We start from the raw sequence: 57,022 nt of genomic DNA on the forward strand, positions 1-57,022 counted from the left end.
ATCCGGATGGTCGGGCGCAGCCAGGTGTACGGGGGCAGCAGGAGCCCCCGTACACCTGGCTGCGCCCGACCATCCGGATACGGCTCACGCTGCTGTACGGCGGCATGTTCCTGATCGCCGGCATCCTGCTGCTGTCGATCATCTACATGCTGGCCGCCCAGGCCCTGCACGTGGGCAGCGAGCTGCCGTTCAAGATCGTCAGCGGCAAGGTGACCAGCGAGATCTGCAACCTGCCCGAGAACGCGCCCGCGGACGACTTCAACGCCGCGGTGAACACCTGCGTCAACCATCAGCGCCAGCAGGCGCTCGACACGCTCCTCAACCGGTCGCTGCTGGCCCTCGTGGGTCTGAGCGTCATCGCGTTCGCCTTCGGCTACGCCATGGCCGGACGGGTGCTCTCACCGCTCGGCCGGATCACCCGCATCGCCCGCAGGGTGGCCGGAACCGACCTGTCCCGCCGCATCGAACTGGACGGCCCCGACGACGAGCTCAAGGAGCTCGCCGACACCTTCGACGACATGCTGGAGCGGCTGGAGCGGGCCTTCACCGCACAGCAGCGCTTCGTCGGAAACGCCTCCCACGAGCTGCGCACCCCCCTGGCCATCAACCGCACACTGCTGGAGGTCCACCTCTCCGACCCCCAGGCACCCCCGGAGCTCCAGCAACTGGGCAAGACCCTGCTGGCCACCAACGAACGCAGCGAGCAGCTCGTCGAGGGCCTGCTGCTGCTCGCCCGCAGCGACAACCAGATCGTCGAGCGCAAGCCCGTCGACCTGGCCGAGGTGGCCTCCCGCGCGCTGGACCAGGCGCGGGGCGAGGCGGAGGCCAAGGGCGTGGAGATGCGCAGCGAGCTGGCCCCGGCCGTCGTCCAGGGCAACGGTGTCCTGCTGGAGCGGATCGCGCTCAATCTCGTACAGAACGCGGTGCGCTACAACATCCCGGCCGACGGCTGGGTCGAGGTCAGCACCGAGCTGCTGCCGGGACAGGCCCTGATGGTCGTCACGAACACCGGGCCGGTGGTTCCCGCCTACGAGATCGACAACCTCTTCGAGCCCTTCAGGCGGCTCCGTACGGAGCGGACGGGCAGCGACAAGGGGGTCGGCCTCGGCCTGTCGATCGCGCGCTCCGTCGCGCGCGCTCACGGGGGCCGTATCATCGCCGAGCCCCGCGAGGGCGGTGGTCTTGTGATGCGCGTCTCACTGCCCGTCTGAGAAGCTGGGCGGGGCGTGATCTGCGCGGATTATTTTTGTTCGCTTTGAGCGGAATTTTCGGGACACGGTCCCGGAGATGCCGTGTGTGATCGATCACAGGAGCGAATTTCCGTCCGTCCACGCTCCGTGACCAGGGATCCCACCGAAAATCCGGCAAAAGTCGGGTTTTCACGGGTCATTATCACGGGAAGTACACGGGGTGGTGCCGGTAAACGGCGCCGCCAGGACCGTGTACGGTCCCCATCGCCACCCAAGCTGATCACTCTCGAGCGGTCCTTTTGGGTGTCGATTGAGTAACAGACCTTGATGTGAGGCAAAATCTCCGCCTCGGGTCGGGCACAAGTCCGGCCTCTCACGCGTTACGTGCGCTGAGACACCGCAGACACCCAGAGGGGGAGAGCGACAATGGCAACGGATTACGACACCCCACGCAAGACCGACGACGACGTCGATCAGGACAGCCTTGAAGAGCTCAAGGCTCGCCGGAGCGACAAGACGGCGTCCGCCGTCGACGTCGACGAATTCGACGCGGCCGAAGGACTGGAGCTGCCCGGCGCAGACCTGTCCAACGAAGAACTGGCCGTACGGGTCCTGCCCAAGCAGGCCGACGAGTTCACGTGCATGAGCTGCTTCCTCGTGCACCACCGCAGTCAGCTGGCCCGCGAGAAGAACGGTCAGCCCATCTGCCGCGACTGCGACTGAGGTCCGGTCGGCCGTGGCAGGGGACTCACCGTTCCGGAAGCGGCGCCGTCGGCGCGATGAAGGGCCGGAGGCGCAACAGGGCGGTACAGGCCCGGCAGAGGGCGTCACAGCGCCTGCCGAGCGGTCCGCCCTGCCACCCACGCCGGGCGAACACGACGACGAGCGAGGCCGGTCGGCCTCGCTCGAAGCGGTCGAAGCAGCTGTCGCGGCCATCGAGGCCGCGGCGGAGGTCGACGCGGCCGACAGGGCCGCACAGGTCGACAGGACGGAGCCCGTGACCGGGGCAGGCCGTCTGAAGTCTGTGAAACGGGGCGTACGCAAGGGCGGGGAGAGCGCCAAGGCGGCGATCGGTCATATCGCCGACCTGATCATCGATATCGCTCCCCGCGTCCCTGTGCGCGACCTCGCCACCCTGCGCAAGCAGTTCCCGGGCCTCGGGCCCGACGAGATCGCCGACCGGCTCATCGCCGGCGCGAGCAGGGCCACCGCGACCGTCGGCGCCGGAATCGGCGCGGCGGCCATGATGCCCGTCCCGCCCGCCATGCTCGCCGAGCTGGCCGCGGAGATCACCGGTGTGGCCGCGATCGAGATGAAGCTCGTGGCGGAGCTGCACGAGGTCTACGGACTGCGCCCGCCCGGCAACCTCGCCCAGCGCTCCACCGCCTACCTCACGTCCTGGACGGAGGAGCGCGGCATCGACGTCGCCCACCCCACGACGGTGAACGCGGCGCTCGGCGGCCAGATGAAGCGTGAACTGCGCCAGCAGATCATGAAGCGCACCGTGCGCGACCTGCCCAACCTCATCCCGTTCATGATCGGCGCCGCCGTCGGCGCGATGATGAACCGGCGCGACACCAAGAAACTCGCCGAACGGGTCAGGAAGGACCTGCGCGAGCGGCAGACCCCCTGGGACCGCCTGGCCGGCCTGCCACCGCTGGAACGGCCCGAGCGCCCGTACAAGGCCCTGCCGGAAAGCCCGGAGGGCCCCCGGGACGCCTGATTACGCCTGGGGCGGGACGACTGCCTTCAGGGCCGCCGCCAGCGCCTGCGGCTCACGGGTCGACAGATACACGTACGGAGTCGGGTCCCCGGGATCCGTGACTTCCACGCGCACCGCCGTCGGGATGTAGCTGCGCAACAGCATGAAGGCCCGGGTGTCCGCCTTGTACGAGCGCCAGGCGCGCGCCTCCTCGGCGTCCAGCACCTCGGCCTCACCGAGCGCCGACACGGGGATCCGCGCGTCGCCCGCGACGAGGGCACCGGCCACCACCCGGATCCGCGCGGAGCCGTAGGAGCTGACCGCCACCGCCGACAGCACGGTGCCTCCGGCCAGCCCGGCGAGCAGGGGAAGGGTGCCCAGCGGCAGCAGCATCAGCGCGCACGCGATGCCGACCAGGAGCGCGATGAACCACCACGAACGGGGTGCGGTGAGACGTTCGTCGAACGGCGGGGTGGAAGGCTGCATGAAGCCAAGCTTGGCACGGCGCGACCTGCGGGTACCCGCGCGGGTAAGGTCTGCGGCTGTGAGTGGAACATCTGCGGCTCTGAAGCCCCCCGCCGACGCGGTGAAACCGGTCCGGCATCCCGACGCCCCGGCACCGGGCGAGCTGCTCGGCGCGCACTACGAACACTGTTTCGGCTGCGGCGACGGACAGCCGCACGGGCTGCACCTCCAGGCGCGGGCCGGTGAGGGAGTCGGCGTCACCGCCGAGTTCACCGTGCAGGCCGCCCATCAGGGCGCCCCGGGCCTCGCCCACGGCGGGGTGCTGGCCACCGCGCTGGACGAGACGCTCGGCTCCCTGAACTGGCTGCTGCGCGTGATCGCGGTGACCGGACGGCTGGAGACCGACTTCGTGCGCCCCGTGCCGGTCGACACCGTGCTGTTCCTCGACGCCGAGATCACTGCCGTGCACGGGCGGAAGATCTACTCCCGGGCGACCGGCCGGATCGGCAGTCCGGAGGGGCCCGTCGCCGTCCGCGCGGAGGCCCTGTTCATCGAGGTCAAGGTCGACCACTTCATCGACAACGGCCGCCCGGCCGAGATCCAGGCAGCGATGGCCGACCCCGACCAGGTCAGGCGCGCCCGCGCCTTCGAGGTGAACCCCTGATGCGCCACCCCGTCGACGTCCTGATCCGCCGCCTCGACCCGGAGGTGCCGATCCCGGCGTACGGGCACCCGGGCGATGCCGGAACCGACCTGGTCACCACCGAGGCCGCCGAGCTGGCGCCCGGTGAGCGGGCCGTACTCCCCACCGGGGTTTCGATCGCCCTGCCGGACGGGTACGCCGCGTTCGTACACCCCCGGTCCGGCCTCGCCGCACGGTGCGGAGTCGCCCTGGTGAATGCTCCGGGGACGGTGGATGCCGGGTACCGTGGAGAGATCAAGGTGATCGTCATCAATCTCGACCCGCGCGAGTCCGTGCGGTTCGAGCGGTTCGACCGGATTGCCCAACTGGTCGTGCAGCAGGTCGAGAAGGTGCGCTTCCACGAAGTGTCGGAGCTTCCCGGTTCGGCGCGGGCCGAAGGGGGCTTCGGTTCCACCGGCGGTCATGCCGCCGTTGATGTTGATGGCTGATGTTGATGGCGTCCGGGGCGGGGTTCCCCAGGGCGGGAACAGCTACGCTTCGGTCGAATCCGACCGGGAAGGAAAGTGACGTGTTCGGACGTCGCAAGAACAGTGGTTCCGCCGATGACACGGCGGACGAAGCGCGCGAGGCCGAGCAGGTCGTCGACGAGCTCGATGACGCCGAGGGCGGATCGCGCCGGACGAACCTTCCGCCGGCACCGCGGCCGGACGGTCCGTGGGACATCGAAGAGGTCTCCCAGCCCGGTGAGGGCCGGGTCGACCTGGGCGGCATCTTCGTGCCCGGTGTCGAGGGCATGGAACTGCGCGTAGAGGTCGCCGGTGACGCGATCGTCGCCGCCACGGTGGTGCTGCGCGACAGCGCGATCCAGCTGCAGGCCTTCGCCGCCCCCAAGAAGGAGGGCATCTGGGGCGAGGTCCGCGAGGAGATCGCCTCCGGCATCACCCAGCAGGGCGGCATCATCGACGAGGTCGAGGGCCCGCTGGGCTGGGAGCTGCGCGCGCAGGTCCCCGTACAGCTCCCCGACGGGGCGAACGGCGTGCAGATGGTGCGCTTCGTCGGCATCGACGGCCCGCGCTGGTTCCTGCGCGGAGTGATCTCCGGCCAGGGCGCCGTGCAGCCGGAGGCCGCCGGCCTCCTGGAGACGGTATTCCGGGACACCGTCGTGGTCCGCGGCGACGGGCCGATGGCCCCGCGCGACCCGATCGTCCTGAAGCTGCCCAACGACGCCCAGATGGTTCCCGAGGGCGTTCAGCAGGAGGAGCAGGAGGGCTCGAAGTTCTCCGGCGGCATGGCGGGCCTCCAGCGCGGCCCCGAGATCACCGAGGTGCGCTGACCCGCACCACCTCAGCACCGGCCGGTGGCCCGTATCCCCCCGGGGATACGGGCCACCGGCCTTTCCGCGTTCGGGGGAGCGGCTCCGTATGGGGCGCGTATCGGGCACGTACGGGCACCGTCAAGGCCGGGCCCTTCCCCGTAAGGAAGCCATCAACGCAGGTCACGGGGGCGCGGGCAGGAGGTTTGCTCAAGAAGTCCGAGACATCCGCACCTCATCCAGGAGCACCCGATGGCCGACCTGGCCTTCGTCGTCACCACGATCGCGGTCTTCGCGTTGGTGGCACTCATTGCCAAGGGGGTGGCGAAGCTGTGACTGCCGAAAACGTGACCGGCCTCGTCGTGGCCGTAGCCCTGCTGGGCTATCTCGTCCTCGCCCTTCTGTACCCGGAGAGGTTCTGAGCCCGATATGAGCCCCGTCCTCGCCGGCGTGCTCCAGGTTCTCGCGCTCGTCATGGCGCTGGGTCTGGCGTACCGCCCGCTCGGTGACTACATGGCCGGCGTCTATTCCTCTCCGAAGCATCTGCGGGTGGAGAAGTGGATATACAAGGCCATCGGCGCCAACCCGAACACGCAGATGCGCTGGCCCGCCTATCTGCGCGGTGTGCTCGCCTTCTCCGCCGTGAGTGTCCTCTTCCTGTATCTGCTGCAGCGGCTCCAGGGCTCTCTGCCCGGTTCGCTCGGCTTCGCCTCGATCGACCCCGACCAGGCGTTCAACACGGCGGCCTCGTTCGTCGCCAACACCAACTGGCAGTCGTACTACGGCGAGCAGGCCATGGGCCACGTCGTGCAGACCGGCGGCCTCGCGGTGCAGAACTTCGTCTCGGCCGCCGTCGGCATCGCCGTCGCGGTGGCTCTCGTCCGGGGGTTCGCCGCCACCCGCAGCGGTGAACTCGGCAACTTCTGGGCCGACCTGGTACGCGGCGTCGTACGGATCCTGCTGCCGATCGCGGTGATCGGCGCACTCGTACTCGTCGCCTGCGGAGCCATCCAGAACTTCTCCGGCATCCACGAGGTCGGCCAGTTCACGGGCGGATCGCAGCAGTGGAACGGCGGCGCGGTCGCCTCCCAGGAGGTCATCAAGGAGCTGGGCACCAACGGCGGCGGTTACTTCAACGCCAACTCGTCCCACCCCTTCGAAAACCCCAACGGCCTCTCCAACCTCTTCGAGATCTTCCTGATCCTCGTCATCCCCTTCGCCCTGACGCGCACCTTCGGCCGCATGGTCGGTTCGCTCAAGCAGGGGTACGCGATCCTCGCCACCATGGGAGTCATCTGGCTCGGGTTCACCGCCCTGATGATGTGGACCGAATTCGCCCACCACGGGCCCGCGTTCGAGATTGCGGGCGGCGCGATGGAGGGCAAGGAGAACCGGTTCGGCGTCGGCGGCTCGTCCATCTTCGCGGTGGCCACCACGCTCACCTCGACCGGCGCGGTGAACTCGTTCCACTCCTCGTTCACCGGCCTCGGCGGCGGCATCACGATGCTCGGCATGCAACTCGGCGAGATCGCCCCCGGCGGCACCGGCTCCGGTCTGTACGGGATGCTGATCATGGCGATCATCGCGGTGTTCATCGCCGGTCTGATGGTCGGCCGTACGCCGGAGTACCTGGGCAAGAAGATCGGCACCCGCGAGATCAAGCTCGCCGCCTGCTACATCCTCGTCACACCGGCCCTGGTGCTCTGCTTCACCGCCGTGGCGATGGCCCTGCCCACGCCGGGCAACTCGATGACCAACTCGGGCGCACACGGCTTCTCGGAGATCCTGTACGCCTACACCTCCGGCGCCAACAACAACGGTTCGGCGTTCGCCGGGCTCAACGCGGACACCCAGTGGTTCAACACGACGATCGGGCTCGCGATGCTGCTGGGCCGGTTCCTGCCCATGGTGTTCGTCCTGGCCCTGGCCGGCTCGCTCGCCGAGCAGCGGCCCGTACCGGCGACCGTCGGCACCCTCGGCACTCACAAACCGCTGTTCAGCGGGCTGCTGGTCGCCACCATCATGATCATCGCCGGTCTGACCTACTTCCCGGCCCTCGCCCTGGGGCCGCTGGCCGAAGGGCTGGCGTCATGACCCCCCGTACGAAGCAAGAGGACACGATGTCCACAGTCACTCCGGCCCGAGCACCCCATCAGGACGCTCCGGCCGGGTCCGCCCCCGAAGGGCGCGTCGGCGCCGGGCTGTTCGATCCCCGAATGCTGATCGAGTCCTTCCCCGACGCGATACGCAAGCTCGACCCGCGGGTGATGGTCAAGTCGCCGGTGATGTTCGTGGTGCTGATCGGCTCGGTGCTGACCACCGTGCTCGCGGTGCTGGATCCGGCCGACTGGTTCGGCTGGGCGATCGCCGCCTGGCTCTGGCTGACGACGGTCTTCGCCAATCTGGCGGAGGCGGTCGCCGAGGGCCGCGGCAAGGCCCAGGCCGACACCCTGCGCAAGGCCAAGACCGACACCGTGGCGCGCCGGATCACCGGCCGGAACGAGGAACGGATCCCCGGCGCGGAACTGCGCATCGGCGATCTCGTCGTCTGCGAGGCGGGCGACATCATCCCGGGCGACGGAGACGTCGTCGAGGGCGTAGCGAGCGTCGACGAGTCGGCGATCACCGGCGAGTCCGCCCCGGTCATCCGGGAGTCCGGAGGCGATCGCAGCGCCGTCACCGGCGGTACGAAGGTGCTCTCCGACCGCATTGTCGTCAAGATCACCACCAAGCCGGGCGAGACGTTCATCGACCGGATGATCGCCCTGGTCGAGGGCGCGGCCCGGCAGAAGACACCCAACGAGATCGCGCTGAACATCCTGCTGGCGTCCCTGACCATCGTGTTCCTGCTGGCCGTGGTCACGCTTCAGCCGTTCGCGATCTACGCCGGCAGCGAGCAGTCCATGATCGTGCTGGCCGCGCTGCTGGTCTGTCTGATCCCGACCACCATCGGCGCGCTGCTCTCCGCGATCGGTATCGCCGGCATGGACCGCCTCGTCCAGCGCAACGTGCTCGCCATGTCCGGACGCGCCGTCGAAGCGGCGGGCGACGTCTCGACGCTGCTGCTCGACAAGACCGGCACCATCACCCTCGGCAACCGCCAGGCCGCCGAGTTCCTGCCCGTCGCCGGAGTGACGGAGGCCGAACTGGCGGACGCCGCCCAGCTCTCCTCGCTGGCCGACGAAACGCCCGAGGGCCGGTCCGTGGTGATCCTCGCCAAGGAGAAGTACGGCCTGCGCGAGCGTCACCAGGGCGAACTCGCCCAGGCGGAGTGGGTGGCGTTCACCGCCCAGACCCGCATGTCGGGCGTGGACGTCGACGGACGCAAGGTCCGCAAGGGCGCGAGCGGATCGGTCGTCGCCTGGGTGAGGGAGCGGGGCGGCAGCGTCTCCCCGGACGCGCAGGCACTGACCGACCGCATCTCCGCGGCCGGCGGAACCCCGCTGCTGGTGGCCCGCCAGGACGCGGACGGGGCCCGGGTCCTGGGCGTCATCCACCTCAAGGACGTCGTCAAGGAGGGCATGCGGGAACGGTTCGACGAACTGCGCCGGATGGGCATCCGTACGGTCATGATCACCGGCGACAACCCGCTCACCGCGAAGGCCATCGCCCAGGAGGCGGGCGTCGACGACTTCCTCGCCGAGGCCACTCCCGAGGACAAGATGGCCCTCATCAAGCGGGAGCAGGCGGGCGGCAAGCTCGTCGCGATGACCGGCGACGGCACGAACGACGCCCCGGCGCTCGCCCAGGCCGATGTCGGCGTGGCCATGAACACCGGAACCTCGGCCGCCAAGGAGGCCGGGAACATGGTGGACCTGGACTCCAACCCCACCAAGCTCATCGAGATCGTGGAGATCGGCAAGCAGCTGCTGATCACCCGCGGCGCCCTGACGACGTTCTCCATCGCCAACGACGTGGCGAAGTACTTCGCGATCATTCCCGCGATGTTCGCCGTGGTCTACCCGGGCCTGGACAAGCTCAACATCATGGACCTGTCCTCACCCCGGTCCGCGATCCTGTCCGCCGTGATCTTCAACGCGCTCATCATCGTCGCGCTGGTCCCGCTCGCCCTCAAGGGCATCCGCTACCGGCCCAGCGGCGCGGACTCGATGCTCCGGCGGAACCTCTGCGTCTACGGGCTCGGCGGGCTCATCGCCCCGTTCGCCGGCATCAAGATCATCGACCTGATCATCTCCCTCATCCCCGGAATCGGCTGACCTGCCATGAACAACTCCGTAGGAAACTCCGCCCGCCTGCTCTGGGCAGGTCTGCGCGCCCTGCTCGTCCTCACCCTGGTCTGCGGCGTCATCTACCCCCTCGCCGTCACCGGCGTCGCCCAGGGGCTCATGCCCGGACGCGCCAACGGCTCCGAGGTCACGGCGAACGGCAAGGTCGTCGGCTCCGAGCTCATCGGCCAGCGCTACGACCTCCCCCTCGGGAAGGGCCAGGAGACCGCGGCCCCCGACCTCAAGTGGTTCCAGCCCCGCCCCTCCAACGGCCTCGGTACCAACAGCGTGAACACCCAGTACTCGCTGATCCTGTCCGGCGCGACCAACCGCTCCGGCGACAACAAGGAACTCATCGACTGGGTCACCGCCGCCAAGGCCGCCGTTGTCAAGAACAACTCCGTCCCCGGCCACCCCGTCAGCCCCTCCCAGGTGCCGGCCGACGCGGTCACCTCCTCCGCCTCCGGCCTCGACCCGGACATCTCCCCGGCGTACGCCGACCTCCAGGTCAACCGTGTCGCGGCACGCAACCACCTCGACACCGCACGGGTCCGCGAGCTCGTCGACGAGCACACCGACGGCCGCATCCTCGGCTTCGTCGGTGAACCGCGGGTCAACGTGCTCCAGCTCAACATCGCACTGCGGGAACTCGTGCACGGCACGGGAACGCGCTGAACGTACCGCGATGCCCGGGTCCGGCCGCCGCGGCCCGACCCGGGCACGGGAACGCACGGTTACGACGCCGGCCGGGCCCCGGTCACGGGAACGCACGGGTACGACGCCGGCCGGGCCCCGGTCACGGGAACGCACGGGTACGACGCCGGCCGGGCCCCGGTCACGGGAACGCACGGGTACGACGCCGGCCGGGCCCCGGGAGGCGGTATGACGTCGGCTGGACCCCGGCATCAGAATTACGTCAATACGGACCGCACCCGCAGTCCTGGCCCGATATGACAGAAATCGACGGAGTAGTTTCGACAGTGGCTGCCGCATGGGCCGCCGCCGGTCTCGGTGAGCAGAACCGGTTTCAGGAAGACAATGGGGCCATGGCGCGCGGCAAACTTCGGATCTACCTCGGTGCGGCACCCGGCGTCGGCAAGACGTACGCGATGCTCTCCGAGGCGCACCGCCGGGTGGAGCGCGGCACCGACTGTGTCGTCGGCTTCGTCGAGCACCACGACCGCCCGCGCACCGAGGTCATGCTGCACGGCCTGGAACAGATCCGGCGCCGCGAGATCGAGTACCGCTCCGCCGTCTTCACGGAGATGGACGTCGAGGCCGTCCTGGAGCGCGCCCCGGCCGTCGCCCTGGTGGACGAACTCGCGCACACCAACGTGCCCGGCTCCCGCAACGCCAAGCGCTGGCAGGACGTCGAGGAACTCCTCCAGGCCGGCATCGACGTCGTGTCCACGGTCAACATCCAGCACCTGGAGTCACTCGGGGACGTCGTCGAGTCCATAACCGGCGTACGCCAGCGCGAGACCGTGCCCGATGAAGTGGTCCGCCGCGCCGACCAGCTCGAACTGGTCGACATGTCGCCCCAGGCGCTGCGCCGGCGGATGGCCCACGGCAACATCTACAAGCCGGACCGGATCGACGCCTCGCTCTCCAACTACTTCCGCCCCGGCAACCTCACCGCCCTGCGCGAGCTGGCCCTGCTCTGGGTCGCCGACCGGGTCGACGAGTACCTCCAGCAGTACCGCGGCGAGCACAACATCCGCACCACCTGGCAGGCCCGCGAGCGCATCGTCGTCGGACTCACCGGCGGTCCCGAGGGCCGCACCCTCATCCGCCGCGCGTCCCGGATGGCGGCCAAGGGCTCCGGCAGCGAGATCCTCGCCGTCTACATCGCCCGCAGCGACGGCCTGACGTCGGCCTCGCCCAAGGAGCTGACCGTCCAGCGCACGCTCGTCGAGGACCTCGGCGGCACCTTCCACCACGTCATCGGCGACGACATACCCTCCGCGCTCCTCGAGTTCGCCCGGGGCGTCAACGCCACCCAGATCGTCCTCGGCTCCAGCCGCCGCAAGGCCTGGCAGTACATCTACGGACCCGGCGTCGGCGCCACCGTCGCCCGCGAGTCCGGCACCGACCTCGACGTCCACATCGTCACCCACGACGAGGTCGCCAAGGGCCGCGGCCTCCCCATCGCCCGCGGCGCCCGGCTCGGCCGGGCCCGCATCATCTGGGGCTGGCTCGTCGGCGTCGGCGGACCGGTGCTCCTCTCCCTGCTCCTCAAGGGCATGGAGAACGGCCCCGGCCTCGCCAACGACGTCCTGCTCTTCCTCTTCCTGACCGTCGGCGCGGCCCTGCTCGGCGGGCTGCGGCCGGCCCTGGCGTCGGCCGCCGCGGGCTCCCTGCTGCTGAACTACTGGTTCACCCCGCCGACGCACACCCTGACCGTGCAGGACCCCGAGAACTTCGTCGCCATCGTGATCTTCTTCGCGGTGGCCGTCGCGGTGGCCTCCGTCGTGGACCTCGCGGCCCGCCGCACCCATCAGGCCGCCAGGCTGCGCGCCGAGTCCGAGATCCTCTCCTTCCTGGCCGGCAGCGTGCTCCGCGGCGAGACCACCCTGGCCGCGCTCCTGGACCGGGTCCGCGAGACCTTCGGGATGGAGTCCGTCGCCCTGCTGGAGCGGCAGAGCGACGTCGAACCGTGGACGTGCGCCGGCAGCGTCGGACCGGCGCCGGTCGCCCGGCCCGAGGACGCCGATGTGGACATGCCCGTCGGCGACCACATGGCCCTGGCCCTCTCCGGCCGGGTGCTGCCCGCCGAGGACCGCCGGGTGCTCGGCGCCTTCGCCGCCCAGGCCGCCGTCGTCCTGGACCGCCAGCGGCTGGTCGGCGAGGCGGAGGAGGCCCGCAGGCTCGCCGAGGGCAACCGGATCAGGACCGCTCTGCTGGCCGCCGTCAGCCACGACCTGCGGACCCCGCTTGCCGCCATCAAGGCCGCCGTCAGCTCCCTGCGCTCCGACGACGTCGCCTGGTCGGAGGAGGACGAGGCCGAACTCCTCGAAGGCATCGAGAACGGTGCCGACCGCCTCGACCACCTCGTCGGCAACCTCCTCGACATGTCCCGCCTGCAGACCGGTACCGTCACCCCGCTGATCCGCGAGATCGACCTCGACGAGGTCGTGCCCATGGCCCTGGGCGGCGTGCCCGAGGACAGCGTCGAGCTGGACATCCCCGAGACGCTTCCGATGGTCGCCGTCGATCCGGGACTGCTGGAGCGGGCCGTCGCCAACATCGTGGAGAACGCCGTCAAGTACAGCCCGGACGGTGAGCGCGTCACGGTGGCCGCCAGCGCGCTGGGCGCCAGGGTCGAGCTACGGGTGGCCGACGGCGGCCGGGGCGTGCCCGACGAGGCCAAGGAACGCATCTTCGAGCCCTTCCAGCGCTACGGCGACGCCCCGCGCGGTGCGGGAGTGGGCCTGGGCCTCGCGGTGGCCCGCGGCTTCGTCGAGTCCATGGGCGGCACGCTGGACGCCGAGGACACCCCCGGCGGAGGCCTCACCATGGTCCTGACCCTCAAGGCCGCCTCGGGATACGTTCCGGTCAGCCCCGACCTGCCCGCACGGGTCACCTCATGACCCGGGGAGACCTCCCCGGCCCCCGCACAGCTCAGACGTACAGCAGAAAGGCAGGACCGCGATGACCCGGGTGCTTGTGGTCGACGACGAGCCGCAGATCGTACGCGCCCTCGTGATCAACCTGAAGGCGCGCAAGTACGAGGTGGACGCCGCGCCCGACGGGGCGACCGCGCTCCAGCTGGCCGCCGCACGCCACCCCGACGTCGTCGTCCTCGACCTCGGGCTGCCCGACATGGACGGTGTCGAGGTGATCAGGGGCCTGCGCGGCTGGACCCGGGTGCCGATCCTGGTGCTCTCGGCCCGGCACACCTCCGACGAGAAGGTCGAGGCGCTGGACGCGGGGGCCGACGACTACGTCACCAAGCCGTTCGGCATGGACGAGCTGCTGGCCCGGCTGCGCGCCTCGGTGCGACGCGCCGAGCCCGTCGGCCAGGACGGCGGCGACGAGGTCGTGCTCGTGGAGACCGAGGGCTTCACCGTCGACCTCGCCGCCAAGAAGGTCCACCGCGAGGGGCGCGACGTCCGGCTCACCCCCACCGAGTGGCACCTGCTGGAGGTCCTGGTCCGCAACAGCGGCCGGCTGGTCAGCCAGAAGCAGCTGCTCCAGGAGGTCTGGGGGCCCTCGTACGGCACCGAGACGAACTATCTGCGGGTCTACATGGCCCAGCTCAGGCGCAAGCTGGAGGCCGACCCCTCGCACCCCCGGCACTTCGTCACCGAACCCGGGATGGGCTACCGCTTCGAGCGCGCCTGAGGGTCCGCGCCCGGGGTGCGGCACCACCCGTTCGAGTGAGACGGCGGCCACCCTCCAGGACCTCCGGAGACCGGTACCCTTCGGGTATGAGTGCCGTACCCCGATCCGAGAAGACCCAGAAGGCCGAGCGGCCGTCCGGGCGCTTCCGGCGCATGCTCGACCGGCTCTCCAGCTCCCAGGAGGACCTGGAGTGCGAGGAGCTGGAGGAGGACTCGCAGGCATCCGGATGCACCCGGATCTCCGAGTGCACCGACCGCCAGATCGTGAAGGTCACTGGTACCTTGCGGACGGTCACCCTGCGACCGCGTGCCGGAGTGCCCGCCCTCGAGGCGGAGCTCTTCGACGGCACCGCGCCGCTCGACGTGGTCTGGCTCGGCCGCCGCTCCATCGTGGGCATAGAGCCGGGCCGCAAGCTCATCGCCTCCGGCCGCATCGCCATGAGCCACGGGCGCCGGGTGCTGTTCAACCCCAAATACGAACTCCGACCGCTCGGCAAGGAGTAGCCGGTGACGTCTCTCGACAAGCCGACGTCCGACACGGACCGCACCACAGACCAGCAGGAGGCCGATGCGAAGGCGGTCACCGAGGCCGCGCTCTTCGAGGCCTTCGGCGGCGTCCGGGGCATGGTGGAGACGGTCCTGCCCGGACTGCTCTTCGTCACGATCTTCACCATCGACAAGAACCTCACGAACTCGGCCATCGCGGCCGTCGTGGTGTCGCTGGTGCTCGTGGCCGTCCGGCTGATCCGCAGGGACACCGTCAAGCACGCCTTCAGTGGTGTCTTCGGCGTGGCCTTCGGCGTCGTCTTCGCGAAGATGACCGGCAACGCCAAGGACTTCTACCTGCCGGGCATGATCTACACGCTCGGACTGGCCCTCGCCTACCTGGTCAGCACGCTCGCCGGTCTCCCGTTGATCGGACTGATCCTGGGCCCGGTGTTCAAGGAGAACCTCTCCTGGCGCACCCGGAACCCTGGCCGGAAGAAGGCCTACGCCAAGGCCAGCTACGCCTGGGGACTGATCCTGCTCGCCAAGTGCGCGATCCTCTTCCCGCTGTACTGGTGGGCCGACACCACCCAGTTCGGCTGGGTCCTGATCGCCCTGAAGATCCCGCCGTTCCTGCTGGCGGTCTACCTCACCTGGGTCTTCCTCGCCAAGGCGCCGCCGCCCATCGACGTCTTCGCCGAGATGGAGGCCGAGGAGCAGGCCGAGAAGGCCCGTAAGGCGGCCGCCGCCGAAGCGGCGGCCCGCGGCCAGGAATACTGACACACGCGAGAGACGAGAGGGGCATGTCACCGCCGACGGCGGTGACATGCCCCTCTCCCGTGGTGGTTCCGCTCTCAGCTCTCCGGGTCGCCCTGGCGCACCGACAACAGGTCCTCCAACTGCTCCTCGCGGGCCTGGGCGGCGACGAACAGCAGCTCGTCCCCGGCCTCCAGCGTCTCCTCCGTGCTCGGCGTCAGCACGCGCTGCCCGCGAATGATCGTCACCAGCGAGGTGTCCTCCGGCCAGGCGACCTCCCCGACCTGCGTGCCCGCCAGCGCCGACTCCGGCGGCAGCGTCAGCTCGACCAGGTTCGCGTCACCGTGGCTGAAGCGCAGCAGCCGGACCAGATCGCCGACACTCACCGCCTCCTCGACCAGAGCCGACATCAGCCGCGGCGTGGAGACCGCCACATCGACGCCCCAGGACTCGTTGAACAGCCACTCGTTCTTCGGGTTGTTCACCCGGGCGACGACGCGCGGCACGCCGTACTCCGTCTTGGCGAGCAGCGAGACGACCAGGTTCACCTTGTCGTCGCCGGTCGCGGCGATCACGACGTTGCACCGCTGCAGCGCCGCCTCGTCCAGCGAGGTGATCTCGCAGGCGTCCGCCAGCAGCCACTCGGCCATCGGCACCCGCTCCACCGAGATGGCGGTCGGCGCCTTGTCGACGAGCAGCACCTCGTGCCCGTTCTCCAGCAGCTCGGCCGCGATGGAACGACCCACCGCGCCGGCCCCGGCAATCGCGACACGCATCAGTGACCGCCCTCCTCGGGGCCCTCGGCGAAGGCCGCCTCGACCTTCGCGATCTCGTCCGTACGCATCATCACGTGGACGAGGTCGCCCTCCTGCAGCACCGTCTGCGACGACGGCAGTATGGCTTCGCCCAACCGGGTGAGGAAGGCCACGCGCACGCCCGTCTCCTCCTGGAGGGTGCTGATCTTGTGGCCGATCCAGGACGGAGTGGTGTGCACCTCGGCAAGCTGCACACCGCCGCTCGGATCCCGCCACAGCGGCTCCGCGCCCGAAGGCAGCAGCCGGCGCAGCATCTGGTCCGCGGTCCAGCGCACGGTGGCGACCGTGGGGATGCCGAGGCGCTGGTACACCTCGGCACGCCGGGGGTCGTAGATCCGGGCCGCGACGTTCTCGATGCCGAACATCTCGCGCGCCACGCGGGCCGCGATGATGTTGGAGTTGTCGCCGCTGCTCACCGCGGCGAACGCACCGGCTTCCTCGATCCCCGCCTCGCGCAGGGTGTCCTGGTCGAACCCGACCCCCGTGACGCGACGGCCGCCGAAGCCGGAGCCGAGGCGCCGGAACGCCGTGGGGTCCTGGTCGATGACGGCGACCGTGTGCCCCTGCTGCTCCAGGGTCTGCGCGAGAGCGGCTCCCACTCGCCCGCAGCCCATGATGACGATGTGCACCTTGCGCCTACCTCGCAGTCCTGGTCGTCCGGCTGACCTGCGAAAACACCCTGCTCACACTCATTTCTCGGCTGGCCGGGCAAACAATGGGGCAACGGTTCGTCCCGTTGCCCAGGATTGAGCTTAAGCGGCGCCGGGTGCGTTGCCTCATTCGAGTGTGCTCATCCCGGGGGCACTGTGGCAAAGCCGACGTTCCCCGAAGTCTTCGGACGGACTTCCGAGGTTTGTTCGAAGGGTGTTCGGGAGTGCGGTCGGGAGCGCCTGGGGATCGCTTCGAGAGGGCTTTCGCGTGGGTGCGGTGCAAGGATTCCGTTAAGGATTTCGTGGTCTTTCCCGCCAGGTGCAGGAGATTGCGGGGCCACGGGGGTGGTGCGTGGGTAGCTCCCATACGGAACCCTTACGATCCTCAGCGTGTCCAAACTGACCGACGTGCCCAAACGGATCCTGATCGGCCGGGCCCTGCGCAGCGACAAACTGGGGGAGACGCTCCTCCCCAAGCGCATCGCCCTCCCCGTCTTCGCATCCGACCCGCTGTCCTCGGTGGCGTACGCCCCCGGAGAAGTCCTCCTGGTGCTCTCCATCGCGGGCGTGTCGGCGTACCACTTCAGCCCGTGGATCGCGGTCGCCGTCGTGGTCCTGATGTTCACCGTCGTCGCCTCCTACCGGCAGAACGTGCACGCGTACCCGAGCGGCGGCGGCGACTACGAGGTCGCCACCACCAACCTCGGGCCGAAGGCCGGACTGACCGTGGCCAGCGCCCTGCTGGTCGACTACGTCCTGACCGTCGCCGTGTCCATCGCCTCCGGCGTGGAGAACCTCGGCTCCGCGATCCCGTTCGTCGTCGAGCACAAGACGACGTGCGCCATCGCCGCCATCGTGCTGCTGACCGTGATGAACCTGCGCGGCGTCAAGGAGTCCGGCAAACTCTTCGCCATCCCCACCTACCTCTTCGTGGCCGGCGTCTTCATCATGATCGCGTGGGGCGCCTTTCGCGGACTGGTCCTCGGCGACACCATGCACGCCCCGACCTCCGACTACACGATCAAGGCCGAGCACGGGGGCCTGGCGGGCTTCGCCCTGGTCTTCCTGCTCCTGCGGGCGTTCTCCTCCGGCTGTGCGGCCCTCACCGGCGTCGAGGCCATCAGCAACGGTGTCCCGGCCTTCCGCAAGCCGAAGAGCAAGAACGCCGCCACCACCCTCGCGATGATGGGCCTGCTGGCCGTCACCATGTTCTGCGGCATCATCGGGCTCGCCATGGCCACGGACGTCAAGATGGCCGAGAACCCGGCGAAGGACCTGATCAACAACGGCACCCCGGTCGGCTCGTCCTTCGTCCAGGACCCGGTGATCTCCCAGGTCGCGGCCGCGGTCTTCGGCGACGGCACGTTCTTCTTCGTGATCCTCGCCGCGGCCACCGCGCTCGTCCTCTTCCTGGCTGCCAACACCGCGTACAACGGCTTCCCGCTGCTTGGTTCGATCCTGGCCCAGGACCGCTACCTGCCCCGACAGCTGCATACCCGCGGCGACCGCCTCGCCTTCTCCAACGGCATCGTGCTGCTGGCCGGCGCGGCGATCCTGCTGGTCTGGATCTACGGGGCCGACTCGACCCGGCTGATCCAGCTCTACATCGTCGGCGTGTTCGTCTCCTTCACCCTCAGCCAGACCGGCATGGTCCGGCACTGGAACCGGCACCTGCGCTCCGAGAAGGATCCGCTCAAGCGCCGCCACATGATCCGCTCCCGGGCGATCAACACCTTCGGGGCCTTCTTCACCGGCCTGGTGCTCGTCGTCGTCCTCGCCACCAAGTTCACCCACGGGGCCTGGGTCGCGCTGCTCGGCATGGTGATCTTCTACGGCACGATGACCGCGATCCGTAAGCACTACGACCGGGTCGCCGCGGAGATCGCCGCCGACGAGACGCCGTCGGACGAGACCGTCCGCCCCTCCCGGGTCCACTCGATCGTCCTGGTCTCCAAACTGCACCGCCCGACCCTGCGCGCACTCGCGTACGCCAAACTGATCCGTACGGACCACCTGGAGGCGCTGTCCATCAGCGTCGACCCGGCCGAGACCAAGGCGCTCAAGGAGGACTGGGAGCGGCGCGGCATCAACGTACCGCTCAAGATCCTCGACTCGCCCTACCGCGAGGTGACCCGTCCGGTCATCGAGTACGTCAAGAGCCTGCGCCGGGAGAGCCCGCGCGACGTCGTGAGCGTCTACATCCCGGAGTACGTCGTCGGCCACTGGTACGAGCACCTGCTCCACAACCAGAGCGCCCTCAGGCTCAAGGGCCGGCTGCTCTTCACCCCCGGCGTGATGGTCACTTCCGTCCCGTACCAGCTGGAGTCCTCCGAGGCGGCCAAGAAGCGGGCCCGCAAGCGCGCGGACTGGAACGCCCCGGGTTCGGTGCGACGCGGCCCCGTGGAGCGCAGGCACAAGGAACCGACGAACAAGAGCTGACGCTCCGTAGCGGCTTCTGGTAAGCGGCCGGACGACACCCACGTAGACTCGTAGGTTGTTGTCCGGCCGTTCGCCGTCCCGCCTTGATCTCTGGAGCCCTCCCCTCATGCAGAACGAATCCACCTCTCCGCAGACCGGGGAACCGCAGTCCGGGGAATCGCTCGTGGGGCAGGAGTACGAGGTCGAGGTCGGCCCGGTCGCCCACGGCGGCCACTGCATCGCCCGTACCGCCGAGGGCCAGGTCCTGTTCGTACGCCACACCCTGCCCGGCGAGAAGATCGTCGCCCGGGTCACCGACGGCGCCACCGACTCCCGCTTCCTGCGCGCCGACGCGGTACGGATCATCGAGGCGTCGAAGGACCGGGTGAAGGCCCCGTGCCCGTTCGCCGGCCCCGGCAAGTGCGGCGGCTGCGACTGGCAGCACGCCAAGCCGGGCGCCCAGCGCCGGCTCAAGGGCGAAGTGATCGCCGAGCAGCTCCAGCGCCTCGCGGGCCTCACCCCCGAGGAGGCGGGCTGGGACGGCACCGTCATGCCGGCCGAGGGGGACAAGCTTCCGCCGGGCGAGGTACCCGCCTGGCGTACCCGCGTCCAGTACGCCATCGACCCGGACGGCCGCGTCGGCCTGCGCAAGCACCGCTCGCACGACATCGAGATCATCGACCAGTGCATGATCGCCGCGCCCGGTGTCACCGAGCTCGGCATCGAGAAGCAGGACTGGCCCCAGATGGCCACGGTGGAGGCCATCGCCGCCACCGGCTCCCACGACCGCCAGGTCATCCTCACCCCGCGCGAGGGCGGCCGCCTCCCGCTGGTCGAGCTCGACAAGCCCGTCTCGGTCCTGCGCGTCGACGAACGTGACGGCGGCGTGCACCGTGTCCACGGCCGCGGCTTCGTCCGCGAACGCGCCGACGACCGCACGTACCGCGTCGGCTCCGGCGGCTTCTGGCAGGTCCACCCGCAGGCCGCGGACACCCTGGTCCGCGCGGTGATGCAGGGCCTGCTGCCCCGCAAGAACGACACGGCGCTCGACCTCTACTGCGGCGTCGGCCTCTTCGCCGGTGCCATCGGCCAGCGCATCGGCGAGAAGGGCGCGGTGCTCGGCATCGAGTCCGGCAAGCGCGCGGTCGAGGACGCCCGCCACAACCTCAAGGACCTGGAGCGGGTCCGCATCGAGCACGGCAAGGTCGACCAGGTCCTGCCCCGCACCGGCATCACCGAATGCGACCTGATCGTCCTGGACCCGCCCCGCGCGGGCGCCGGCAAGGCCACGGTGAAGCAGCTGACCGGCCTGGGCGCGCGCAAGATCGCGTACGTGGCGTGCGACCCGGCGGCACTGGCGCGGGACCTGGCGTACTTCGCGGAGGGCGGGTACAAGGTGCGGACGCTGAGGGCGTTCGATCTCTTCCCGATGACGCATCACGTGGAGTGCGTCGCCATCCTTGAGCCTGCCGAGAAGGGCCGCTGACCTGCTGTTTTAGTGGGTGTGCATTATGTGCGTTGTGTGCGTTACGGGCGATATCTTGACGCATGTTCGATGCATATTTGACGCACGTGACGCACGTTTGACGCATGAACTGATGGGTCGTCAGGGATCTCCCGAATCGACTGACGGCTCATCAAGTCTGTTTTGGGGGTCTCTGGCTTCCTGTCTTTGGGGGCTGCGGGAGACCTCGGTTCGCGAGGGCTTCATGGTGGCGAGGTACGGCTCAAGATCTGCGCGGCTGGGGTGCGGCGGCGTGGGCAACTTTGGCGTCGAGGTCGCCTTGGTGAGCTGCTGAAGGTGGGCGACTGCGAACGCGAGCCACACTTCGATCTCGGTCCTTTCCTGCCCGGGTGGCAGGGATGTGGCGTGGTCGCGTACTGCTGTGACGAATTCGGTCAGGCGCTTGGCTTCGTGCCACGCGTCTGCCTGCTTTTCGAGATGCTCGACGCGATAGGGGGCCTTCCCCCATGGCGGTGGACACGCGGTCATTGATCACGCGGCGAGCGTGAGCTTAGCGGCGTGGTGTCGTCGTTCGTATTCGTTGGGGCTGAGGTGGCCGTTGGCGGAGTGCCGGCGGCGGGTGTTGTAGCGGGACAGCCAGGCAAAGACCGTCCTTCTGCAAGTGTCGGCGTCGCCGTAGTCGCGGGCGCCCTGGAGTGTCTCCCGTTTCAGGGACGCGTGGAAGCTTTCGCAGGCTGCGTTGTCCGCACTCGTGCCGACTGCGCCCATGGACCGGGTGACCTCCAGCTGGGGCCTCGTCACCCAGGGCGAACGCGGCCGGCGCGGCGTTGCCGCCCGTCAGGGTGCCCGTGAACCCGAAGCCCACTGAGCCTCCCGGCGCCACCCGTCCGTTCCAGGAGATGCTCGCGGCCTTCACCTTCGCCCCGTCCTGCGTGGGTGTCGCGTTCCACATCTGGCTGACCCTCTGTCCGTTCGCGAACGTCCAGCCGAGCTGCCMGCCGTGGAGCAGCGCATAGATCCGAAGACTCAGCCCGCGTACGCCGCAGGCACAGACCCGGCGTACATCCCCGGTCTCACGGCCCCTCGAACCGCCGCGAAGGCGGACGAGGACCCGGAGCGGACCGAGGAGCCCGCACCCGAGGGTTCCGCGCCCGACGATGCCGTCGTGGAGGCCGCACCGGAGGAGGACGCGGCGCCCGGCGCCGAGCCCGCCGCCCGGACGGCGGCGGACGACGAGGAGGACGAGAAGGAGCACGTGGACGAGGCCGACGGCGCTTCGTCCGGCGACGGGCCCGACGACGGCCCGTCGTTCGAGGTGAGCGACCGGCGTGGCTCGATCTCCGCGGACCGTACGGGCATCCGGTTCACGCTGGACGACCAGGAGGCCGACTTCCGCTGGGACGAGATCGGCGCCGTCGAACTGAAGCCGGCCCGGTTCGGCCGCCGGTTCACGGTCACGGTCCACATGTCGACCCGGCGCTGGTTCAACGCCGAGGTCGAGGCGGCCGCCAGGAGCAGCCTCAAGGAGTGGACGGACGGCTTCGACGCGGTCCTGGACGCCTACTTCGAGGAGTCCTGACGGTCCGGGCCGGGGACGGCCGGGCCGGGGCGCCCTGAGCCGTCCGACTCCCTGCCGCTACGCCCGGCAGCCGGGGGCGGTGCCCCGCCGCGACCGGCCTCCCCGCGGGGAGGCCGGTCGCGGCGGCGGACCGCCGGAGCGACGCACGGTGCGCTCCGCGATCTCCACCGCCGACTCGGACGACTCAGGCCTCCGCCAGGACCACCGAACGCGTCAGGTGGCGGGGGCTGTCCGGGTCCAGGCCGCGGGCGGCGGCGCGGGCGATGGCCAGGCGCTGGACCCGGACCAGTTCGGCGAGCGGGTCGAGGCCGCTCTCCACCCAGCGGGCGCCGGTGGCGAGGACCTGCTCGCGCAGGCCCTCGGGGGCGGCGCCGAATGTCCAGGTGGCGGTTCCGGTGGTGGCGATGCTGATGGGGCCGTGGCGGTACTCCATCGAGGCGTACGCCTCCGTCCAGGACAGCGAGGCCTCCTTCATCTTCAGCGCGGCCTCGTTGGCGAGACCGGCGGTCCAGCCGCGGCCGAGGAAGGTGAACTGCGAGCAGTCCAGCAGACCTTCGGGCAGCGGCTCGGCCAGTGCGGTCTCCGCGTCGCGGACCACGGCGTCGGTGTGCAGACCGAGGTGGGCACGGAGCAGCGTCAGCAGCGTGGTGGCGAACCGGGTCTGCACGACGGACTGCTCGTCCGCGAAGTCGAGGACCACGACGGCGTCGGCGGACGTCATCACCGGGGTGCCGGGGTCGGCGGTGATGGCCACGGTGGGGGTGGTCCCGCGGAGCCGGTCGAGGAGTTCGAGCACCTCGGTCGTCGTTCCCGAGCGGGTGAGGGCGACGACGCGGTCGTAGCGGCGGCGGGCGGGGAACTCCGAAGCGGCGAAGGCGTCGGACTCGCCCTGGCCGGACTCCTCGCGGAGCGCGGCGTAGGCCTGAGCCATGTAGAACGAGGTGCCGCAGCCGACGACGGCGATGCGCTCGCCGGCGGCGGGCAGCGCGGCGGCGTGGCGCGGAGCGAGGTCCGCGGCGCGGCGCCAGCAGTCCGGCTGACTGGCTGTCTCGATCTCGACAAATGACACTTTTGCACTCCGAACTGGCGATGGGATGCTCGTTTACGCACATTACTCGGTATTAGCAAGCATTATCAAGCATCTATCGCGCAGGAGGCCGCCGGGGTGGTGTGTCTTCTGCCCGCCGCGGTGGTGTGACTTCGTGGCTTGACTCGGCGGAGCCGTGTGCGACGCTTGCGCGTGTCCGGTGACCGCGTCCAAGGGGATGGGCGTGCGCAGGCCGGGCCCGTAGAAGGAGAGTTTTCTTGTCCAGGGACGCCCGGTGGAACGCACTGCTGGAACTCGTCGGCAAGCACGGCCGGGTGGACGTCGAGGACGCCGCCGGCGCGCTGGACGTCTCGGCCGCGACCATCCGCCGGGACCTGGACCAGCTGGCCGAGCAGCACCTTCTCACCCGCACCCGGGGCGGCGCCGTCGCGCACGGTGTGAGTTACGAACTGGCGCTGCGCTACAAGACGGGGCGCAACGCCCCGGAGAAGCAGGCCATCGGCCGGGCCGTCGCCGAACTGGTCGCGGTCGGCGAGGTGGTGGGGCTGACCGGCGGCACCACCATCACGGAGGTGGCGCGCTCGCTCGCCGTGCGCTCCGACCTCGTGGGCGAAGGTGCGGGCGGGACGTCCGGGCAGCCGACCCTGACGGTGGTCACCAACGCCCTCAACATCGCCAACGAGCTGGTGATCCGGCCGCAGATCAAGATCGTGGTGACCGGCGGTGTGGCCAGGCCCCAGTCATACGAACTGACGGGCCCGCTGGCCAGCGGGGTGCTGGGTGAGATCACGCTGGATGTCGCCGTGCTGGGCGTCAACGCGATCGACACCGAACGCGGCGCGTACGTCCACCACGAGGGCGAGGCCAGCATCAACCGGCTGCTCGCCCAGCAGGCCCAGCGGGTGGTGGTGGCGGCCGATTCGTCGAAGATCGGCAAGCGCGCCTTCGCCCGGGTCTGCGACCTGGGGGCGGTCGACTTCCTGGTCACGGACAAGGGCATCGCGCCCGAGGTCACCGCGCGCTTCACCGAGGCCGGCGTCACCGTCATCGCGGTCTGACCGCCTGGCCCCGGCCCGCTCCCCTCTGCGGTTGGTGCTGCTCCGGGGCTCCGGCGTGCCCGGTTCGAGCGCCGCCCGGATGCCCGCCGGGTCGTTGATGGGACCCATGAATGTCAAGAGATGTTCGTCAGTGCCTCCAAACAAACAACTCTTGCCATACGGGTGCGCGGTCGGGAACTATGAGGCTGTCGTCGTGAAGGAGCCTTCGGCCTCCCGTACCGTCTCCGGCGGCCTTCGCCCGCACGACCGTACGTAGAGAAGGGACTCCCGTGTCAGACCTGCGACTCGGCGTCATCGGGCTCGGCCTGCGCCGTTCCATCGCGACGTCCGCCCACCACCCCGGAAAGGGATCGGCGATCACCGCCGTCTGCGACCTCGACCCCGAGGTGCGCCGGCGTGAGGCGGACGCCTTCGGTACCGATGTCGCGGTAGAGGACTACAAGCTGCTCCTCGAACGGGACGACCTCGACGCGGTCGTCATCGCCACCCCCGACGACACGCACGAGGCCATCGCGATCGACGCGCTCCGCGCCGGCAAGGCGGTCTTCGTGGAGAAGCCGCTGGGGATCACCGTCGAGAGCTGCGACAACGTCCTGCGCGCCGCGTACGAGACCGGGACCCGGCTCTACGTCGGCCACAACATGCGGCACATGGGCGTCGTGCGACTGATGCGCGACATCATCGCCCGCGGGGACATCGGGGAGCCCAAGGCCGTCTGGGTGCGCCATTTCGTGGGATACGGCGGCGACTACTACTTCAAGGACTGGCACGCCGACCGGACGCGGACCACCGGACTGCTCCTCCAGAAGGCCGCACACGACATCGACGTGCTGCACTGGCTGGCAGGCGGCTACACCCGGCGCGTCAACGCGCTGGGCGACCTGCTCGTCTACGGCGGCCTGCCGCGCCGTGAGCCGGACACCCCGCGCCCGGACAACTGGCTGCGTGAGTTCGACTGGCCGCCGACGGCCCGCAAGGACCTGCACCACATCGTCGACGTCGAGGACGTCTCGGTGATGAACATGCAGCTCGACAACGGGGTCGTGGCCGCCTACCAGCAGTGCCACTTCACACCGGACTACTGGCGCAACTACACCGTGATCGGTACCGAAGGGCGGCTGGAGAACTTCGGCGACAGCCCCGGTGACGAGGTCAAGGTCTGGAACACCGGACCCAGCGGTTACCGCGCCGACGCCGACATCACCTACCGGGTGCCCGAGGCCGGCGGTTCGCACGGCGGCGGCGACACCCGGATCATGGAGGAGTTCTGCCGGTTCGTGCGCGACGGGGGCGTCACCGACACCTCACCGGTCGCCGCCCGGATGAGCGTCGCCGCCGGTGTCCTCGCGACCCGTTCCCTGCGTGAGGGCGGTGCGCCGTACGACGTGCCGGCCCTCGACCCCGAACTGGTCGCGTACTTCGAACGCGGGCAGGTCCGTTCCTGAGGATCTGACCGGGAAGGCCGGACAGGGCCCTGGTCCTGTCCGGCGGGTTCACCGCACCGGATGCACCGAGCCGGTGCGTGCAAGGCAATGATCCCCCCTTTCCCCCCACCAGAAGCAGGTGCATCGCATGACCCTGCGCCACGTCTTGGGCACGCTCACCGCCACCGTCACCGCTGCTGCCGCGGCAGCCACTCTGGCCCTGCTGGGCACGGCGGCCCCCGCCCGGGCCGCGGAGTCGGACACGACCTCTCCCGCCCGGGCTGCGGAGCCGGACACGGCCCCTCCCGCCCGGGCCGCGGAGCTGGGAGTCACTCCCGGCACCTACACCAACTACTCCTTCTCCGGTGCTCCGGTACTGACCGACGTCACCTGGTCCACCACGGTCCCGCACGACCCCGGATACCGGGCGAACATCTTCTGGAGCCATCAGTTCGGCTTCGACCGGGGCAGCGGCGCGTACTTCGGGATGCAGTCCAACGGAGGGTCGAAACGGACGCTCCTCTTCTCCGTCTGGGACGTCTCCGAGGCCAGGGCGGGTTCGGCCGGCAGCTGGTGCCAGACCTTCGGCGGCGAGGGCGAAGGCATGAGCTGCCGGATGAACCTCGACTGGACCGCCGGTCACCGCTACACGTTCGAGGTCGCGGCCGAGGGCGACGGCTGGTTCGGTGCCACCGTCGCGGACACCGCCACAGGCGCCTCGTACAAGCTCGGCGCCATCAAGACGCCGGCCACCGCCATCTCGCCCGCCGGGATGGTGGACTGGACCGAGTACTTCGAGTGGAACAACCCCCGCGCCACCTGCTACGACCAGCCGTTCAGCGACGCCCGCTTCGGGGTGCCGACGGGCAACGGCGGTACGGTCACCGGCGCGGTCGCCTCCACGTCCAGCAGTGCCAACGCCTGCGCCCCGATGACCCGGATCGATGTCGCGGCCGGCTCCACCGTGCAGAACCTCGCCGTCGGCAACTCGGTGCGCGGTGCGGTGACCGGGCCCGCCGGGAAGTGCCTGGACGCCTTCGGGGGTGTCGCGGACGGTGTCGTCGCCAACCTCTACACGTGCTCGGGCGGCGCCAACCAGGCCTGGGTGAGGGCGGCCGACGGCACGCTGCGGCTCCCGTCCGACTACTGCCTCGCCGCGGAGGGCGCCGGCAACGGGGCCGCCGTACGCGTCCGTGACTGTGCCGGGACCGGGGCGGGCGGGGCGGTCACCGACCCGGCCCGGCAGTGGACGTACAACGCCTCCACGCACACGGTCGTCAACAAGGCGTCGGGGCGCTGCCTGGACGTCCCGGGAAGCGATACGGCGAACGGGACCGCTCTCGGGCTCTGGGACTGCCACGGTGGCGCCAACCAGCAGTGGAACGTGCCCGCGACCTACTGATCCGGCCGACCGTGAGCCACCGGCCCCGGGACGGGCTGCTTCCAGCGGTCCCGTCCGGGGGCCGGTGGCGTCCGGCCCGGGGGCTCACCCGGGGCTTCGGTGTCCGGCCCGGGGGCTCACCCGGGGCTGCGATGTCCGTTTCCGACGGTCTCGCCCCCGGCTCATGCGTCTGTTTCCAGCCATGCTCGGTGGGTAACCGGTCGCCGCCGGTTTGACGACGGTCCGACGTATACCGGTGACAGGGTGCCTTCAGCCGGAGGATTTGCTGATAAATCTTCCGGTCGCCCCCTCCCGCGACCGCCTCGACTGCTCTCGGACTGTCACCGCCCGACCCGCCTCGGGGTGACCGATGGGCGGTTTCACGCCAACCAGCCCCTGTTGTCCTCGGGTTCGAACGCGCGACCGGATCCGGGTCGGCATAATCGCGTCCATGTCGATCACGGGTGGAGACGTCGTTGACCTGGGCCGGGGCCTGTACGCGTGGCTCCCGCCGAAACGGGGCTGGGGGCTGGCCAACTGCGGCCTGCTCGTCTCGCCCCGTGGCGCGCTCTGGATCGACACCCCGTACGACACGGTGCTGGCGGGCCAGTTCCTGGCCGAGAGCACGAAGCTGCTGCCCGACGGTGTCTCCATCGACCGTGTGATCGTCACGCACGCCAACGGGGACCACTTCTGGGGCGCGGGGGTCCTGCCGGACGCGGAGATCATCGCGACCCGCGAGGCCCGGGAGCACATCCACTACGAGCCCACCCCGCAGCAGCAGCACGCCCTGGTCAACGGAAGCGATCCGGCCACCGCGCTCGGCGCCTACCTCGGCCGCCACTTCGGGCCCTTCGACTGGTCGCAGACCGATCCGGTCCGGCCGACGACCTACTTCACCGGGGAGCTCGAACTGACCCTGGGGGAGTACCCCGTACGCATCACGTCCCTGCCGTCCGCGCACACCACGGGGGACCTCATGGTCCACCTGCCCGCGCAGGGCGTCGTGTTCAGCGGCGACATCATCTTCTCCTCGACCCCGCAGCAGCCGGGCGACCACCCGATCCACTGGGCCGGCCCGCTGAGCAACGTGATCGCGGCCTGCGAACAGGTACTGGACACCGGCGCCGAGACCGTCGTGCCGGGTCACGGACCGGTCCTCGACCGGGCGGGCGTACGCGACCACATCGTCTACCTCGAGTACGTGCGCGAGCGCGCCCACGCCTTCCACGGCGCCGGCGTACCGGCCGTGGAGGCGGCCCGCCGGGTGATCGGGGAGGGGCGTCACCCCGAACTGGGCCTCCCTGAACGGCTGGTGGTCACGATCGGCAGCGAGTACCGGCAGCTCGACGGATCCGAACTTCCCGGCGTGCTCCAGGTCATGACCGACGTCGCAGCGGTCGCGCAAGAAGTGGAGCAGGCCCGTGAGACGGCAGGCCCGGCGGACTGACCAGCCGGTCCCGCGCCGCCCCGGCAGCACCGGCCCCCGCCACCGCGGCAAGAGAACCGGCCCAGGCTGCCGCCGCGGCCACGGAACCGGCCTGCACCGTCCCCGGCCCGGGACCGGCCCCCGGCGCTCCGGGCCGCTGACCGGCCCCCGCGGCTCCGGGCACAGGACCGACCCGACGACAGAAACGCGGTAACGGCATGGGATGGATCGTGGCGGTGGTCGCCGTCATAGCAGCCGTGGCAGCAACGGCACGCTCCTACCGGGCCGCCCGCTCGGAACAGCTCGCCGTGGCCCACGCAGAGCTCGCCGAACGCCAGGCGAAGGCGGCCGAGGCCCGTACCGCGGCCCTCGTCGACGAGATCAGGCAGCTGGCCCGCAAGCGGATCCCGGCCGCCGCGCTCGCGCTCTCCCACCCCAGCGCCCAGGTCCCGGGGCTGCGGGAGGCAGCGGAGGTCGACGGTGGAGCGGCCAGGCTGCTCACCGAGGCCGTACAGGCGGCCAGGACCGCGGTCATGGAGGAGCGCCAGCGCGTCGACGCGGCCGCCCGCGCGGCGATGCGCGGCACCTCGGCCAAGATCCAGTCCCTGCTCAACCAGTCCCAGCAGCTGCTGCACGAGCTCCAGCACGAGTACGACGACCCGCGCATCCTGCAACTGGACTTCCGCAACGAACTCGCGCTGCGCCGCACCCAGTCCACCGCGGTGCTCTGCGACGCGTGGCCCGGCCTGGCCCGGCAGAACTCGCCCCTCGTGGAGATCGTGCTCGGCGCACAGTCCCGCGTCGCCGGCTACGAGCGGATCAAGGTGGCCAACCACCTGCGCGACGAACGCCTCGGGCTCGCCGCCCGCGCCGCCGAACCCCTCGCCATCGCGCTCGCCGAACTGCTCGCCAACGCCACCGCATACTCGCACCCCGACACCGATGTGCAGGTGACGGTGCAGCAGAGCGGCGGCCGGGGCGCGTTCCTGGTGGTCGACGACGCGGGCATCGGGATGGACGACGACGCGCTCGACCGGGCCCGCGCCCTGCTGGCCGGGCCCTCCGAGGTCCTGCTGACCGAGCTGGGCGACCCGCCCCAGACGGGGTTCGCCGTGGTCGGCAGGCTGGTGGTGCAGTACGGCTTCCACTGCCACATCGAGGCCTCGCCGTTCGGCGGCATGCGTACGATCCTGCGCGTCCCGGCCCACCTGCTGACGGTGCTGGAGGACGACCACAGCCTCTCCGCCCTGGCCCCCGCGCCCGTGTCGGCCGTCCCCGCCCCGGACCGGCCGGCCGCGCCCGCGCAGTCCGCCCGGCCGGAGCCGGCGCCCGCCGAGGTGCCTTCGGGACTGCCCAGCAGACGTCGGCGCGCGCCGCGCCCCGCGGCCGCCGCTGCGGCCCCCGCCGCCCCGGCCGCCGGACCGGTGTCCCGTACACCCGAGCAGGCGGAGTCTTCCTGGGCGGCACTCCAGCAGGGCACCCTGATCGGCAGGAGCGTCGCCGGGCGGGCCCCCGCACCGGATGCGGACGGCCACGACCACCTGGGCGACCAGGACGACCAAGGAGACGACGAGAAGTGAGCGCCCCCAGCCCCACCACCGGTGACCTCGCATGGGTGCTGACCCCGTTGCTGGAACTGCCCGGAGTCCAGCACGCCGTGGTCGCCACCGGCGACGGCCTCGTCGAGGGCGCCTCGCCCGGACTCGACCGGGCGTCCGGTGAACGGGTCGCCGCCATGACGGCCACGCTGCACGCCGCGGCCCGCGCCTTCACGACGGCCTTCACCAACGTCGAGGCCCCGCAACTGGCCCAGACGGTCGTCGAGTCGGACCTGGGCTTCGCCATCGTCGTACCGGCGGGGAAGAACACCACGCTCGCCCTGTTCGCCGAACCGGGCGCCAAGCTCGGGGACATCGCCTACCAGATGCAGGTGCAGGTCACCGCGCTGACGCGGGCGATGCACGCCCCGGCCCGCCAACCGGACACCGCCGCCCGGCCATGACCGCCGGCCCAGGACGCCGTCTGATCCCCGCCTACCTCGTCACCGGGGGCCGGTCCCGGCCCACCGGCCCCGCGCTCGACCGGCTCGCCGTGCTCGTGCGCACCGAGGAGGCACTGCCGCAGGACACCGGCTCCGAGCAGCGCAGGCTGTGCGAACTGCTGGAGCCGGGCGCGCTCACCGTCGTCGAGTGCGCGGCCCATCTGGACCTGCCGGTCAGCGCCACCGTATTCCTGGCCACGGATCTCGCGGCCGCCGGACTTCTGCTCACGCGACCGCCGATACCCAGTGCCGGGGAGATCGACCGGTCGCTCGTCGAGAGGCTGCTCGTTGGACTCCGCTCCCTCCACTGACCGGACGGACGTCGGTTATCTGCCGGCTGCCGCCCGGACCCTGATGAAACTCGTCGTCACGGGTCCTTTCGGCGTGGGCAAGACGACCCTGATCCGCACCCTCTCGGAAATCCCCACGCTCCACACCGAAGAGGCGATGACCCAGTCCAGCACCCTGCTCGACGACACCGCCGGCCTTCCCGAGAAGACCACGACCACGGTCGCGATCGACTTCGGACGTCTCACGGTCCTGGACGATCTCGTGCTGTACATGTTCGGCACGCCCGGCCAGGACCGCTTCCTGCCGCTCTGGGAGGACATCGCGCGCGGGGCGCTGGGCGCGCTCGTCCTGGTGGACACCCGCAGGCTCGCCGACTCCTTCGCCGTGATGGACATGGTCGAGGAGCAGGGACTGCCGTACGCCGTCGCCGTCAACCGCTTCCCCGACGCCCCCGCCCACAGCGACGAGGTCCTGCGCGCGCACCTCGACCTTGACGCCGGGACCCCGCTGGTCCAGTGCGACGCGAGGGAACGGCGCGGCAGCATCGGCGCCCTGATCGCGCTGGCCGAGCACGTGCTGACCCGTCTGCCGCAGCCCGAGGACCCGCACCCCCAGGAACCGTCATGACATCGCATCCGCAGCCGCCGCAACCCCTCACGCTGTACGGCCCCGACTTCGCGGCCGACCCGCACGGCCACTACCGCACCCTGCGGGAACACGGCCCGCTCGCACCGGTCCGGATCGCCCCCGGCATCGAGGCGATGCTCGTCACCGACTACCAGGCCGCCGTCGACCTGCTCCGCGACACCCACACGTTCAGCAAGGACCCCCGCGCCTGGCAGGCGACGGTCCCCGCGGACTCCCCGGTGCTGCCCGTGCTCGGGCACCGTCCCACCGCGCTGTTCAGCGACGGCGAGGTGCACACCCGCTACCGCGACGCCATCAACGACACCCTGGCCCTGATCGAACCGCACATCCTGCGGGCCCAGGTGGCCGGGGTCGCCCAGCAGCTCATCGCCGGGTTCGCGGCCACCGGCAGCGGCGACCTCATCGCCCAGTACGCGCGGCTGCTCCCGCTGCACGTGTTCGTCTCCTGGTTCGGCGTCGATCCGGCGGACGGCGAGCGGATCGTCGACGGCATCGGCGGCATGATGAACTCGGCCCAGGGCGCCGCCGCCGCGTACGCCGACCTCGTCGACGTCGTCACCCGCCTCGTCGCCGACCGGCGCGCCCGGCCGCGGCGCGACCTCACCTCGTACTTCCTGGCCCATCCGGCGCGCCTGGACAACGACGAGACTGTGCGTCAGATCACGTTGCTCATGAGCGCGGGCCACGACCCCGAGACCAACCTGATCGGCAACGCGACCCTGCACATGCTCACCGACGAGCGGTACGCGGGTTCGCTTCACGGGGGCGCGATGACCGCCCACGAGGCCATCAACGAGGTCCTGTGGCAGGACCCGCCGATCGCCAATCTGGCGGCGCACTACCCCCGGCACGACATCGAGTTCCACGGCGTCCGGCTGCGTGCGGGACAGCTCGTCCTGGTCTCCTTCGGCGCAGCCAACACCCAGTCCTCACCCGCTACTTCGTCCACCGGGGTGCGGTCCGGAGGCAGCGCTCACCTGGCCTGGTCGGCCGGTCCCCACCGGTGCCCGGCCAAGCAGCCGGCCCTGCTCATCGCGATGACCGCGATCGAGCAGCTCACCAGCCAGCTGTGCGATGCGGAACTGGCTGTTCCGGTGAGTGAACTGCTCTGGCGGCCGGGGCCGTTCCACCGCGCGCTGGTGCATCTTCCGGTACGTTTCACCCCGCTGGACACCAGCGTGTCCGAGGGCCCCGACAAGGGACCGGCCAGGCGGCCGGAGGTTCCGATCGGCTCCTGAACCGTGTCGCTGGTAGGCCGAACGGGTGAGGGGCGAGAGAATTGCCCGATGAACAGTGAGCGCAGCCGGCGCAACGCCAACCGATGCACAGACGGGGTGGTCCGGTGAGCAGGTACGACAGATACGACGTCACGGACGAGCAGTGGGAGGGGCTCGCCCAGGTCGTCCCGCTGCGCAGTCGCAACGAGTGGCCGTCCCGGGTGGACCACCGCACGGTCCCGGACGAGCGGGAGAGCGCCGAGCAGCGGCGCATGGTGGTGCTGCGGGTCCAGATCTTCGCGGACGCGCGCGAGGTCGCCGAGTACCTGGTCGCGCAGATTCCGGTGCTCCTTGACCTGACCAGCGCCGAGGGCGATGTGGCCAAGCGGATCCTGGACTTCACCAGCGGCGTCGTCTTCGGGCTGGGCAGCGGAATGCACCGGGTCGACCGGAACGTCTTCCTGCTGTCTCCCGTCGGCATGGAGGTCGAGGGCGTGACGGCGGCGGGCGTGCCGGGGGCGTAGCCGAAGCGCGCCGGCCGGGGCCGCCTCGCATCCGGTACTCCGCGACCGGGTGCGGCCCCCGGCCCGCTCCCGACCGGGTGCGGCCCCGGCCCGCTCCCTGCCCGTCTCCCTGTGCGTCCACGTCTGCCCGCCTCCCGGGTCCGGCTTCCTGCCTGTCTCCCTGTGCGTCTGCCCGCATGTCGGCGGGCCCCTGCCCGGGTTGCCGGTCTGCCGGTCTGCCGGTCTGCCGGTCTGCGGGGCGGTGGTAGACCTGGAGCCGTGACAGAACTCGACGTACACGCGCTCCAGCAACGGCTCGCGGCATTCGCGGCCGCACGCGACTGGGAGCGGTACCACACCCCCAAGAACCTCGCGTCGGCGCTGAGCGTCGAGGCCGCCGAACTCGTGGAGATCTTCCAGTGGCTGACGCCGGAACAGTCGGCGCGGGTGATGGAGGACCCCGCGACGGCACCCAGGGTGGCGGACGAGGTCGCCGACGTTCTCGCGTATCTGCTGCAGTTCTGCGAGGTGCTGGGCATCGATGTGCTGGCGGCTCTGGCGGCCAAGATCGAGCGGAACGAGGGGCGTTTCCCGGTGCCGCAGCCGACGGATTCCCCGCTCCGTCACTCTTCGGAGTGATCGAGTTGTCCACATTCGATTTCGTGTCCACAGATTTCCGAAATCCCCTGGCCTTTCGGTACCGCCACCCTCACTGTGGGTAATGAAGAGGTGAGCGGGTTTTCGCGTCGAACGGGGGCAAGGGATGGAAGCGGAGCGGCTTGTAGCAGTCATCCGGAGGGCACTGGCGCAGAGCCGGGGCACACCGGACATCATCGCCGAGGCCTGGCAGGCCCAGGCGCTGGCGCAGGCGATCGGGAGCCGGCTGGCGGCGAGTGGCCCCAAGGAGTTACGGGGCGAGGCGAGTGGTCTCAGCGAGACCGGCGGACGGAGCAACGGCGCGCTGGAGCACCCGGCGGCCCGTGCGGGTGTGGCACGGGCGGTGCAGCTCTCCGAGGTCGCCGATCCGCGCGCGGCCCTCACCGGTCTCGGCGCGCTGCTCGGGGAGGTGGGGATAGCCCTGGTCGGGGTGGCCTGCGAGACCGATGAGCAGGGCCTGTACTGGCAGTGCATGGAGGCGATCGACGCCGCGGACGAATCGACGGACCGGGTGCACGGCATGCTCCGTCTGCTCGACGAGCGGGACCGCGAGCGGAGGGAGGATCTGGAGCGTGGCCGGGAGCGGGACGGCCCGCACGGCGTGCTGCACGGACCGGTGGGACCGGCGGCCGACGCCGGCTGAGCGTGCGACACCGGTGAGGCGTCCGGAGGTGCAGGATGGATGCATGGATCTTCGAATCTTCACCGAGCCCCAGCAAGGGGCGAGCTACGACACACTGCTCACCGTCGCGAAGGCGGCCGAGGACCTCGGCTTCGATGCCTTCTACCGGTCCGACCACTATCTGCGCATGGGCCAGGGCGACGGCCTTCCCGGCCCGACGGACGCGTGGATCACGCTGGCCGGGCTGGCGCGCGAGACCAAACGGATCCGCCTCGGCACCCTGATGACGGCGGGGACGTTCCGGCTTCCCGGTGTACTCGCCATCCAGGTGGCGCAGGTCGACCAGATGTCCGGGGGCCGCGTCGAGCTGGGCCTGGGCGCGGGCTGGTTCGAGCAGGAGCACAAGGCCTACGGGATTCCCTTCCCCAAGGAGAAGTTCGGCCGGCTGGAGGAGCAACTGGCGATCGTCACCGGCCTGTGGGCCACCGAGGTCGGCAAGACGTTCAGCTATGACGGTACGTACTACCAGCTCACCGACTCGCCCGCGCTGCCCAAGCCCGCGCAGGCCAAGGTACCGGTGCTGATCGGCGGGCACGGCGCTAAGCGGACGCCGCGGCTGGCCGCTCAGTACGCCGACGAGTTCAACATTCCGTTCGCCTCGCTGGAGGACAGCGAGAAGCAGTTCGGCCGGGTCAGGGCGGCAGCCGCGGAGGCGGGCCGCGGGCCCGACGACCTGGTGTACTCCAATGCCCTGGTTGTCTGCGTCGGCAAGGACGACGCGGAGGTGGCACGCCGGGCCGCCGTCATCGGACGGGACGTGGCGGAACTGAAGGCGAACGGACTGGCCGGCTCGCCCGCCGAGGTCGTCGACAAGATCGGCCGGTTCGGGGCGATCGGGGCGTCGCGCATCTACCTCCAAGTGCTGGACCTCGGCGATCTGGAGCACCTGGAGCTGATCTCGTCGCAGGTCCAGTCACAGCTCGACCGAGGAAACAGCGCGGTTGAAGGCGCAGCTCGACTGAAGAAGCAGCTCGGCTGAGAGCAGAAGTCGACTGACGGAAAAGGAGCCTCCGGTGTCACCCGCTCGCGATCCCAGCCGCGATCCCGGCCGCGATTTCGCCCGTGATCCCGTCCCTGATCCCGGCCGTTCGGCCGGGCCGCCGTCCCGCGCGCTCGCCACCGCGCTCGCGGCGGGAACCGTGCTGCTCGACGGCGGGCTCTCCAACCAGTTGGAGGCGCAGGGCTGCGATCTGACCGACGACCTCTGGTCGGCCCGGCTGCTCGTGGACGGACCGGGACAGATCGAGGCCGCGCACATGGCGTATGTGCGGGCGGGTGCGCAGGTGCTCATCACGGCCGGCTATCAGGCGAGCTTCGAAGGGTTCCGGCAGCGCGGGATCGAGCGGGCCGAGGCGACGGGGCTCTTCGCCCGCAGCGTGGAGCTGGCCCGCCGCGCGGCCGGGACGGTGGACCGGGACGTCTGGGTCGCGGCCTCGGTCGGCCCGTACGGGGCGGTGACGGCGGACGGGGCGGAGTACCGGGGCCGCTACGGGCTCACGGTCCGGGAACTGGAGCGCTTCCACCGCCCCCGGATCGAGGCACTGGCCGCCGCCGGCCCCGATGTGCTGGCGCTGGAGACGGTGCCGGACACGGACGAGGCGCAGGCGCTGCTGCGGGTGGCGGGGGAGTGCGGGCTGCCGGTCTGGCTCTCCTACACCGTGGCCGGTGACCGGACCAGGGCCGGGCAGCGGCTGGAGGAGGCGTTCGGTCTCGTCGCCGGGGAGGAGCAGGTGGTGGCGGCCGGGGTGAACTGCTGCGATCCGGCCGACGTGGAGGGGGCGGCCCGGGTGGCGGCGGAGGTGACCGGGAAGCCGGTCGTCGTCTATCCGAACAGTGGTGAACGCTGGGACGCGCAGGACAGGGCGTGGACCGGAGGCGCCACGTTCGACCCCGGACGGATCCGGGCCTGGCAGGACGCCGGTGCGCGGCTGGTCGGCGGCTGCTGCCGCGTCGGCCCTGCCACCATCGCGGAACTGGCCGCACTGCTCGGCGAAGGAGGGGCACCCGAGCCCGGGGAGAGCTGAAAATGCCTGGTGAGGGCGAGTGAACCGGACCATACTCGGACGCGTGTTCCTGACGATCAGTACCACCGGCACCCCGGAGCGTCCCGCCACCGATCTCGGCTTCCTGCTGCACAAGCATCCCGAGAAGGCGCAGACGTTCTCCACCTCGCACGGCATCGCGCATGTCTTCTATCCCGAGGCATCCCCGGAGCAGTGCACAGCCGCTCTGCTGCTGGAGGTGGATCCGGTGGCGCTGGTGCGGCGGGGCAAGGGCAAGGGCCGCGGCGGCGCCCCCGACGCGGCGCTCGCGCAGTACGTCAACGACCGCCCCTACGCCGCGTCCTCGCTGCTTTCCGTCGCGATGAGCACCGTCTTCAAGTCCGCGCTGAGCGGCACCTGCAAGGCGATGCCCGAGCGGGCGGCGGAGCCGATGCCGTTGCGGATCGAGGTTCCCGCCCTGCCGGCCCGTGGTGGTGCCGAGCTGGTGCGGGCGCTCTTCGGTCCGCTCGGCTGGTCCCGCGTGGAGGCGGTGGCCGTGCCGTTGGACGAGCAGTTCCCCGAGTGGGGGGACTCGCGGTACGTACGGCTCGTGCTGGAGGGCGAGCTGAGGCTCGCGGACGCCCTGCGCCAGCTGTACGTCCTGCTGCCGGTGCTCGACGACGCCAAGCACTACTGGGTGGCGCCGGACGAGGTGGACAAGCTGCTGCGGGCCGGCGAGGGCTGGCTGGCCGACCACCCCGAGCAGAAGCTGATCACCAGCCGGTATCTGTCGCGGCGCTGGGGGCTGACCCGGCAGGCGATGCAGCGGCTGGAGCTGCTGCGGCTCGCCGAGTCCGATGACCTCGAAGTCGAGAGCATCGACAACGCGGTCGACGAGACGGCCGACACGGAGGAGCGGCCGGTGCCGCTCGCCGAGCAGCGCAGGGCCGCGATCCTGGCCGCGCTGACCGCTGTGGGGGCGAGCCGCGTGCTCGACCTGGGCTGCGGCCAGGGCCAGTTGGTTCAGGCACTGCTGAAGGATGTGCGCTTTACCGAGATCGTCGGCGTGGACGTCTCGATGCGTGCCCTGACGATCGCCTCGCGCCGGCTGAAGCTGGACCGGATGGGAGAGCGCCAGGCCGCCCGGGTGACGCTTCGGCAGGGCTCGCTCACGTACACGGACAAGCAGCTCAAGGGGTACGACGCGGCGGTGCTGAGTGAGGTCGTCGAGCACCTCGAGCTGCCGCGGCTGCCGGCCCTGGAGTACGCGGTGTTCGGCGTGGCCCGCCCCCGTACCGTGCTCGTGACCACGCCGAACGTCGAGTACAACGTCCGCTGGGAGTCCCTGCCTGCCGGACACGTCCGGCACGGCGACCATCGCTTCGAGTGGACCAGGGCCGAATTCCGGGACTGGGCGGGCGAAGTGGCCCGCAGGCACGGGTACGGGGTGGAGTTCGTCCCCGTGGGCCCCGACGACCCCGAAGTGGGCCCGCCCACCCAGATGGCCGTGTTCACGATGACCGCGGCCGACACGACCGACCCGGCCGAACCGACCGCCACTACCGCCACGACCGACGCGACCGAGAAGGAGGCGAAAGCCGCATGAGTAACACCAGCCCCAGCGACCGCAGCAGCGACAGTACCCGCAGCAGCGACAGCACCCGCAGCAGCGACCGCGACCGCGCCGGGCGCGTCCTGCCGGTGACCGACCTCTCCCTCGTCGTCCTCATCGGGGCGAGCGGATCGGGCAAGTCCACCTTCGCCCGCGGGCACTTCAAGCCGACGGAGATCATCTCCTCGGACTTCTGTCGTGGCCTCGTCGCCGATGACGAGAACGACCAGAGCGCCAGCCGGGACGCCTTCGACGTCCTGCACTACATCGCGGGAAAGCGGCTGGCCGCCGGACGGCTGACCGTCGTCGACGCCACCAACGTCCAGTCGGAGAGCCGCCGTCAGCTGGTGCAGCTGGCCCGGGAACACGATGTGCTGCCGATCGCGATCGTCCTCGACCTGCCTGAAGAGGTCTGCCTCGCGCGCAACGCGGGCCGGCCCGACCGTGCCGACATGCCCCGCCACGTCGTCCAGCGCCACCGCCGGGAGCTGCGCCGTTCGCTGCGCGGTCTGGAGCGTGAGGGCTTCCGCAAGGTCCACATCCTGCGCACCGAGGAGGAGGCCGAGCACGCGGAAGTGGTTCTGGAGCGCCGCTACAACGACCTCCGCCACCTCACCGGCCCCTTCGACATCATCGGTGACATCCACGGATGCAGCTCCGAACTGGAGACGCTGCTCGGCAAGCTCGGTTACGTGGACGGCACGCACCCCGAAGGGCGCACGGCGGTGTTCGTCGGCGACCTCGTCGACCGCGGACCCGACAGCCCCGGTGTGCTGCGCCGCGTCATGTCCATGGTCGCGGACGGCAACGCGCTCTGCGTTCCCGGCAACCACGAGAACAAGCTCGGCCGTTACCTCAAGGGCCGCAAGGTCCAGCAGACCCACGGACTCGCCGAGACCATCGAGCAGCTGGAGCGGGAGGATGCCACGGACCCGGAATTCCGGGGCCGGGTCAGGGAGTTCATCGACGGCCTGGTCAGCCACTACGTGCTGGACGACGGCAAGCTGGTCGTCTGCCACGCCGGCCTGCCCGAGAAGTACCACGGACGCACCTCCGGGCGGGTCCGCTCGCACGCCCTCTACGGCGACACCACCGGCGAGACCGACGAGTTCGGCCTGCCGGTGCGCTACCCGTGGGCGGAGGACTACCGGGGCCGGGCCACCGTGGTCTACGGCCACACGCCCGTGCCGACCACCTCCTGGATCAACAACACCATCTGCCTGGACACGGGCGCCGTGTTCGGCGGGAAGATGACCGCGCTGCGCTGGCCGGAGCGCGAGCTCGTCGACGTACCGGCCGAGCAGGTCTGGTACGAGCCGGTGAAGCCGCTCACCACGGAGGCGCCGGGCGGCAGGGAGGGACGGCCGCTGGACCTCGCCGATGTGCAGGGCCGCCGGATCGTGGAGACCCGCCACATGGGCCGGGTCGCCGTGCGCGAGGAGAACGCGGCGGCGGCGCTGGAGGTCATGAGCCGGTTCGCCGTCGACCCCCGGCTGCTCGCCTACCTTCCGCCGACCATGGCACCGACCGCCACCTCGCAGCAGGAGGGCTATCTGGAGCACCCGGCCGAGGCCTTCGCGCAGTACCGGGCGGACGGTGTGGCCAAGGTCGTGTGCGAGGAGAAGCACATGGGCTCCCGGGCCGTGGCCCTGGTCTGCCGTGACGCGGCAGCGGCACGGGAGCGGTTCGGAACCGGCGCCTTCGGGACCGGCGGCCACGCAACCGGGGACTCCGCGACCGGCGACCCCGGCAAGGGCGGCCCGACCGGCGCGCTGCACACCCGCACCGGACGGCCGTTCCTGGACGACCCCGCGCTCACCGAGGCCGTGCTGGACCGGCTGCGCCAGGCCGTCACCGCCGCCGGGCTGTGGGAGGAGTGGGACACCGACTGGGTGCTGCTCGACGCCGAGCTGATGCCCTGGTCCCTGAAGGCGTCCGGGCTGCTCCGCTCGCAGTACGCGGCGGTCGGCGCGGCGTCGGGCGCCGTCTTTCCCACGGCCACCGGGGCGCTCGCGGCGGCGGCGGCACGCGGTGTCGACGTCGGCGCGCTCGCGGAGCGGCAGCGGGGCCGGGCCGAGGACGCGGCCGCGTTCACCGAGGCCTACCGCCGCTACTGCTGGAGCACGGAAGGACTCGACGGCGTACGGCTCGCGCCCTTCCAGGTCCTCGCCGTGCAGGGCCGCTCGCTCGCCTCCGTACCCCACGACGAGCAACTGGCCTGGCTGGACCGGCTGGTGGAGCACGACCCCACCGGTCTTCTCCAGGTCACCCGACGGCTCGTCGTCGACACCGCCGACGAGGCCTCGGTCCGCTCGGGTGTCGACTGGTGGCTGGAGATGACCGGCCGCGGCGGCGAGGGCATGGTCGTCAAGCCGCTCGGCGCGCTCGTCAGGGACGGCAAGGACCGTCTCGTCCAGCCCGGCATCAAGGTGCGCGGCCGGGAGTACCTGCGGATCATCTACGGCCCCGAGTACACCCGCCCGGAGAACCTGGACCGGCTGCGCGGCCGCTTCCTCGGTCACAAGCGGTCGCTCGCCCTGCGCGAGTACGCCCTGGGCCTGGAAGCCCTGGACCGGCTGGCCGAGGGGGAGCCGCTGTGGCGGGTCCACGAGGCGGTGTTCGCGGTCCTGGCGCTGGAGTCGGAGCCGGTGGACCCGCGGTTGTGACGGGTGCCGCCGGGCCGGAACCGTTCGCGGTCCGGCCCGGCGGCAGAACCGGCTGGCGATTCGCCGGGTGAACGGTGTCCCGCGCGGTGAGGATGAGGGCATGGGATTCCATGTCGACTCCGAGGCCGGGCGGCTGCGCCGCGTCATCCTGCACCGCCCCGATCTGGAACTGAAACGGCTCACGCCGGAGAACCGGGGCGCGCTGCTCTTCGACGACGTGCTCTGGGTGCGCCGGGCCCGCGAGGAGCACGACGGCTTCGCGGACGTACTGCGCGACCGCGGCGTGGAGGTGCATCTCTTCGGCGACCTGCTCCGTGAGTCGCTGGAGATCCCCGTGGCCCGGCGGCTCGTGCTGGACCGGGTCTTCGAGGAGAAGGAGTACGGACCGCTGGCCACCGAACACCTGAGGGCCGCCTTCGAGGAGCTGTCCACCGCCGACCTCTGCGAGGCACTGGTCGGCGGGATGACCAAACGGGAGTTCCTGGAGCGTTTCCGCGAGCCGACCTCCGTGCGTTTCCACGTCATGGACCTGGACGGCTTCCTGCTCGGCCCGCTGCCCAACCACCTCTTCACCCGGGACACCTCGGCCTGGATCTACGACGGGGTCTCCATCAACGCCATGCGGTGGCCGGCCCGGCAGCGCGAGACCGTCCACTTCGAGGCGATCTACCGTCACCACCCGCTCTTCACGGGTCCGGACGCCGGCGCCTTCCACCACTGGTCGGAAGGGCAGGACGACTACCCCTCCACCATCGAGGGCGGCGACGTCCTGGTCATCGGCCGGGGGGCCGTGCTCATCGGAATGAGCGAACGCACCACCCCGCAGGCCGTGGAGATGCTGGCCCGCGGCCTCTTCGACGCCGGATCCGCCCGGACGATCGTGGCCCTCGACATGCCCAAGAGCCGGGCGTTCATGCACCTCGACACGGTGATGACGATGGTCGACGGGGACACCTTCACCAAGTACGCGGGTCTGGGCATGCTCCGCTCGTACACCATCGAACCCGGGGACGGGCCGCGTGATCTCAAGGTCACCGACCATCCGCCCGAGCACATGCACCGCGCCATCGCCGAGGCGCTCGGCCTGGAGTCGATCCGGGTCCTGACCGCCACCCAGGACGTGCACGCGGCCGCGCGCGAGCAGTGGGACGACGGCTGCAACGTCCTGGCCGTCGAGCCGGGCGTCGTCGTCGCCTACGAGCGCAACGCCACCACCAACACCCATCTGCGCAAGGAAGGCATCGAAGTCATCGAGATCCGCGGCAGCGAACTCGGCAGAGGCCGTGGCGGCCCGCGCTGCATGAGCTGCCCGGTGGTCCGGGACCCGGTGTAGGCGCGGGGCGCGGAGCGGGCGGGCTAGCGGGGGAGAGGACGGGGGCTCTGTATAGCGATGCGTTGCATCGTATAGACTTCCAGAGTTACGGTATGCGCCCCTCCGTCCGACCCAGGAGCAGTCACCATGGCCATAGACCTCGCAGGCCGCCACTTCCTCAAGGAGCTGGATTTCACGGCCGAGGAGTTCCGCGGCCTGATCGCCCTGGCCGCGGAGCTCAAGGCCGCGAAGAAGGCGGGGAACGAGGTCCAGCGGCTGCGCGGCAGGAACATCGCGCTGATCTTCGAGAAGACCTCGACCCGTACCCGCTGCGCGTTCGAGGTGGCCGCCGCCGACCAGGGTGCCTCCACCACCTACCTGGACCCCTCGGGCTCCCAGATGGGGCACAAGGAGTCCGTGAAGGACACCGCCCGGGTCCTCGGCCGGATGTTCGACGGGATCGAGTACCGCGGCGACAGTCAGGAGGCCGTCGAGGAACTGGCGGCCCACGGCGGCGTGCCCGTCTTCAACGGGCTCACCGACGACTGGCACCCCACCCAGATGCTCGCCGACGTCCTCACGATGACCGAGCACAGCGAGAAGCCGCTGGAGCGGATCGCCTTCGCCTACCTCGGCGACGCCCGGTTCAACATGGGCAACTCCTACCTCGTCACCGGGGCCCTGCTGGGAATGGACGTCCGGATCGTCGCACCGAAGGCCTACTGGCCCGCCGACGCCGTCGTCGCGCGGGCCCGCGAGCTCGCGGCGGTGAGCGGGGCCACGGTCACGCTCACCGAGGACATCGCCGAGGGCGTGCTGGGCGCCGACTTCGTCGTCACCGACGTCTGGGTCTCGATGGGCGAGCCCAAGGAGGTCTGGGACGAGCGCATCGCCGCCCTCGCGCCGTACGCCGTCACCATGGACGTCCTGCGGGCCAGCGGGAACGACGGCGTGAAGTTCATGCACTGCCTCCCCGCCTACCACGACCTCGGCACCAAGGTGGGCCGGGAGATCCACGCCCGGCACGGCCTCACCGAGCTGGAGGTCAGTGACGAGGTCTTCGAGTCCGCGCACTCCGTCGTCTTCGACGAGGCGGAGAACCGGATGCACACGATCAAGGCCGTGCTGGTGGCGACGTTGGCCACGCGCTGACACGGTCGTACCGCATGACCATGCACCCAATTGGGTGAACATGCGTAGGGGTGCCTACTATGGTCCCCGTTGGTGGGGTTCGAGCTCGCACGCTCGAACCCCATTTTCGTGTCCGGCGACCGGCCCCCACTGCCGGCGCCGCACTGTTCCCCCCACCTGTACGGCCTGTACCGCCAGAGATGAGACCACCGCCGTGAGCCCCCTGCGCCTTCCCGGCCCGCCGCACCGCGTCAAGGACCCCCACCAGCTGATCGCCGAGTCCGGCGCCGACCTGGAGGGCCACGGGCTCCGGCGCACCATGGGACTCTTCCAGCTGGTGTGCTTCGGGGTCGGAGCCGTCGTCGGCACCGGCATCTTCGTCGGCCTGTCCGACAGCGTCGCCGAAGCCGGTCCCGCCGTCGTGCTGTCCTTCGTCCTCGCGGCCGTGACCTGCATCTTCACCGCGTTCTCGTTCGCCGAGCTGGGCAGCGCGATCCCGGTCTCCGGCAGCTCGTACTCCTTCGCCTACGCCACCCTCGGCGAGCGCGCCGCCTTTCTCGTGGGCTGGTGCCTCCTCCTGGAGTACGGCGTATCGGTGTCGGCCGTGGCGGTGGGCTGGAGCCAGTACGTCAACGAACTGCTCGACAGCCTCTTCGGGTGGCAGCTGCCGGCCGCGCTCTCCGCCGGTCCCGGCGACGGCGGTGTGATCAACCTGCCCGCCGTGCTCGTGGTGATGATGGCCGCGACGCTGCTGGTACGCGGCATCCGGGAGAGCGCCGGGGCCACGGCCGCGATGGCCGTCCTCAAGATCACCATCCTGATCATGTTCTGTGTGATCGCCTTCACCGCCTTCGAGCACGACAACCTCACGCCGTTCCTGGCCCACGGCCCAGGCGGCGTCACCGCGGGCGCGTCGCTGGCGTTCTTCTCGTACATCGGCTTCGACGCCATCACCACCGCAGGTGAGGAGGTCAGGAATCCGCGGCGCAACATCCCGATCGCGATCATGATCTGCATCGGTCTGGTCACGCTGCTCTACTGCGCGGTGGCCCTCGCCGCGATCGGCGCCCTCGGACCGGAAGCCGTCTCCGACAAGCCGGCCGCGCTCTCCATCGTCGTCGACCAGGTGACCGACTCGACGGTCGGCGGCGGAATCATCGCGTTCGGCGCGATCGTCGCCATCGCCTCGGTCGTTCTCGCGGTCATGTACGGACAGACCCGCATCCTCATGTCGATGTCGCGCGACGGCCTGGTCCCGCGGGTCTTCGAGCGCGTCTCGCCGCGGACCGCGACTCCGGTCGCCAACACCTGGATCGTCGCCGTCGTCTTCGCCGTCCCGGCGGCCTTCTCCTCGCTCGACGTGGTGGTGAACCTGACCACCATCGGGACGCTGGCCACGATGGTGGCCGTGAATCTCGCCGTGATCGTGCTGCGCCGCCGCAATCCGGAGGTGAAGGGCTCGTTCCGGGTGCCGCTCTACCCGCTCAGCCCGCTGCTCGGCGTCGCCTTCTGCGTGTATCTGATGTACGGGACCGGATGGTCGACCTGGGTGCAGTTCGCCGTGTTCCTGGCCGTCGGCGCGGCGGTGTACGCCGGCTACGGCCGCGGCCGCTCACGGCTGGCGCACCGGACCGGAGCCTGACGGGCCGCCCGGCCACGAGGCCGCCCGGTCAGGAGGCGGGCCGGGCGGGCGACGGCAGGGTGAACCACACCGCTTTGCCGCGCTCCGTCGTGCGGTGGCCGCAGGACGAGCTGAGGGTACGGATCAGCAGCAGCCCCCGCCCGTGCTCCTGCCACGGGTCGGGTATGTCGTCCGGTCCCGGACGGGAGAGGTCGCCCGGCGGGGCCGGGTCGCCGTCGTGCACCTCCACCTGGCAGCCCGACGGCAGGAGCTCCACCACCAGCTCGACGGGCTCGTCGCCCGGGGTGTGCTCCACGGCGTTGGCGACCAGTTCCGCGGTCAGCAGTTCGGCGGTGTCGCTGTCGGCGAGTGCGCCGGAGTCCGCGTCGATGGATGCCAGCACCGAACGGATCAGCGCCCGGGCGATCGGCACGGCAGCCGCGGAGTGCGGCAGCGTGATCCGCCAGACGGCGGGTGCGGGGGCATCGGACGGCACGGCGGGGCTTCCGTTCGGGAGAGCGTGAACAGTCCTGGGCTCAAGAATTTCCGGAGCTCAAAACTTCTTGGTTTCAACCATACGAATCCCCACGACCCGGGCAAGGGCCTGCCGACCGGTGCGAACGGGACCTTCGTCACTGCTTTCCCCTCTCCGTCTATCGCGTACTCGTGACGGAAGTCACGTACGGGTGATAAATTCGGGGCCAGGCAGCAGCCCGACGGCCGAAGGGGACACCCTCGATGAGTCCGTTTCCCAGCTCCGCGTCCCGTACGGAGAACTGGCACCACCTGCGGGTCACGACGCAGGACGGCGTCGTCACGGTCACCCTCGCCCGGCCCGAGAAACTCAACGCGCTGACCTTTGGCGCCTACGCCGATCTGCGCGATCTCCTGGCCGAGCTGTCGAGGGAGCGTTCCGTGCGCGCCCTCGTGCTGGCCGGGGAGGGGCGCGGCTTCTGCTCGGGCGGCGATGTGGACGAGATCATCGGCGCCACCCTCGCGATGGACACCGCCCAGCTGCTGGACTTCAACCGGATGACCGGGCTGGTGGTACGGGCCCTGCGCGAGTGCCCTTTCCCCGTCGTCGCGGCCGTGCACGGAGTCGCCGCCGGGGCGGGCGCCGTGCTCGCGCTCGCCGCCGACTTCCGGGTCGCCGACCCCTCCGCGAAGTTCGCCTTCCTCTTCACCCGCGTGGGGCTCTCCGGCGGCGACATGGGCGCCGCCTATCTGCTGCCCAGGGTCGTCGGCCTCGGCCACGCCACCCGGCTGCTGATGCTGGGCGACCCCGTCCGCGCCCCCGAGGCCGAACGGATCGGGCTGATCAGCGAACTGGCCGAGGAGGGCGGGGCCGACGAACGGGCCGCGGCGCTCGCCCGGCGCCTCGCCGACGGGCCCGCGCTCGCCCTCGCCCAAACCAAGGCACTGCTCACCGCCGAACTCGACATGCCGCTGGCCGCCTCCGTGGAGATGGACGCCTCCACCCAGGCCCTGCTGATGCACGGCGAGGACTACGCCGAGTTCCACGCCGCCTTCACCGAGAAACGGCCGCCGAAATGGCAGGGCCGGTGATCCGGGTGACACCCCCCGAAGCCCGGCTCCCAGGCCCGCCACCTGCCGGACGCGAAGCGAAAGCACTCCGCCGGATCGCCGTCATCGGCGGCGGACCCGGCGGGCTCTACGCCGCCGCCCTGCTCAAACGGCTCGGCCCGGAGCGCGAGATCACCCTATGGGAGCGCAACGCCCCCGACGACACCTTCGGCTTCGGCGTGGTCCTCTCCGACGAGACCCTCGGCGGCATCGAGCACGCCGACCCGGCCGTCCACGCCGCACTCCAGCGCGAGTTCGTCCGCTGGGACGACATCGACATCGTCCACCGCGGCCACACCCAGACCTCCGGCGGGCACGGCTTCGCGGCGCTCGGCCGCCGCCGGCTCCTGGAGATCCTGCACGAGCGCTGCGCCGCTCTCGGCGTCCGCCTCCGCTTCCGGGAGGAGGCACCGCCCGCCGCCGAACTGGCCGCCTCCCACGACCTGGTGATCGCGGCCGACGGCGTCCACAGCCGCACCCGCGACGCCCACCCGGACCGCTTCGGGCCGCACATCACCGCCCACCGCTGCCGCTACATCTGGCTCGCCGCCGACTTCGCCCTGGACGCCTTCCGCTTCGAGACCGCCGAGACCGCGTACGGCGTGATGCAGCTGCACGCCTACCCCTTCTCTCCCGACGCCTCGACCGTCATCGTCGAGATGCGCGAAGAGGTCTGGCGCGCGGCCGGATTCGACACCTGCGACCCCGCCGAGTCGACCCGGCACTGCGCCAAGATCTTCGCCGACGCCCTCGGCCACCGGCCCCTGCGCTCCCACCACTCGTCCTGGCTCACCTTCCGCACCGTCGTCAACGAGCACTGGTCCCACGGGAACACGGTCCTCCTCGGCGACGCCGCCCACACCGCGCACTTCTCCATCGGCTCCGGCACCAAACTCGCCGTCGAGGACGCCCTCGCCCTCGCCGCCTGCGTCGAGGAACAGCCGGACCTGCCCGCCGCCCTCGCCGCGTACGAGAGCGAGCGCCGGCCCGTCGTCGAGTCGACCCAGCGCGCCGCCGCGGCCAGCCTGCGCTGGTTCGAGGAGCTGGGTACGTACGTCGACCAGCCGCCCCGCCAGTTCGCCTTCAACCTCCTCACCCGCAGCCGCCGCGTCACCCACGACAACCTGCGGCTGCGCGACGCCTCGTTCACCGCGGCCGTCGAGGACGAGTTCGGCTGCGCCCCCGGCACACCGCCGATGTTCACCCCGCTGCGGCTGCGGGCCCTGGAGCTGCGCAACCGCGTCGTCGTCTCGCCCATGGACATGTACTCGGCCACCGACGGCGCCCCCGCCGACTTCCACCTCGTCCACCTCGGCGCGCGGGCGCTGGGAGGCGCCGGCCTGGTCATGACGGAGATGGTGTGCGTGAGCCCCGAGGGCCGCATCACCCCGGGCTGCACCGGCCTCTACACCGACGAGCAGGCCGCCGCCTGGACCAGGATCACCGGCTTCGTGCACACCGGATCTCCCGGCACCGCGATCGGGATCCAGCTCGGCCACTCCGGCCGCAAGGGCTCCACCAAGCTCATGTGGGAGGGCATCGACCAGCCGCTCGACGACGGCAACTGGCCCCTGACCGCCGCCTCCGCGCTGCCGTACGCGCCGGGCGTCAACCAGACACCGCACGCTTTGGACCGCGCCGGCCTGGACGCCGTCCGGGAGCAGTTCGCGGCCGCCGCCGAGCGCGCCGACGCCTGCGGGTTCGACCTCCTCGAACTGCACTGCGCCCACGGCTATCTGCTCTCCGGCTTCCTCTCCCCGCTCACCAACCACCGCACCGACGCGTACGGCGGAACCCTCGCCAACCGGCTCCGCTTCCCGCTGGAAGTCTTCGACGCGGTCCGTGAACGATGGCCCGAGGACCGGCCCATGACCGTCCGGATCTCCGCGACCGACTGGGCCGAGGGCGGGACGACGGGCGAGGACGCCGTCGAGATCGCCCGCGCCTTCGTCGCGCACGGCGCCGACGCCATCGACGTCTCCACCGGTCAGGTCGTTCCCTGCGAACGGCCCGAGTACGGGCGCTCGTACCAGACCCCGTACGCGGACCGGATCCGCAACACACTGTGCGTGCCCGTCATCGCGGTCGGCGCCCTCTCCTCCTGGGACGACGTCAACTCCCTGCTCCTCGCGGGTCGCGCCGACCTCTGCGCGCTGGCCCGCCCGCATCTGTACGACCCGCACTGGACCCTCCACGCGGCAGCCGACCAGGGCTACACCGGACCGGGCGCCCCCTGGCCGCTTCCGTACCGCGCGGGCAGCCGCCCCCCGCCGACCGGCCGCACGGACGCACCGAAACCGCGGCTCACCCTGGACTGAGCGGCAGGCACTCGTGGCAGAGGCAGGGATCGGGGTGCGGGGCGGCGTGATGGGCGTGGCGCCCATGGCGCGCGATCCGCTCCAGCAGTGCGGCCAGCTCCTCGGCCTCCTCCCGGGTCCGCGCCCGGGTACCGCACCGCTTCAGTACGGCCGGGCTGTAGACCAACCGGGCCCGGAAGGTGTGCAGATGCCGGGTCCCGGTGTCGATCGTGATCCACCGCCCGGTGTGCCGGCCGTGCCCCACCGCGGTCAGCTGCTCGTTTCCCATCCCGGGATAGGTATCGACGACGTAGACCTTCGCCCCGCCCCGGAACGCCTTCGTGCCGGGCCGGAACTCCTGCCCCAGATCCCCGTACCGCCGCCACCGTACGACGTTCGCCGCGACCAGCCACCGGGGTTCGGGTACCTCATCCATCGCTCTCCTCCGCGCTGATCACCAGCCGGTCCGAGACGGCCCGGTAGCCGATGCGGGTGTACACGCCGTTGCTCGTCGGGTTCGCCAGGTCGGTGAAGAGCAGCACCTCGTCCGCGCCCGCCGCCCGCGCCGCGCCGCTCACCTCGGCGGTCACGGCCGCCGCGTAGCCCCGGCCGCGGTGCTCAGTTGGTGTGTAGACGGGCGCGACGCGTGCGGTGCCGGCGATCCGCGGCGAGATGCCCGCCATCGACACGGGGACACCGTCGTGCTCCCAGAGCGTCAGCCGGCCCTCCGCCGTCCGCTCGTCGACCGCCCGCCCATGGCGGGCGCCGGATCCGCCCGGACCGCCGGTCTCGGCGGAGAACGCGGCGTACCAGCGCAGCAGCAGCTCCCGGTCCGCCGCAGTCGCTGTCCTCGCCCGGCCACCAGGAGCGGGCGACGGCACCGTCAGCTCGCCCAGCCGGTACAGCCGCTGCTCCTCGTCGACGCGGTGGCCCGGCCAATGCGCCGCCACCGCCCGGGCGGTGGCCCGGTCCGCGTTCACCCGGGTCAGCCGGCGGGCGGCCATCAGCGGGGCGATCGCCTCGGGCGCGACCGCGTTCAGCGTCGCGGGGTAGGGCGGCGTATGGAGCAGGGTGCCCGCCACCTCGCCGTCGGCGCCGCGCCACCAGCCCAGTACCGGAGCGTGGTCGCCGTAGGCGCGGGGCCCGTGGCGGCGCAGGGCCGCGGTGACGGTCAGCAGGACCGTGCTCTCGGCGGGCCGGGCGCTCAGCGAGGGGCCGGCCGTGGTGAGAAAGACATCGACGTCGTCCGTGAAGGTCCAGGTCATGCCCCGGCATTCTGCCGGGCGTACCGCGACCGGGGCACGCGGTTATCCGCGGACGAACGCGGCACCGGCATCCCGCAGCCGCTCGTGCAGCAGCCCGAACACCTGCGCCGACCTGCCGCCCGGCCACGCCGGCGGAAGGAGCTCCTTCGGCAGCCCCGGATCCGCGTACGGCACCTGCCGCCAGGAGTCCAGCGCCAACAGGTAGTCGCGGTACGCCGTCTCCGGAGCGGCCGCCTCGTCCGGGCGCGCCTCCCAGGACCGCAGGACCGGCTCGTGCCGCTCCAGGAAGTCCTCGTGCAGCCGGGCCACGGCGTCCAGGTCCCACCAGCGCGCCACCGACTCCGCGGTGGCCGCGAACCCCAGGTGGTCGCCGCGGAAGAGCTCCACGTACGCGGTGAGGTCCAGGCGTTCCAGGGTGTGCCGGGTCTCCTCGTGCAGGGCGGCCGGCGCGATCCACACGCCGGGGGCGGCCGTCCCGAAGCCGAGCCCGGACAGCCGTGAGCGCAGCAGGTGCCGCTTGTGGCGTTCGGCCTCCGGCACGGAGAACACGGCGAGCACCCAGCCGTCCTCGATGCGCGGGTCCGGATGCCGGTAGATCCGCCGGTCCCCGTCGTCGAGCAGCTGGCGGGCGTCGGCCGAGAGCGCGTACCCCGCGGCCCCGCCCGGCGTCCGCGCCGCGACGAGCAGGCCCCGCCGCTTCAGCCGGGAGACGGAGGACCGTACGGCGGGGGCCTCGACACCGACGGCGCCGAGCAGCCGGACGAGTTCCGCCACCGGTATCGGGGCGTCGCCCGGGGTGCGGCCGTACGCACCGTAGAGCGTGACGATCAGCGAGCGGGGAGTGTGCGGTTCGACCATGTGATCATTCTCGGCCCGGTGTGCCGGACTCCGCACCGGGATCGTCCGCGCGAAGCCGGAACCGCTGCAGTTTGCCGGTCGCGGTACGGGGGAGAGCGGGCAGGAACGTGATGAGGCGAGGGCATTTGTGCGGGGCCAGCTCGGAGCGCATGAAGGCGCGCAGCGCGTCGGCCGTCAGCCCCGAGCCCTCCCGGCGCACCACGTACGCCGCGACGATCCGGCCGCGCAGCTCGTCCGCACGGCCCACCACCGCGGCCTCCGCCACTTCGGGGTGGCGCAGCAGGGCGTCCTCGACCTCGGGGCCCGCGATGTTGTAGCCGGAGGAGATGATCATGTCGTCGGCGCGGGCCACGTAGCGGAAGTAGCCGTCCGCGTCGCGCACATAGGTGTCGCCGGTGAGGTTCCAGCCGTGCCGGACGTAGTCCCGCTGCCGGTCGTCGGCGAGGTAGCGGCAGCCGACCGGGCCGCGCACCGCGAGCAGCCCGGGTTGGCCGTCCGGCACCGGTTCGCCTTCGGCGTCCACGACCCGAGCCTGCCAGCCGGGGACCGGGACGCCGGTGGTGCCGGGGCGGACGGCGTCGTCGGCGGCGGAGACGAAGATGTGCAGCAGTTCGGTGGCGCCGATGCCGTTGATGATCTTCAGGCCGGTGCGCTCGTACCAGGACTGCCAGGTCGCGACGGGCAGGTTCTCGCCCGCGGACACACAGCGGCGGAGCGCGGAGAGGTCGTGCCCGTCGAGCTGGTCGAGCATCACCCGGTAGGCGGTCGGGGCGGTGAACAGCACCGAGACCCGGTGTGCGGCCAGGGCGGGCAGCAGTTGCTTGGGGCCCGCCTGTTCCAGCAGCAGGGCCGACGCGCCGGCCCGCAGCGGGAAGACGACCAGACCGCCGAGCCCGAAGGTGAAACCCAGCGGCGGACTGCCGGCGAAGACGTCGTCGGGCACCGGCCGCAGGACGTGCCGGGAGAAGGTGTCCGCGATGGCCAGCACATCGCGGTGCAGATGCATACAGCCCTTGGGGCGCCCGGTGGTCCCCGAGGTGAACGCGATCAGTGCCACGTCGTCCGCCGCGGTGTCCACGGCCCGGTAGGGGCCCGGCCGGGCCGTGGCCAGCCGCAGCAGGTCGTCGGGTGCGTCGCCGCCGTACGCCGTGATCCGCAGCCCGGGCACGTCGGCCTTCACCAGGTCGTCGACGGTCCGGACATCGCACAGCGCATGACTGACGCGGGCGATCGAGCAGATCGTGGCGAGTTCCGCCGCCCGCTGCTGGGCCAGTACGGTGACGGCGACCGCGCCGGCCTTCAGCACCGCCAGCCAGCAGGCGGCGAGGTGCGGTGTGGTGGGGCCGCGCAGCAGCACCCGGTTGCCGGGCACGACCCCCAGGTCCGAGGTGAGGACATGGGCGATCCGGTCGACCAGGTCCCGCAGCTCCCCGTAGCTCAGCACCGTGCCGTCGGGCGTACGGAAGGCGGGCCGGCCGGGCCCGAAGCCCTCGGCCGTACGGTCCAGGAGCTCGGCGGCGCAGTTGAGCCGGTCCGGATAGTGCAGCTCGGGCAGGTCGAAGACCAGTTCCGGCCACTGGTCGGCGGGCGGCAGATGTTCCCTGGCGAAGCTGTCGATGTGCGCTGAGGTATTCGGTTCCACGAAGGATCGCCCCCTTGTCGCCCTTGGAGCGTATCGTTTGGGTGACGGTAGTCAACGGTGCGCGATAAAACACACGGTTTCCGACGGGACTTCGACCAGAGAGGCGCCGGTATGACGGCATTCTCGCTCGATCCGGCACAGACCGCCTGGTGCGAGGAGCTGCGCACCCTGGCCGAGGAACGGCTGCGCCCGCTCGCGGAGAAGGGCGAGCCGGGGCACGTCAACCGCCCGCTGGTGGCGGCGCTCGGCGAGCTCGGGCTGCTGGACCGGCTGCTCGGCTCCGGCGCGCTCGATCTGTGCCTGCTGCGCGAATCGCTCGCCCGCGGCTGCACGGAGGCCGAGACTGCCCTGGCGCTCCAGGGTCTCGGGACGTACCCGATCGTGCAGGCGGGCACCCCCGCCCACCGCGAGCGCTGGCTCCCCGAGGTCCGCGCCGGCCGCGCCGTCGCCGCCTTCGCGCTCAGCGAGCCCGGGGCCGGTTCCGACGCGGCGGCCCTGGCCCTGGACGCCGCGCACGCGCCGGACGGCTGGCGGCTGACCGGCGAGAAGTGCTGGATCTCCAACGCCCCGGAGGCGGACTTCTACACCGTCTTCGCCCGGACGACGCAGGGCGCCGGAGCGCGGGGCGTCACCGCGTTCCTGGTCCCCGCCGACCGCCCCGGCCTGAGCGGCACCCCGCTGGACATGTTCTCCCCGCACCCGATCGGCACGCTCCGCTTCGACGGAGTCCCGGTCACCCCGGACGACGTACTCGGCGAACCGGACCGGGGCTTCCGGGTCGCCATGAACACCCTCAACCTCTTCCGGCCCAGCGTCGGCGCCTTCGCCCTCGGCATGGCCCGGGCCGCGCTCGACGCCACCGTGGAACACACCGCCACCCGCACCGCGTTCGGCGGACCGCTGAGCGGCCTTCAGGCCGTCTCCCACCAGGTCGCGGAGATGGCCACCCGCACCGAGGCCGCCCGGCTCCTCGTCTACGCGGCCGCCGCCGCGTACGACGCGGGGGAAGCGGGCGTCCCGCGGCGGGCCGCCATGGCGAAGCTGTACGCCACCGAGACCGCGCAGTACGTCGTGGACACCGCCGTCCAGCTGCACGGTGCCCGCGCCCTGCGCCGCGGCCATCTGCTCGAACACCTCTACCGCGAGGTCCGCGCCCCGCGCATCTACGAGGGTGCCAGCGAGGTGCAGCGCACCATCATCGCCAAGGAGCTGTACGCGAACCGGGAGCCGTCCGCATGAGCCCGATCCACCGGATCAACCCCGCCGAACTCTCCCCGCCCGCCGGCTTCTCGCACGCGGTCACCGCCACCGGGAGCCAACTGGTCTTCCTCGCCGGGCAGACCGCCCTGGACCAGCGGGGCGACATCGTGGGAAACACCCTGCCCGAGCAGTTCGCCGCCGCGCTCACCAACCTGCTCGGCGCCCTGCGCGCGGCCGGGGGCGCCCCCGGCGACCTGGCACGGGTCACGGTCTACGCCACCGATGTCGCCGACTACCGGGCGAACGCCGCCGAACTGGGCCGGATCTGGCGGCGGCTGGCGGGCCGCGACTACCCGGCGATGGCGGTCATCGGGGCGGTGCGGCTCTGGGACGAACAGGCCCTGGTCGAGATCGACGGGGTGGCGGTCCTGCCCTGACAGCGCGAACGCCCCGTACGGGCCCGGGAATCCGGGCCGTACGGGGCGTTCGGCCCGGACGGTGTCTCAGTACGGCTGCACCAGCACGTGCGCCGCACCCGGGATGCCGACCTTCAGCAGCTCGTCCTCCTCGGGCGTCGTCTCCCCGCCCGTCTCCTGCTTGAGCACGGCGTGCGACAGGGACTGCACCCACATCGCGCGGGGGCGCCGACGGGCCTCCCAGGCGTCGAGCGCCGCCGCGACGCCGGCCTCGGCGTCCAGCGCCTCGGCCAGCACCAGCGCGTCCTCGACGGCCATCGCCGCGCCCTGCGCGAGGTGCGGGGTGCTCGCGTGCGCGGCGTCACCGGCCAGCACCACCCGGCCGACGTGCCACGGCTCCTCGACGGTCACCTGGGAGATCCGCGAGTACACCACGGCCTCCGGTCCGGTGACGGCGGCGAGCGCCTCGGCGACCGGGCCGGAGAACATCGGCAGCCGCTCCTTGAGCTGCTCGTGCGCCTTCTCCGCGTCGGGCCGGAAGTCCTCGGGCTCGGCGAACACCGCACCCAGGTACATCAGCTCGTCCGTGATCGGGGTGAGCAGTGCCTTGGCGGCCTGGCCCGCGCTGCCCATGACGACGCCCTTGACCTGCTCCTGACGGGGCACGGTGACCCGCCAGTTGGCGAAGCCGGTGTACTGGGGGACGTAGCGGTCGCCGTACAGCCGGGTGCGCAGCGGCGAGCCGATGCCGTCGAAACCGACGACCAGGTCCCAGCGCGCGGCCGAGCCGTCGGACAGGGTGACGTCCACGCCCTCGCCGTCGTCGGCGAGCTCGGCGATGGTCGCGCCGAAGCGGATCGTCGCACCGGCCGCCGTGGCCGCCGTGCCGAGGATCCGGGAGAGCGCGGGGCGCGGGATGCCGTTGTTGGACGGGGCGTCGCCCATCCGGGGCTGCGGGATCTCGGCCAGGGTGTTGCCGGCCGGGTCGGCGATGGTCAGGATCTCCCACTCGAAGCCCGCCTTGAGGCAGTCGTCGAGGACCCCGATCTCCCGCATGACGTGCAGGGCGTTGGACGGCTGGATGATGCCGACGCCCAGGGCCTCCAGCTCGTCGCGGAGTTCCACGACCTCGACCGTGTGACCGCGCCGGGCCAGGGCGGTGGCGAGCGTCAGCCCGCCGATGCCGCCGCCGTGGATCAGGACGCGCAGGGGTGTTGCCATATCGGTTCCCTCCAGTGGGGGAAAAGTGCGAAGTGTCGGGGGAGGTGATCAGCCGGCCGCGACGGGCAGGCTCATCAGGTGGTCCACGAGGGCCAGCAGCACGTCACGGCCGAACGACCGCTCGCGTACGTCGCCGACCAGCAGGGGGACATGCGGATCGAGGTCGAGAGCCGCTCTGATCTCGTCCGGGGTACGGCTGTTGTGACCGTGGAAGCAGTTGATCGCCACGACGAACGGGATGTCCCGGCTCTCGAAGAAGTCGATCGAGGCGAAGCTGGTCTCCAGCCGGCGCGTGTCGGCGATGACGACGCCGCCGAGCGCTCCGTTGACCAGGTCGTTCCACATGAACCAGAAACGTTCCTGGCCCGGGGTGCCGAACAGATAGACGACGAGCTCCGGACTGACCGTGATCCGGCCGAAGTCCAGGGCCACGGTGGTCGTGTCCTTCTGTCCGACACCGGCCAGGTCGTCGACGCCGATGCTGGCCTTGGTCAGGAACTCCTCGGTGCGCAGGGGCGCGACCTCGCTGACCGCGCCCACGAGGGTGGTCTTGCCGACGCCGAAACCACCGGCGACGAGGATTTTCACGGCGGCGGGGGCCGCCTGACTGATGGTCATCTTGGCTCAGAGTCTCCCGAGTCCGTCACGAAGGGCGGCCAGCATCCCCATGTCGGCACCGCCGGCCGCCCGGGCCACCGAAAGGGGCGCGCGGGCGAGCAGCAGGCCCTGGGCGACCAGGTCCGCCAGCAGGATCTTGGTCACCGAGACCGGGAGGTTGAGGTCCGCCGAGACCTCGGCGACCGCGGCGGGACGCCGACAGCGCTCCAGGATCATCCGGTGCTCCGGCTGGAGCCTGCCCGGATGGACTGCCGCGCCGTGCCCGTCCCGCGGGTCGTGCGCGGTCGTCAGCACGGTGATGAGGGTGAAGTCGTCCCGCTCGGGAGCGGTCCGGCCACGGGTGATGGTGTACGGGCGCACCATCGTGCCCGCACCGTCCTCCTCCGTCTCCTCGTCCTCCCAGTGCGGGGTCACGCGAGCGGCCCGTCCCCGCCGCCGAAGGCGTTGAAGTCGCCCCGCACCGGGGTGCTGAGCTTCTGGCCGACCTGTTGGACGAGGTTGTGCATGGCCAGCGACATGATCTCGGCATCCACCTCCTGGGAGGCGACGACGGCCAGGTGCGTGCCCTGGGCCGCGGAGATGATGAAGAGCCACAGGTCCGACAGCTCGACGATCACCTGGTGTACGTCGCCGCCGTTGAAGAGCTGGCCCACACCGCGGGCCAGGCTCTGCTGGCCGGTGCAGATGGCCGCCAGCCGCTCGGCGTCGGACCGCTCGACGGTGCGCGAGTGGCTCACCACCAGACCGTCGTCGGACAGCAGCACGGCGTTCAGGGTCTCGGCCACCGAGTCCACCAGACCGTCGAGCAGCCAGTCGAGGTCCTGGTGAGTGGCGGTAGTGCGTGTCATGACCGTTCTTCTCTCGTGGGGAGGGGGGCAGGGGGGTCGGGCTGCGTCGGCGGCTCGTCGGTCGCGCGGGCGGCGCGGGACCGGCGCTGGAAGGCTCCGATGGCAGCCCCGGCGCGGCGCGGGGCCGGACGGGACTGCGGGTTGGCCGGCCGGCTCGCCGTCGCGGACGCGGCGGGCGAGGCCGGTGTGACCCGCAGTTCGTCCACGAGGCTTGCCTGGCGTACCCGGCGCGGCAGCGGGGGCTCCGCGGCGGGTGAGGCCGGCAGAGCGGGCCGTCCCGGCCCGCTCTCGCGGCCGGTCGTACCCGCCGCCGGGGGAGC

At 71.1% G+C, this 57,022-nt stretch carries 53 protein-coding genes and 3 pseudogenes (1 of these 56 only partly in view); 40 read left to right on the forward strand and 16 right to left on the reverse strand.

Annotated features, from left to right (window positions below):
- The first annotated feature begins 59 nt into the window (after window positions 1-59).
- The 3 genes from EAO72_RS36940 (at window position 60) to EAO72_RS36950 (ending at window position 2,913) form a co-directional block, all read left to right on the forward strand.
- Window positions 60-1,211 carry a sensor histidine kinase gene (locus EAO72_RS36940; protein WP_261991838.1) on the forward strand — a complete coding sequence of 384 codons (1,152 nt, stop codon included), beginning with the start codon at window positions 60-62 and terminating at the stop codon, window positions 1,209-1,211.
- A gap of 405 nt (window positions 1,212-1,616) precedes the next feature.
- Window positions 1,617-1,913 carry a DUF4193 domain-containing protein gene (locus EAO72_RS36945; protein ID WP_003965732.1) on the forward strand — a complete coding sequence of 99 codons (297 nt, stop codon included), beginning with the start codon at window positions 1,617-1,619 and terminating at the stop codon, window positions 1,911-1,913.
- A 13-nt stretch (window positions 1,914-1,926) separates the two neighbouring features.
- On the forward strand, window positions 1,927-2,913 hold the full coding sequence (locus EAO72_RS36950; RefSeq protein ID WP_148021371.1) for a hypothetical protein: 987 nt from the start codon (window positions 1,927-1,929) through the stop codon (window positions 2,911-2,913).
- Here EAO72_RS36950 and EAO72_RS36955 read toward each other — a convergent pair whose 3' ends face one another.
- Complete coding sequence (locus EAO72_RS36955) at window positions 2,914-3,378, reverse strand: DUF3093 domain-containing protein (RefSeq protein WP_148021372.1); 465 nt, start codon at window positions 3,376-3,378, stop codon at window positions 2,914-2,916. It lies immediately after the preceding gene.
- Between the two features lie 58 nt (window positions 3,379-3,436).
- On the opposite strand from EAO72_RS36955, the gene EAO72_RS36960 reads away from it, so the two are divergent.
- The 11 genes and pseudogenes from EAO72_RS36960 (at window position 3,437) to EAO72_RS37010 (ending at window position 15,147) form a co-directional block, all read left to right on the forward strand.
- Window positions 3,437-4,021 carry a PaaI family thioesterase gene (locus EAO72_RS36960; RefSeq protein ID WP_148021373.1) on the forward strand — a complete coding sequence of 195 codons (585 nt, stop codon included), beginning with the start codon at window positions 3,437-3,439 and terminating at the stop codon, window positions 4,019-4,021.
- A pseudogene (gene dut / locus EAO72_RS36965) lies at window positions 4,021-4,567 on the forward strand (dUTP diphosphatase). Before EAO72_RS36960 ends, dut begins: the two are co-directional and overlap by 1 nt.
- 1 nt (window position 4,568) lies before the next feature.
- Window positions 4,569-5,333 carry a DUF3710 domain-containing protein gene (locus EAO72_RS36970; RefSeq protein ID WP_148021374.1) on the forward strand — a complete coding sequence of 255 codons (765 nt, stop codon included), beginning with the start codon at window positions 4,569-4,571 and terminating at the stop codon, window positions 5,331-5,333.
- Between the two features lie 311 nt (window positions 5,334-5,644).
- Window positions 5,645-5,734 carry a K(+)-transporting ATPase subunit F gene (kdpF, locus tag EAO72_RS36975; RefSeq protein ID WP_148021375.1) on the forward strand — a complete coding sequence of 30 codons (90 nt, stop codon included), beginning with the start codon at window positions 5,645-5,647 and terminating at the stop codon, window positions 5,732-5,734.
- 7 nt (window positions 5,735-5,741) lie between these two features.
- Entirely contained in the window at window positions 5,742-7,406 is a 1,665-nt protein-coding gene (gene kdpA, locus EAO72_RS36980; RefSeq protein WP_148021376.1) for a potassium-transporting ATPase subunit KdpA, read from the forward strand.
- 26 nt (window positions 7,407-7,432) lie between these two features.
- Window positions 7,433-9,529: a potassium-transporting ATPase subunit KdpB gene (kdpB, locus tag EAO72_RS36985; protein ID WP_148021377.1), complete on the forward strand. Its 2,097-nt coding sequence runs from the start codon at window positions 7,433-7,435 to the stop codon at window positions 9,527-9,529.
- Window positions 9,530-9,535: 6 nt separating this feature from the next.
- The gene (locus EAO72_RS36990) at window positions 9,536-10,213 is read left to right on the forward strand and encodes a potassium-transporting ATPase subunit C (RefSeq protein ID WP_148021378.1); all 678 of its coding nucleotides are present in this window, start codon (window positions 9,536-9,538) and stop codon (window positions 10,211-10,213) included.
- Window positions 10,214-10,584: 371 nt separating this feature from the next.
- On the forward strand, window positions 10,585-13,128 hold the full coding sequence (locus EAO72_RS36995) for a sensor histidine kinase (RefSeq protein WP_148021379.1): 2,544 nt from the start codon (window positions 10,585-10,587) through the stop codon (window positions 13,126-13,128).
- Window positions 13,129-13,189: 61 nt separating this feature from the next.
- On the forward strand, window positions 13,190-13,882 hold the full coding sequence (locus EAO72_RS37000; RefSeq protein WP_148021380.1) for a response regulator: 693 nt from the start codon (window positions 13,190-13,192) through the stop codon (window positions 13,880-13,882).
- Between the two features lie 86 nt (window positions 13,883-13,968).
- A complete protein-coding gene (locus EAO72_RS37005) occupies window positions 13,969-14,385 on the forward strand; it encodes an OB-fold nucleic acid binding domain-containing protein (protein ID WP_187285336.1) in 417 nt (138 codons plus the stop codon).
- A gap of 3 nt (window positions 14,386-14,388) precedes the next feature.
- Window positions 14,389-15,147, forward strand: a complete 759-nt coding sequence (locus EAO72_RS37010) for a DUF3159 domain-containing protein (RefSeq protein WP_148021382.1) — start codon at window positions 14,389-14,391, stop codon at window positions 15,145-15,147.
- Window positions 15,148-15,221: 74 nt separating this feature from the next.
- On the opposite strand, the gene EAO72_RS37015 is transcribed toward EAO72_RS37010, so the two are convergent.
- Both EAO72_RS37015 and EAO72_RS37020 read right to left on the reverse strand, forming a co-directional pair.
- On the reverse strand, window positions 15,222-15,899 hold the full coding sequence (locus EAO72_RS37015) for a potassium channel family protein (RefSeq protein WP_148021383.1): 678 nt from the start codon (window positions 15,897-15,899) through the stop codon (window positions 15,222-15,224).
- Complete coding sequence (locus EAO72_RS37020; RefSeq protein WP_026242838.1) at window positions 15,899-16,567, reverse strand: potassium channel family protein; 669 nt, start codon at window positions 16,565-16,567, stop codon at window positions 15,899-15,901. The genes EAO72_RS37015 and EAO72_RS37020 overlap by 1 nt, the downstream gene beginning before the upstream one ends.
- Window positions 16,568-16,978: 411 nt before the next feature.
- Here EAO72_RS37020 and EAO72_RS37025 point away from each other — a divergent pair, with 411 nt between their 5' ends.
- Window positions 16,979-19,027: an APC family permease gene (locus tag EAO72_RS37025; protein WP_148021384.1), complete on the forward strand. Its 2,049-nt coding sequence runs from the start codon at window positions 16,979-16,981 to the stop codon at window positions 19,025-19,027.
- A gap of 106 nt (window positions 19,028-19,133) precedes the next feature.
- Window positions 19,134-20,492: a class I SAM-dependent RNA methyltransferase gene (locus EAO72_RS37030; RefSeq protein ID WP_148021385.1), complete on the forward strand. Its 1,359-nt coding sequence runs from the start codon at window positions 19,134-19,136 to the stop codon at window positions 20,490-20,492.
- A 510-nt stretch (window positions 20,493-21,002) separates the two neighbouring features.
- On the opposite strand, the pseudogene EAO72_RS37040 reads toward EAO72_RS37030, so the two are convergent.
- A pseudogene (locus EAO72_RS37040) lies at window positions 21,003-21,251 on the reverse strand (integrase core domain-containing protein); the annotation flags it as partial.
- A gap of 82 nt (window positions 21,252-21,333) precedes the next feature.
- Window positions 21,334-21,423 (reverse strand): annotated as a pseudogene (locus EAO72_RS43565) (cellulose binding domain-containing protein); the annotation flags it as partial.
- 48 nt (window positions 21,424-21,471) lie between these two features.
- Here EAO72_RS43565 and EAO72_RS43570 point away from each other — a divergent pair.
- Window positions 21,472-22,050 (forward strand): hypothetical protein, encoded by a 579-nt coding sequence (locus EAO72_RS43570; protein ID WP_261991744.1) that lies wholly within the window; start codon window positions 21,472-21,474, stop codon window positions 22,048-22,050.
- A gap of 184 nt (window positions 22,051-22,234) precedes the next feature.
- Here the strand turns inward: EAO72_RS43570 and EAO72_RS37050 are convergent, their stop codons facing one another.
- Window positions 22,235-23,119 (reverse strand): SIS domain-containing protein, encoded by an 885-nt coding sequence (locus EAO72_RS37050; RefSeq protein WP_148021386.1) that lies wholly within the window; start codon window positions 23,117-23,119, stop codon window positions 22,235-22,237.
- Window positions 23,120-23,355: 236 nt separating this feature from the next.
- On the opposite strand from EAO72_RS37050, the gene EAO72_RS37055 reads away from it, so the two are divergent.
- From EAO72_RS37055 to EAO72_RS37145, 19 genes are all read left to right on the forward strand, one after another.
- Window positions 23,356-24,156, forward strand: coding sequence for a DeoR/GlpR family DNA-binding transcription regulator (locus EAO72_RS37055; protein ID WP_148021387.1), 801 nt, complete (start codon window positions 23,356-23,358; stop codon window positions 24,154-24,156).
- A gap of 269 nt (window positions 24,157-24,425) precedes the next feature.
- On the forward strand, window positions 24,426-25,601 hold the full coding sequence (locus tag EAO72_RS37060; RefSeq protein ID WP_148021388.1) for a Gfo/Idh/MocA family protein: 1,176 nt from the start codon (window positions 24,426-24,428) through the stop codon (window positions 25,599-25,601).
- A gap of 127 nt (window positions 25,602-25,728) precedes the next feature.
- A complete protein-coding gene (locus EAO72_RS37065; RefSeq protein ID WP_148021389.1) occupies window positions 25,729-26,982 on the forward strand; it encodes an RICIN domain-containing protein in 1,254 nt (417 codons plus the stop codon).
- Between the two features lie 430 nt (window positions 26,983-27,412).
- Window positions 27,413-28,411, forward strand: coding sequence for an MBL fold metallo-hydrolase (locus EAO72_RS37070; RefSeq protein ID WP_148021390.1), 999 nt, complete (start codon window positions 27,413-27,415; stop codon window positions 28,409-28,411).
- A 197-nt stretch (window positions 28,412-28,608) separates the two neighbouring features.
- Window positions 28,609-29,970, forward strand: coding sequence for an ATP-binding protein (locus EAO72_RS37075; RefSeq protein WP_261991745.1), 1,362 nt, complete (start codon window positions 28,609-28,611; stop codon window positions 29,968-29,970).
- Window positions 29,967-30,392: a roadblock/LC7 domain-containing protein gene (locus EAO72_RS37080; protein ID WP_148021391.1), complete on the forward strand. Its 426-nt coding sequence runs from the start codon at window positions 29,967-29,969 to the stop codon at window positions 30,390-30,392. Before EAO72_RS37075 ends, EAO72_RS37080 begins: the two co-directional genes overlap by 4 nt.
- Window positions 30,389-30,742 (forward strand): DUF742 domain-containing protein, encoded by a 354-nt coding sequence (locus EAO72_RS37085; protein ID WP_148021392.1) that lies wholly within the window; start codon window positions 30,389-30,391, stop codon window positions 30,740-30,742. The genes EAO72_RS37080 and EAO72_RS37085 overlap by 4 nt, the downstream gene beginning before the upstream one ends.
- Window positions 30,720-31,349 (forward strand): GTP-binding protein, encoded by a 630-nt coding sequence (locus EAO72_RS37090; protein WP_148021393.1) that lies wholly within the window; start codon window positions 30,720-30,722, stop codon window positions 31,347-31,349. The genes EAO72_RS37085 and EAO72_RS37090 overlap by 23 nt, the downstream gene beginning before the upstream one ends.
- Window positions 31,346-32,608, forward strand: a complete 1,263-nt coding sequence (locus tag EAO72_RS37095; RefSeq protein WP_148021394.1) for a cytochrome P450 family protein — start codon at window positions 31,346-31,348, stop codon at window positions 32,606-32,608. Before EAO72_RS37090 ends, EAO72_RS37095 begins: the two co-directional genes overlap by 4 nt.
- An 83-nt stretch (window positions 32,609-32,691) precedes the next feature.
- Window positions 32,692-33,111, forward strand: coding sequence for a cell division protein SepF (locus tag EAO72_RS37100; RefSeq protein ID WP_187285337.1), 420 nt, complete (start codon window positions 32,692-32,694; stop codon window positions 33,109-33,111).
- A 258-nt stretch (window positions 33,112-33,369) separates the two neighbouring features.
- A complete protein-coding gene (locus EAO72_RS37105; protein ID WP_148021396.1) occupies window positions 33,370-33,729 on the forward strand; it encodes a nucleotide pyrophosphohydrolase in 360 nt (119 codons plus the stop codon).
- 124 nt (window positions 33,730-33,853) lie between these two features.
- The gene (locus tag EAO72_RS37110; RefSeq protein ID WP_148021397.1) at window positions 33,854-34,390 is read left to right on the forward strand and encodes a DUF6099 family protein; all 537 of its coding nucleotides are present in this window, start codon (window positions 33,854-33,856) and stop codon (window positions 34,388-34,390) included.
- A 43-nt stretch (window positions 34,391-34,433) separates the two neighbouring features.
- On the forward strand, window positions 34,434-35,408 hold the full coding sequence (locus EAO72_RS37115) for an LLM class F420-dependent oxidoreductase (RefSeq protein ID WP_148021398.1): 975 nt from the start codon (window positions 34,434-34,436) through the stop codon (window positions 35,406-35,408).
- A gap of 34 nt (window positions 35,409-35,442) precedes the next feature.
- A complete protein-coding gene (mmuM, locus tag EAO72_RS37120) occupies window positions 35,443-36,453 on the forward strand; it encodes a homocysteine S-methyltransferase (RefSeq protein WP_148021399.1) in 1,011 nt (336 codons plus the stop codon).
- 43 nt (window positions 36,454-36,496) lie between these two features.
- Window positions 36,497-38,017: a 3' terminal RNA ribose 2'-O-methyltransferase Hen1 gene (locus EAO72_RS37125; protein WP_148021400.1), complete on the forward strand. Its 1,521-nt coding sequence runs from the start codon at window positions 36,497-36,499 to the stop codon at window positions 38,015-38,017.
- On the forward strand, window positions 38,014-40,689 hold the full coding sequence (locus EAO72_RS37130; protein ID WP_261991746.1) for a polynucleotide kinase-phosphatase: 2,676 nt from the start codon (window positions 38,014-38,016) through the stop codon (window positions 40,687-40,689). The genes EAO72_RS37125 and EAO72_RS37130 overlap by 4 nt, the downstream gene beginning before the upstream one ends.
- 100 nt (window positions 40,690-40,789) lie before the next feature.
- Window positions 40,790-42,022, forward strand: coding sequence for an arginine deiminase (locus tag EAO72_RS37135; RefSeq protein ID WP_148021401.1), 1,233 nt, complete (start codon window positions 40,790-40,792; stop codon window positions 42,020-42,022).
- Window positions 42,023-42,148: 126 nt separating this feature from the next.
- On the forward strand, window positions 42,149-43,153 hold the full coding sequence (gene argF, locus EAO72_RS37140; protein WP_148021402.1) for an ornithine carbamoyltransferase: 1,005 nt from the start codon (window positions 42,149-42,151) through the stop codon (window positions 43,151-43,153).
- 193 nt (window positions 43,154-43,346) lie between these two features.
- Window positions 43,347-44,774: an amino acid permease gene (locus EAO72_RS37145; RefSeq protein WP_148021403.1), complete on the forward strand. Its 1,428-nt coding sequence runs from the start codon at window positions 43,347-43,349 to the stop codon at window positions 44,772-44,774.
- Window positions 44,775-44,802: 28 nt separating this feature from the next.
- On the opposite strand, the gene EAO72_RS37150 is transcribed toward EAO72_RS37145, so the two are convergent.
- A complete protein-coding gene (locus EAO72_RS37150; RefSeq protein WP_148021404.1) occupies window positions 44,803-45,249 on the reverse strand; it encodes an ATP-binding protein in 447 nt (148 codons plus the stop codon).
- A 242-nt stretch (window positions 45,250-45,491) separates the two neighbouring features.
- Between EAO72_RS37150 and EAO72_RS37155 the strand changes: the two genes are divergently transcribed.
- Both EAO72_RS37155 and EAO72_RS37160 read left to right on the forward strand, forming a co-directional pair.
- Complete coding sequence (locus tag EAO72_RS37155; RefSeq protein ID WP_148021405.1) at window positions 45,492-46,319, forward strand: enoyl-CoA hydratase family protein; 828 nt, start codon at window positions 45,492-45,494, stop codon at window positions 46,317-46,319.
- On the forward strand, window positions 46,304-48,655 hold the full coding sequence (locus tag EAO72_RS37160) for a bifunctional salicylyl-CoA 5-hydroxylase/oxidoreductase (RefSeq protein ID WP_410090532.1): 2,352 nt from the start codon (window positions 46,304-46,306) through the stop codon (window positions 48,653-48,655). The genes EAO72_RS37155 and EAO72_RS37160 overlap by 16 nt, the downstream gene beginning before the upstream one ends.
- Here EAO72_RS37160 and EAO72_RS37165 read toward each other — a convergent pair.
- Genes EAO72_RS37165 through EAO72_RS37180 form a run of 4 tightly spaced genes read right to left on the reverse strand, consistent with a single transcriptional unit; the run spans window position 48,642 to window position 52,399 of the window.
- The gene (locus tag EAO72_RS37165; protein ID WP_148021406.1) at window positions 48,642-49,070 is read right to left on the reverse strand and encodes a hypothetical protein; all 429 of its coding nucleotides are present in this window, start codon (window positions 49,068-49,070) and stop codon (window positions 48,642-48,644) included. The genes EAO72_RS37160 and EAO72_RS37165 overlap by 14 nt on opposite strands.
- Window positions 49,063-49,899, reverse strand: a complete 837-nt coding sequence (locus EAO72_RS37170) for a GNAT family N-acetyltransferase (RefSeq protein ID WP_148021407.1) — start codon at window positions 49,897-49,899, stop codon at window positions 49,063-49,065. The genes EAO72_RS37165 and EAO72_RS37170 overlap by 8 nt, the downstream gene beginning before the upstream one ends.
- Window positions 49,900-49,941: 42 nt before the next feature.
- Complete coding sequence (locus tag EAO72_RS37175) at window positions 49,942-50,757, reverse strand: PaaX family transcriptional regulator (protein WP_148021408.1); 816 nt, start codon at window positions 50,755-50,757, stop codon at window positions 49,942-49,944.
- A 4-nt stretch (window positions 50,758-50,761) separates the two neighbouring features.
- Complete coding sequence (locus EAO72_RS37180) at window positions 50,762-52,399, reverse strand: AMP-binding protein (protein WP_148021409.1); 1,638 nt, start codon at window positions 52,397-52,399, stop codon at window positions 50,762-50,764.
- A gap of 111 nt (window positions 52,400-52,510) precedes the next feature.
- Here EAO72_RS37180 and EAO72_RS37185 point away from each other — a divergent pair, with 111 nt between their 5' ends.
- Together EAO72_RS37185 and EAO72_RS37190 are read left to right on the forward strand one after the other, a co-directional pair.
- A complete protein-coding gene (locus EAO72_RS37185; protein ID WP_148021410.1) occupies window positions 52,511-53,638 on the forward strand; it encodes an acyl-CoA dehydrogenase family protein in 1,128 nt (375 codons plus the stop codon).
- Window positions 53,635-54,036 carry a RidA family protein gene (locus EAO72_RS37190; protein WP_148021411.1) on the forward strand — a complete coding sequence of 134 codons (402 nt, stop codon included), beginning with the start codon at window positions 53,635-53,637 and terminating at the stop codon, window positions 54,034-54,036. Before EAO72_RS37185 ends, EAO72_RS37190 begins: the two co-directional genes overlap by 4 nt.
- Window positions 54,037-54,102: 66 nt before the next feature.
- Here the strand turns inward: EAO72_RS37190 and EAO72_RS37195 are convergent, their stop codons facing one another.
- The 5 genes in view from EAO72_RS37195 to EAO72_RS37215 are tightly spaced (at most 48 nt apart) and all read right to left on the reverse strand, a layout consistent with a single transcriptional unit that may run on beyond the window.
- Window positions 54,103-55,236 carry an FAD-dependent monooxygenase gene (locus tag EAO72_RS37195; protein WP_148021412.1) on the reverse strand — a complete coding sequence of 378 codons (1,134 nt, stop codon included), beginning with the start codon at window positions 55,234-55,236 and terminating at the stop codon, window positions 54,103-54,105.
- 48 nt (window positions 55,237-55,284) lie between these two features.
- A complete protein-coding gene (locus tag EAO72_RS37200) occupies window positions 55,285-55,854 on the reverse strand; it encodes a GTP-binding protein (protein ID WP_148021413.1) in 570 nt (189 codons plus the stop codon).
- A gap of 6 nt (window positions 55,855-55,860) precedes the next feature.
- Window positions 55,861-56,268 (reverse strand): DUF742 domain-containing protein, encoded by a 408-nt coding sequence (locus EAO72_RS37205; protein WP_148021414.1) that lies wholly within the window; start codon window positions 56,266-56,268, stop codon window positions 55,861-55,863.
- Entirely contained in the window at window positions 56,265-56,702 is a 438-nt protein-coding gene (locus EAO72_RS37210) for a roadblock/LC7 domain-containing protein (protein WP_148021415.1), read from the reverse strand. Before EAO72_RS37210 ends, EAO72_RS37205 begins: the two co-directional genes overlap by 4 nt.
- Window positions 56,699-57,022, reverse strand: the final stretch of a protein-coding gene (locus EAO72_RS37215) for a nitrate- and nitrite sensing domain-containing protein (protein WP_148021416.1). Its footprint extends 2,553 nt past the window's final position; 324 of the gene's 2,877 nt are visible here — the last part of the coding sequence; the start codon falls outside the window, past its right edge; the stop codon is at window positions 56,699-56,701. The genes EAO72_RS37210 and EAO72_RS37215 overlap by 4 nt, the downstream gene beginning before the upstream one ends.

Source organism: Streptomyces sp. OR43 (assembly GCF_008042275.1).
GTDB lineage: Bacteria > Actinomycetota > Actinomycetes > Streptomycetales > Streptomycetaceae > Streptomyces.

What these genes read in the sequence shown, in the direction of transcription:
- EAO72_RS36945 (WP_003965732.1), top strand. Translation starts at nt 1,617, where the DNA reads ATGGCAACGGATTACGACACCCCACGCAAGACCGACGACGACGTCGAT.
- EAO72_RS36955 (WP_148021372.1), bottom strand. Translation starts at nt 3,378, where the DNA reads ATGCAGCCTTCCACCCCGCCGTTCGACGAACGTCTCACCGCACCCCGT.
- kdpA (WP_148021376.1), top strand. Translation starts at nt 5,742, where the DNA reads ATGAGCCCCGTCCTCGCCGGCGTGCTCCAGGTTCTCGCGCTCGTCATG.
- kdpB (WP_148021377.1), top strand. Translation starts at nt 7,433, where the DNA reads ATGTCCACAGTCACTCCGGCCCGAGCACCCCATCAGGACGCTCCGGCC.
- EAO72_RS36990 (WP_148021378.1), top strand. Translation starts at nt 9,536, where the DNA reads ATGAACAACTCCGTAGGAAACTCCGCCCGCCTGCTCTGGGCAGGTCTG.
- EAO72_RS36995 (WP_148021379.1), top strand. Translation starts at nt 10,585, where the DNA reads ATGGCGCGCGGCAAACTTCGGATCTACCTCGGTGCGGCACCCGGCGTC.
- EAO72_RS37000 (WP_148021380.1), top strand. Translation starts at nt 13,190, where the DNA reads ATGACCCGGGTGCTTGTGGTCGACGACGAGCCGCAGATCGTACGCGCC.
- EAO72_RS37005 (WP_187285336.1), top strand. Translation starts at nt 13,969, where the DNA reads ATGAGTGCCGTACCCCGATCCGAGAAGACCCAGAAGGCCGAGCGGCCG.
- EAO72_RS37015 (WP_148021383.1), bottom strand. Translation starts at nt 15,899, where the DNA reads ATGCGTGTCGCGATTGCCGGGGCCGGCGCGGTGGGTCGTTCCATCGCG.
- EAO72_RS37030 (WP_148021385.1), top strand. Translation starts at nt 19,134, where the DNA reads ATGCAGAACGAATCCACCTCTCCGCAGACCGGGGAACCGCAGTCCGGG.
- EAO72_RS37065 (WP_148021389.1), top strand. Translation starts at nt 25,729, where the DNA reads ATGACCCTGCGCCACGTCTTGGGCACGCTCACCGCCACCGTCACCGCT.
- EAO72_RS37070 (WP_148021390.1), top strand. Translation starts at nt 27,413, where the DNA reads ATGTCGATCACGGGTGGAGACGTCGTTGACCTGGGCCGGGGCCTGTAC.
- EAO72_RS37075 (WP_261991745.1), top strand. Translation starts at nt 28,609, where the DNA reads ATGGGATGGATCGTGGCGGTGGTCGCCGTCATAGCAGCCGTGGCAGCA.
- EAO72_RS37085 (WP_148021392.1), top strand. Translation starts at nt 30,389, where the DNA reads ATGACCGCCGGCCCAGGACGCCGTCTGATCCCCGCCTACCTCGTCACC.
- EAO72_RS37095 (WP_148021394.1), top strand. Translation starts at nt 31,346, where the DNA reads ATGACATCGCATCCGCAGCCGCCGCAACCCCTCACGCTGTACGGCCCC.
- EAO72_RS37100 (WP_187285337.1), top strand. Translation starts at nt 32,692, where the DNA reads ATGCACAGACGGGGTGGTCCGGTGAGCAGGTACGACAGATACGACGTC.
- EAO72_RS37110 (WP_148021397.1), top strand. Translation starts at nt 33,854, where the DNA reads ATGGAAGCGGAGCGGCTTGTAGCAGTCATCCGGAGGGCACTGGCGCAG.
- EAO72_RS37115 (WP_148021398.1), top strand. Translation starts at nt 34,434, where the DNA reads ATGGATCTTCGAATCTTCACCGAGCCCCAGCAAGGGGCGAGCTACGAC.
- EAO72_RS37130 (WP_261991746.1), top strand. Translation starts at nt 38,014, where the DNA reads ATGAGTAACACCAGCCCCAGCGACCGCAGCAGCGACAGTACCCGCAGC.
- EAO72_RS37135 (WP_148021401.1), top strand. Translation starts at nt 40,790, where the DNA reads ATGGGATTCCATGTCGACTCCGAGGCCGGGCGGCTGCGCCGCGTCATC.
- argF (WP_148021402.1), top strand. Translation starts at nt 42,149, where the DNA reads ATGGCCATAGACCTCGCAGGCCGCCACTTCCTCAAGGAGCTGGATTTC.
- EAO72_RS37155 (WP_148021405.1), top strand. Translation starts at nt 45,492, where the DNA reads ATGAGTCCGTTTCCCAGCTCCGCGTCCCGTACGGAGAACTGGCACCAC.
- EAO72_RS37160 (WP_410090532.1), top strand. Translation starts at nt 46,304, where the DNA reads ATGGCAGGGCCGGTGATCCGGGTGACACCCCCCGAAGCCCGGCTCCCA.
- EAO72_RS37165 (WP_148021406.1), bottom strand. Translation starts at nt 49,070, where the DNA reads ATGGATGAGGTACCCGAACCCCGGTGGCTGGTCGCGGCGAACGTCGTA.
- EAO72_RS37170 (WP_148021407.1), bottom strand. Translation starts at nt 49,899, where the DNA reads ATGACCTGGACCTTCACGGACGACGTCGATGTCTTTCTCACCACGGCC.
- EAO72_RS37175 (WP_148021408.1), bottom strand. Translation starts at nt 50,757, where the DNA reads ATGGTCGAACCGCACACTCCCCGCTCGCTGATCGTCACGCTCTACGGT.
- EAO72_RS37185 (WP_148021410.1), top strand. Translation starts at nt 52,511, where the DNA reads ATGACGGCATTCTCGCTCGATCCGGCACAGACCGCCTGGTGCGAGGAG.
- EAO72_RS37190 (WP_148021411.1), top strand. Translation starts at nt 53,635, where the DNA reads ATGAGCCCGATCCACCGGATCAACCCCGCCGAACTCTCCCCGCCCGCC.
- EAO72_RS37195 (WP_148021412.1), bottom strand. Translation starts at nt 55,236, where the DNA reads ATGGCAACACCCCTGCGCGTCCTGATCCACGGCGGCGGCATCGGCGGG.
- EAO72_RS37200 (WP_148021413.1), bottom strand. Translation starts at nt 55,854, where the DNA reads ATGACCATCAGTCAGGCGGCCCCCGCCGCCGTGAAAATCCTCGTCGCC.
- EAO72_RS37210 (WP_148021415.1), bottom strand. Translation starts at nt 56,702, where the DNA reads ATGACACGCACTACCGCCACTCACCAGGACCTCGACTGGCTGCTCGAC.